The sequence below is a fragment of the Collinsella sp. SGI.178 genome (assembly GCF_050313495.1).
GTDB lineage: Bacteria > Actinomycetota > Coriobacteriia > Coriobacteriales > Coriobacteriaceae > Collinsella.
The window spans coordinates 1-57671 of sequence record NZ_JBNPLM010000008.1 but is presented as its reverse complement, the minus strand read 5'-3'; the positions used below and the strand labels follow the sequence as shown (position 1 = coordinate 57671).

Below are 57671 nucleotides of genomic sequence, written 5' to 3'. Positions count from 1 at the left end.
TGGCGTGTCCAAGGACCAGGCCAAGCAGATCGTCCGCCAGTCCGCGACGCTGCAGAAGCTCTACAAGAAGAAGGTGGGCGATAGCTCCGCAAGCATGCCGATCGCTCCGACCGAGCCTTCTGACGGCAACGAGGACACCGCGAGCAAGGACTACGCCGATTACATCATCAACCTTGCCGGTGACGAGTGGGATAGCAAGAAGGGCACCTGGAAGGACGCCGATAGCACCTACGCTAAGGCTTTTGCCGACGATGCCTTTACGGCCGATAGCGCTACCTATAAGCAGGCCATGACCGCCTATTACACTGCCTACCAGCAGTACTCTTCGCAGGCCTCGAACGCCAGCTCCAAGTGGACCGAGTACGCCAACGGCCTCTACGCCAAGGCCAATATCAGCATCTACGGCCTGTTTGCGTAAAGATTACCTGAGCCTTCGAGTACGAAGCCGAAATATCTGATGAAGCCCCCTAGAACGGACATCGTTCTAGGGGGCTTTTTGCGTTGGAGGGCTATCTATTGAGACGGAAAGGGCAGATTGAATGATCACGCACGTGCTTCATCGGGTCTCCCTAATTCATCTGGGAAAACAACTGCAAACGATTGCAAGTAACCGGTGAACGGTCGAAAACGACCGTTCGCCGATAATCTCAAAACTGGTTCAGACTGGTATTAAGTCAAAAAGACCAATTCACATATCTTCACAATGACCTGCAATTTTTCTACACGCCATTTTTAGCCGCCCTGCGTTGTTTAGACACGGAAAAAAGATCCGATCTTTTGCCAAAGCATTTCGAAACGGTTTCAAAACCGCAGGTAGATGTGTTAACGACCGGTAAACGGTCGAAATATCACCGTGAGCGGTGCAAAAACGTTTTACTGTATGAATCAACGAAAGCGACCTCTTCTGGGGTGATATAGTGACAACAACACGTCACGTGGTTACTACCAGTTGAGAAACCACTGGTCTTCAAAGAACGCTTTCCAAGAAGCTTTAAGGGCGAGCGCCCGCTGGCTTCCGAAAATCATCGGACTCAGATCGTACACACCTTCGGAAGGGAAATTTGAATGGTTGGCTTTATTCTTACCGGTCATGGACAGTTCGCACCCGGTCTCGCAAGCGCTATCGCTATGGTTGCCGGTGACCAGCCCGCTTTTACCGTCGTTCCTTTTGAGGGCGATCAGGCTGCTTCCTACGGCGAGGATCTCCGCGCCGCTATTACCGCCATGCGCGAGGAGTGCGATGGCGTGCTCGTCTTTACCGACCTGCTTGGCGGCACCCCGTTTAACCAGTCGATGATGATTGCCCAGGATGTCGACAACGTCGAGGTTCTGACCGGCACTAACCTCCCCATGGTTATTGAGCTTCTGTTCCTCCGCGGCAATGCCACGCTCGCCGAGCTTGGCGAGCAGGCAGTGACCGTTGGCCAGACGGGCATCACCGCCCAGACGGTCGCATCCGTTGCCGGCTCCGACGAAGAGGATATCTTCGGCGACGAGGACGGCATCTAATGGCCGATTTCGGAGCCAACGTCCTGAGCTCCTCGGTCGCTCTTTTAGGCCTGCTTGTCATCATGGGCTTGATTTACACCATCTGGTCGCAAATCAACATGAAGAAGAAGCAGAAGTACTTCAAGGAGCTGCACACCGAGCTCAAGCCGGGTCAGGAGGTTCTTTTCGCCGGCGGTATCTACGGAACCGTCAAGGGCATCGAAGGCGAGAAGGTCCAGATCAAGGTCCGATCCGGAGCCGTCGTAGATGTTTCGCGTTACGCGATTCAGGAGATCAAGTAACTGTCGTCAGCAAATAGCGAAAGGAAGCTGATCAACATGGCAGAACCCAACATTCTTCTTACCCGCATCGATAACCGACTGATTCATGGTCAGGTTGCCACCCAGTGGAACTCCACTCTGGGCTCCAACCTCATCCTCGTCGCCAACGACGACGTTTCGACCAATACCATGCGCCAGAACCTCATGAAGATGGCCGCTCCCGCCGGCGTCGCTACGCGTTTCTTCTCTCTGCAGAAGACCATCGACGTCATCGGCAAGGCGAGCCCGCGCCAGAAGATCTTCATCGTGGCCGAAACACCGGAAGACGTGCTTACGCTCGTCAAGGGCGGTGTGCCTATAAAGAAGGTAAACATCGGCAACATGCACATGTCGGAGGGAAAGCGCCAAGTCGCCACCTCCGTCGCAGTTAACGACGAGGATGTCGCTGCGTTTAAAGAGCTGCAGGAATTGGGGGTGGAGCTGGAGATCAGGCGCGTTCCGAGCACGCCTGTTGAGGACACGAGCAAGCTCTTCTCGTAATCCTCGTGATCCACATTGTCAGGAGTGAAACCCTGACGTTCTGTACGTGATATCAAAAGTGCGTACATGCATTTTGAAAGGAGGAGCAAGATGGAATACTCGATCATCCAGGTCGCTCTGGTCTTCATCGTCACGTTCGTCGCGGCAATCGACCAGTTCAACTTCCTCGAGTCTCTCTATCAGCCCATCGTCACCGGCGCCGTCATCGGTCTTATCCTTGGCGACCTCAACACCGGTCTTCTCGTGGGTGGTACCTATCAGCTCATGACGATCGGCAACATGCCGATCGGAGGCGCTCAGCCGCCTAACGCCGTCATCGGCGGCATCATGGCAGCCATTCTCGCAATCGCCACGGGCCTCGAGCCCAACGCGGCAGTCGGCCTTGCCATTCCGTTCGCTCTGCTTGGTCAGCTCGGCGTTACCCTGGTCTTCACGCTTATGTCGCCGCTCATGTCCTCCGCGGACAACATGGCTCACAACGCTGACACCAAGGGTATCGAGCGTCTGAACTACTTCGCCATGGCTCTGCTCGGCCTGATCTTCGCTATCGTCGTCACCCTGTTCTTCATCGCTGGCGCTACCATCGGTCAGACCATCGCTTCCGCCATCCCGGCTTGGCTGCAGACCGGTCTCTCCGCTGCAGGCGGCATGATGCGCTTCGTCGGCTTCGCCGTCCTGCTCAAGGTTATGATGAACCGCGACATGTGGGGCTTCTTCCTCATGGGCTTTGGCCTCGCGATCATCACCGTTGCCAACGATTCTCTGGCAACTCCTGCCCTGCTCATCCTCGCTCTCATCGGCTTCGGCATCGTTTTCTGGGACTTCCAGCAGCAGACCGAGCTGAAGGGTGCAGCTGTTTCTGACGGAGGTGACTTCGAAGATGGCATCTAATGAGTATGTGATCCCGGAGCACTACGAGGATCTCACTCCTGCTCCGCAGCTCGACCAGAAGACCCTCAACAAGATGGCTTGGCGCTCCTGCTTCCTGCAGGCCTCGTTCAACTACGAGCGTATGCAGGCCGCTGGCTGGCTCTACTCCATCATCCCCGGTCTGGAGAAGATCCACACCAACAAGAACGACCTCGCGGCTTCCATGAGCCACAACCTGGAGTTCTTCAATACTCACCCGTTCCTCGTCACCTTTGTTATGGGCATCGTGCTTTCGCTCGAGCAGAACAAGGTTGACATCCCCACGATTCGCGCCGTCCGCGTCGCCGCAATGGGCCCGCTCGGTGGTATCGGTGACGCCCTGTTCTGGCTGACGCTCGTGCCTATCACGGCTGGCATCACCTCCAACATGGCCATCAACGGCAACGCCGCTGCGCCGATCATCTTCCTGGTGATCTTCAACGCCGTCCAGTTCGCACTGCGCTTCTGGCTCATGAACTGGTCCTACAAGCTTGGCACCAGCGCTATTGACGCTCTGACCGCCAACATGCAGGCCTTCACGCGCGCCGCTTCCATCATGGGCGTCTTCGTCGTCGGTTGCCTGGTCGTCACCATGGGTGGCACCCAGATCAACCTCCAGATTCCCAACGGCACCACCCGTGGCCTCTCCGCTACTACCGTGATCGTCTCCGAGAAGGAGGCCGAGAACTTCACCGGTATGGAGGGCATCGATACCGAGACCGCTGAGGCCGGTACCATCGCCATGACCGATAAGGACGGCAACGCCCTCACCGCTTCCGATGCCGACGGCAACGCTGTCGAGTGCGGCGTCACCGATCTGGGCAACGGCATGGAGTCCGTGACCTACGGCACCGTTACCGAGGATCCGGTCAACTTCTCTGTTGCCGATACCCTCAACACCATCGTCCCGAAGCTTGTCCCGCTTATGCTTACGCTGCTGCTTTACTACATGTTCGCTAAGCACAGCTGGACCCCGACCAAGGGCATTCTGCTGCTCTTCGTCCTGGGCATCCTGGGCGCTGGCCCGCTTGGTCTCTGGCCGAGCATCTGGTAAGGCTCTAGCTTGAGGGGTGTGTCCCTACGCGGCTCACACCCCGACCCCTTAAGCCATGTGTATGTTAAAAGCCGCGTGCTCGAAAGAGCGCGCGGCTTTTGTTTTCTTGATGATTCGGATGTGGCAGACAGATAATGTTAACCACCCAAGGTAGTAGCCGAGTTTGAGAAAATGGGAGGATAGGATGGCGATCGGGGCGCGTAAGCAACCGCTGTACGATCAGCTGGTCGATATTCTGACCGAAAAGATTGACCATGAATATCGCGCCGGTGACATGATTCCTTCCGAGCGCGAACTTTCGGAGCGCTATGGTCTCTCGCGCACCACGGTACGCCTGGCTCTGCAGGAACTGGAGCGTTTGGGACTGGTGGTTCGGCAGCACGGTCGCGGTACCTTTGTGACCGACCGTTCGGCAAAGGCAACCAATCTTATGCAGTCCTACAGCTTTACCGAACAGATGCGCGCGATGGGTCGCGACCCCGAGACCACGATTCTCGAGTTTTGTGAGATGGAGGCCGATAAGAATCTAGCCGAGCATATGGGATTGCATATCGGTGATCGCATTTTTAAGCTCAAGCGCCTTCGTTCTGCCGACAACATGCCCATGATGGTCGAACGCAGCTATCTGCCGGTTCGTCAATTTCTGTCCCTAAAGCGACCACTGCTGGAGAGTAAGCCGCTTTACGATGTGATTGAGCAGGACTTTCAGCAAAAGATTCGCGTGGCCGAAGAGGAGTTCTATGCGAGCATAGCCCGTCCCACCGATGCCCACCTTTTGGCAATTGTCGAGGGGTCGCCTGTGCTCGATTTGGTCAGGACTACGTATAACGAGTCAAACGAGGTTGTGGAGTATACGCTCTCGGTTGCTCGTGCCGATCAGTTTAAATACAAGGTTTACCACCAGCGTAGCAACTAGTGTTCGCATCGTTTCCATATGGTGATTCCTTGCATTTAACTGGTTACTACCAGATAACCAACCGAAGTGTATAATTGCACGTCAGAGGATTACTTCTAGAGAGAGGTATTAGAAATGTTCGAGAAGAGTGTCGAGGAGCTCACCGAGCTCGGCGCCCAGATCACCACGGCCGAGATTGCTCAGCAGCCCGAGCTTTGGCGTGATACGCTCAACATCTATCGTGAGAACAAGGAGACCATCGAGGCCTTTCTGGCCGAGGCTCGCGCTATGGGCGAGGGCCGTCTGTCCGTTGTCTTCACCGGTGCCGGTACGTCTGACTACGTTGGCGATACCTGCGCCCCGTACCTGCGTCACGCTGGCAACACTGATCTCTACGACTTTAAGCCCATCGCCACGACCGACATCGTGAGCGCCCCGCGCGACTTCCTGCGTGCCGAGGATCCCACGCTCGTGGTTTCCTTTGCCCGCTCTGGCAACAGCCCCGAGAGCCTTGCCGCCGTTGCCGTTGCCAAGGAGCTTGTCCACAACGTCAAATTCCTCAACATCACCTGCGCTCCCGAGGGCAAGCTCGCCGTCGAGTCTGCCGATGATCCCAACGCGCTGACGCTGCTCATTCCGCGCGCCAACGACAAGGGCTTCGCCATGACCGGTTCTTATTCCTGCATGACCCTGCTCGCCACCCTTATTTTCGACACTGCCTCTGACGGGCAGAAGGCCGAGTGGGTCGAGACCATCGCTAAGATGGGCGAGGAGGTCATCTCCCGCGAGCCCGAGGTCGCCGATTACCTCGCTGGAGACTTCAACCGCGTGACCTACTTGGGTTCTGGCTCCTTCGGTGGCCTTGCCCAGGAGAGCCAGCTCAAGATCCTCGAGCTCGCTCACGGTCTGGTCGCTACTTCCTATGACACCTCCATGGGCTATCGTCACGGACCCAAGTCCTTCGTCGACGATAAGACCCTCGTGTTCGTGTTCGTCAACAACGACGCCTACACCCGTCAGTACGACATCGACATCCTCAACGAGATCGGTGGCGACGAGATCGCTCAGCACACCGTTGCCGTTCAGCAGGATGGCGCTACTGTCTACGAGGGTGAGTCCTTCACCTTTAAGGGCTACGAGGCACTTCCCGAGGGCTACCTTGCTCTGCCGTTCGTGATGTTTGCCCAGGCTATCAGCCTGCTTAACTCCGTGCGCGTGGGCAACACGCCCGACACGCCGAGCCCCACCGGCACGGTCAACCGCGTGGTCAAGGGCGTGACGATTCACCCCTTCACTGCTTAATCGCGTCCCCCTGTAAGGGCGCCCGTCCGCTCATAACGGCGGGCGGGCGCTTTTTGTTTTACGCGAGCTGGGTATAAACATCACCACAGTCAACTGCTTTAGAAGTGAGGAGTACATATGAGCACGTACGCAATTAAGGCTGACAAGTTCTTCTTGCCGGCAGGCCCGCAACAAGGCGGCTATCTTATGATCGAGGACGGCGTCTTTGGCGCTTGGCAGGCCGACGAGCCCTCCTGCGAGATCAAGGACTACACGGGATCGTGGATCGCGCCGGGCATGGTCGACACCCACATCCATGGCTTCTATAACCATTCGACTACCGATAACGATCCCGAGGGCATCGATATCAGCTCGACCGAGCTCGCCCGTCGCGGTACCACCAGCTGGCTGCCCACGACGTTCACCGATGGCGTCGAGCAGATCAAGGACGCCTGCGCCGCCATCGCTCAGGCGGACGAGGGCCGTGGCCCCGACTTCTGCGGTGCTCGCATTCAGGGCATCTACCTGGAGGGCCCTTTCTTTACCATGAAGCACGTGGGCGCGCAGAACCCCGCTTATCTTATCGATCCCTCCGAGGAGGTCTTCGATCAGTGGCAGGAGGCTGCGGGCGGTCGCATCGTTAAGAGCGCCATGGCGGCCGAGCACGACGGTGCCGCTGCTTATGCGGCTGCTCTGAACGCCAAGGGTGTGGTGACCAGCATCGGTCACTCCGACGCCACCTACGATGAGTGCATCGCCGCCATCAACGCCGGTGCCAGCTGCTTTACGCATACCTATAACGGCCAGCGCGGACTGCATCACCGTGAGCCCGGTGTTGTGGGTGCTGCCATGTCCACGCCCGAGACCTACGCCGAGATCATCTGTGACGGCAAGCACGTAAACCCTGGCGCTATCAAGGCGCTGCTGCAGGCAAAGGGCTGGCAGCATACGGTGCTCATCACCGACTGCCTGGGTTGTGGCGGCATGCCCGAGGGCAGCTATACCAGTGGCGGCATGGACGTCATCATGAAGGACAACCTGTGCTGGCTCGCCGACGGCAAGAGCATTGCCGGCTCGGTGCTCACGCTTGCCCAGGGCGTCAAGAACATCGTCGACTGGGGCATCGCCAGTGCCGATATCGCCATTCGCATGGCAACCGAGGTGCCGGCACGCTCCGTACACATCGAGGATAAGTGCGGCAGCATCATGCCGGGTCGCGACGCCGACTTTGTCGTGTTCGACCATGAGCTCACCCTCGTCGAGACGTATGTTGGCGGTCAGAGCGTCGGTAACGCCTTTACCGAGTAACGATAGAAAAAGACGGCGGGCCCGAATCTGCTCGGACCCGCCGCATGGGTTAAACGCTCAAAAGTACCTTCACAGTTACAGCTTGTTAGCGATCTTCTTTACCGTGCGCTTAACGCCGGCCACCAGGCCTCCTGCAGGATGCTCCTTCTCGTATGCTAGGCGCTTCTCGCGCTTGGCGTACTCTTCGACGATGATGTCGCCATACTCGTCTTCGATCTTGTCGAAGAAGTCGACGGCGCCCTTAATTTCCTCAGCGGTCGGGTGTCCCTTTTGGACACCGCCGGCGAGTTTGAACGGCCCCCACGTATCAAAGCCGGGGCAGCCGTAGACACCCATAAAGATGGCCTGCCTCATGCGGCAGATGCCGTCGATATCCTTGCCATACCACTTGTTTTTGCCACCGTAGGTCATAAGGCCAAACACCTTGTCCTGCGGCTGCAGCACGTTAGTGAGCACGCGTGCCATATCCTTGTCGATCTCGGAGTAATAGATGCCCGTGGCGACACCGATCAGATGATATTCGTGCAGGTTGGGATACTCGTTTTTGCCGAGCGCCTTGACGTCGAGGGTATCGATCTCGGGGTGTGCCTCGACGATGGCGTCCACGAGCTTTTTCGTATTGCCGTGATGGCGCGAGGCGTAGAGGATGATGGTTCGCATAAGAAGGCCTTCCAGCTGTAATTGCATCAATGTCTGTATGGTACCCCGTTGCATGGCTGGGATACCGGACACATCGTTGAGCGTGCGGGTTTGTCCTTTGGTCAGGGCCGAGACGGATACTTGCGAGCAAAAGCAGTTGTTCGAAAGGATGGGCAATGGAATACGCTCTCTCCAACGATTCGATTTCTATTAAGGTGTCCACGGCTGGTGGTTCGTTTACCTCGATTGAGGCCGGAGGCCGCGAGTACTTGTGGCAGGGCGATCCCGCCGTGTGGTCCGGCCAGGCACCGATTTGCTTCCCGATTTGCGGAGGCCTGCGCGATGGCAGCGCCATGACGTTTGCCGGGCATCATGTAAAGCTCGCTCGCCACGGGTTTGCGCGCAAACAGGAGTGGAAGCTGCTGAGCCAAAGCGCAAACGAGCTGGCTATGTGCCTGGCTTCGGAGGATAACGCCGCGCTGCTGAGAGATTATCCCTACCCGTTTAAGCTTGTCGCTCGTTATACGCTCGAGGACGCTGCCGTGCGCGTTTCCTATGAGGTGACCAACGAGGGCACCGAGGACATGCCGTTCTTTATCGGTGGACACCCCGGCTTTAGGTGCCCGCTCGACGAGGGCGAGGCCTATACGGACTACGAGTTGCGCTTCGAGAAAGACGAGGCTGCGGAGCTTTGCACCGCCGTACCCTCGACTGGCTTGATTGATGTAGCTAACCGTTCAAAGAATCCCATGGTGGGAAAGACGCTGCCCCTGTCGCATGAGCTCTTCGATTTTGCGGAGACCATCTATGACGTGCTCGAGAGCCGTCAGGTCACGCTTTCCAAGAAGGGCGAGGACAAGGGCGTTCGCTTGAGTTTTGAGGGTTTCCCGTACCTCATCGTGTGGAGTAAGCCCGAGGGCGATTTTGTGGCAGTTGAGCCCTGGGGCGGCCTCTCGACCTGCTCCGATGAGGACGACGTACTTGAGCATAAGCGCGGCTGCCTTGTCGCCAAGCCCAAGGAGACTGTCGTTCGCTCGTTCACGATTGAGATTCTGTAATTCCGTTTTGTCGACTCGTATCGCGAGGCACAAGGAGCCTGCGAGATAAGGAGCTAAAATGATCCTCACCGTTACGATGAACCCGTCCGTCGATACGCGCTATCAGCTCGATGAGCTCATTATCGACGACGTCAACCGTGTGACGCCCGAAAAGACCGCCGGCGGCAAGGGTCTCAACGTGGCCCGTGTGCTGGGCCAGCTGGGCGACGACGTTGTGGCAACCGGTCTGCTCGGTGGCCATATGGGCGCCTATATGGCAGAGCTTATGGATGCCAACGGTATTAACAACGACTTTGTGCCCATCAAGGGCGAGACTCGCATTTGCCTCAACATCCTCCACGCCGGCAACCAGACCGAGCTGCTCGAGAGCGGCCCGACGATTGCCCCCGAGGAGCTGGATGCCTTTACCGCCAAGTTTACCGAGCTGGCTGGCAAGGCCGACGTCGTCACTATTTCGGGTTCGCTGCCCCGCGGCGTCGAGGCGGACTACTATGCCAAGATTACGGGCATTGCCGAGAACGCCGGCGCCAAGGTGCTGCTCGATACCTCGGGCGCTTCGCTTGAGGCTGCCCTCAAGTCCGAGGTCAAGCCCGAGCTGGTCAAGCCTAACCTAACCGAGATCAACGGCTTGTTGGGCACGAGCTTTACCACCGACGATGTGGACGAGCTCCGGGCCGCACTCGCCTCTGATGACCGCTTCTCCGATATCCCCTGGGTCGTCGTGTCCATGGGCGCTGCCGGCTCCGTGGGCTTCCACAACGGACGCGCGTTCCGTGCCAAGACCCCCGATATTCCTGCCGTTAACGCTACGGGTTCCGGCGACTCCACTATCGCCGGTTTCGCGCATGCCATCGCTGCCGGCGCGGACGACGAGACGGTGCTGCGTACCGCCAACACCTGCGGCAAGCTTAATGCCATGGATCCCATGACCGGTCATCTGGTCATGGACCGTTGGGACGAGGTTTACAACGGCGTTGTCGTGACCGAGCTGTAAGAACTTGGGCGTCGGCTCTGGCATCGGTTGTTTGCTTGTGGTTAGAGCCAACGACAAGTGCGGTAGCATTATGCCGGGGCGCGACGCCGATGCTGTCGTGTTCATTCCCGACCTTACCCTGGTCGAGACGTATGTGGGTGGCAACAGCTTTGGCAACGCGTTTGCCGAGTAGCCGCCAAAGAAACGATCCGAGAGGGGATTTAGATGATTTACGGTGCATTGGGCGATATCGAGGAGTATCGCGGAATGCTTAAGGGCCTCGACGTGCTGATCGACTGGCTCGAGGAGAACGACCCGGCGGAGCTCGAGGTCGGCAGCCATCCGATTCTGGGCGACAAGGTCTTTGCAAACGTCATGGCTCCCACGACGCGTCCCGAGGCCGAGGCTCACTATGAGACGCATCAGCGCTATCACGACCTGCAGATCGACGTCGAGGGTCGCGAGGCCTTTAAGGTCGCCACGGGCAGCCTGACGCTGGTCCAGGAGTTTGACGAGAAGGACGACTACGACCTGGTCGATTCCGACGCCTCGATCGCCGGCGATCTTGCCGACGACAAGTTTGCGCTGTTTGTTGCCGGCGAGCCGCACATGCCCACGCTCGAGTTCCCGGGCGATGGCGCGCAGCCGGTCAAGAAGATCTGCTTTAAGCTGCTTGCAGACGCTTACTGGGAGGAGTAGCGAACTGCCCGACTGAGCTGTTCGTATGCTGGTGTGTTTTCCCTAAGGGAATCACGCTACGACCCCGTTAATCGTGTTTTCCCTGGGGGAATCACGATTAACGGGGTTTCTGTTTTTGAATAGGGGAGCTGACGCTGTTGCGATGCGTGGGTGGGCGCGCGCACTCAAAATCGGCAACAAAAAAGCCGCCCGAAGGCGGCTGTCTTGTGCAATGGAGCCAGCGACCGGGCTCGAACCGGTGACCCCCGCTTTACGAGTACGTGAATTTGACATTTGACGAGATGAGGCCAATATCACTGAACTTAAAGGAGACGCAGGTAGATATAGGTAACTAGCAAATATCGAGCTAGCTATTAGAATCAAATTTCCCACTCTTTTCACTCTTAACTGGACTTGAAAGTGTGAAAAACTTCGATTAGGCTAGGGGGCGTAGCCTTTAAAGCTACGCCCCCTAGCCTAATCAAAAACTAAATGAGGGATGCAATTGCAGGGCACGATAAAAAAGACCGCTCGTGGAACATCGGAGTGTATCGACAGGACCAAGGGGATCTATCGGATCTACTTTTCTCTGGGAAAGGATCCTGAGACGGGACGGTACCGCCGTAGTCCGTCACGCAGGGTTCACTGCAGAAGCAAGAACCCGAAAAATTGGCCGAGTGAAGTCGCCAAGGCGCTGGAGGCCTATAGAGCTGAGTTGGAGGGCACTTCCAGCCGGGACAATGGTCCCCTGGGTTTATCGGATTATGCAGACAGGTTTCACGCAAATAGAGAGTCGACCATGGGGTCACCGCTTGCCTATGAGCGCGAAGGTTTGGATATCCGTCACATACGCGAGCTGTTTGGCAACCCTGATCTGGATCGGCTTAAATCAGATGACGTTCGCGCTGCGTATTCCAAGGCCAGAAAAGAAGGTCGATTCAGCGAAAGTGAAATTCGCCGCATCCACATCAAGCTCAAACAAATTATGGAGGATGCTGTCGACAACGACCTAGTGGGCAAGAATCCTTGCAGGAAAGTGAAGCTACCCAAACAGAATGTTGAGGCTCGTAGGGCGCTGAGTGCCGATGAGGCGGCAAGGCTGCTAACGATTCTTTTGGGGGAGAAGCCGTCTTCCTTTATCACGTGCACAATGCTTCTGCTTCTCTGTGGATTGAGGAAGGGGGAGGCCCTTGGTCTCTCATGGGAGGATTATGACCCCGAGGCCAAGACTCTGAGGATAGTAAAGCAATATACGAACGACAGGACGTTGAGGCCGCCCAAATCGAAGATGAGTAGGCGCAAGATTTCGATAGGGAATGAACTTGCCGATTATTTGGACAGGTGGAAAGTCATCCAGCGGAGCGAGTTCAACTCCTTTGCGGTGGGCCAGACTGGAGAAACACCCATTGTCCATTCCATTGGTGTCGTCGATGCCGCCGGCGGCAAACGGGCTCTAGTGACCCGGATGGATGGACATAACTATTCGAGGGCGTTTAGGCTCTTTGCGGCGAAAAACGGCTTCGGTGCTTTTGAGGAGAGTAGGGAAGTCGTCGGGAGTGACGGTGTCGTTCGAACGCGCTATACGGGCTACAGTGGGCTAAAGCCTCATGAGCTGAGGCATACGCAGGCTACTCTGCTCGTTGGCGCTAATGCGGATATTAAGACGATCCAAGCGCGTTTGGGCCATGCCAGCCCATCTACGACGCTGTCTATCTATAGCCACTTTATTGAGGCAAATGACCAGAAGGCTGCAGCGGTGCTGGACAATCTTCTAAAAAAATAAATCGATAGGGCCCCAATTGGGGCCCTATCGATTTAACGGATTCGATTGATTACAGCATTATACGGAGGTGTCATTTCGACCGACTGATAGTACGAAGCGTCGAGAAGGTTAAAGTAGCAAATAATCGGTGCGGCGAGATGCTCCTTCATGTTGAGGTACTTGCCGTTGTCGTCTGCCACGAGTTTCACTTCATCTCGACGGACATCTTTCATTTTCGGCCATAATTCGGTCGCTTTTTCGAGCTTATCGTTCTTGTCGTACTCGCCGTTATGGAAGAAGACGAAATGAGGGGCGCAGTATTCGGCTCCGCCGTGAATTTCGATAACACTAACCTGGCTGCATGCCTTTGCAGCGCTCTCGGGTTCCAGGAGGACCCAATCGGAGGGGAAGACGGCAAAATCGTCACCAAGAAGATCTACTCGCCTCATGCCCATGGCGACCTCATCATCTTTGTACAGATTGGATAGATGTTCGTGGAGTGCGGAAAATTGCTCCTGTTGAAGCCGCTTTGATGCGACGACCATATTCTCGGAACCGTCATGGCGTAGGCGACTCAGCTCATCGTCAATCGAGGAGATGCCTTGGACACAGGTCTTATCTAGGGAGCGCGCAACCTCGGGGTCAAGTCTCATGATGAGTTTGAAGACGAAATCGATTGCCTCGCCGGGGGTTCTAATAGAATCCGATTTTATGTTGCGAAGGGAGTCGATTTCGTCGGCGGTCTGGAGCTGAACAGTTGTTCCGACTTTAACCTTTTTCATCTTCATGCCTGATACTGGGAGACGTGGCATATTTCCTCCTGTCGTTTTTCATGATGTTAACGCAGGTAAGAAGGTATGTCTATGCTAGTTCGAATATAAAGAGAAGAAAGATTGAACAAAGATTGAAAAAAGATTGAAAAATAAGAATCAAAAGCATTAAACTGATTTTCAAGTAAACGCCTGACCAGCCCGACGTTTGGAGTATTAACTTGGTCGCAATTTAATAGCCGCCCGCCCTTCCCATCAAAGTTTGCAGACCGAGGGGAGGGGCGAGCCAGCCAGAAAGGATTCTACCATGCCGGTTGAATCGAATGAGCCGTACGCTGCCGTACCGGCTTCACCCGCGGATTCTTTCAGTCCCAGCTTGGGCCATGAGCGCCTTTTGGGTATCGCGGAAGTGTGTAAGATAACCGGTCTCAGCCCGGTTACGGCGTCAAAGCTTATGAAGGAGAGCGGACGTGCCATCGCGCTCCATCGCCGCATCTATATTCTCGAATCGAGTTTCTTTTCTTACCTTCGTGAATTGGAGGTGAGCGAGCCGTGCAAGCTGTAGATTCGATGAGCATCGGGCTTGATGAGACCGCACTTGAAATCTTGAGGAATAAGCCGCTCGGCCATATCGAACACCAAGGCCTAGATACGATTCTCGGCGGAATACGCCAGTACCTGTGCATTGTGCCCGGAGGGCCCGGTACCGGTAAAACCACATTCATGCACCAAATAGCCGACCGTTGGGCCATGGGGGGACACCCGGTTATCGTTTTCGAGGGCGAGCTCAGTCGTGCCAGCATGCTGGCGAAGAGCTTGACTCGTATTTCGGGCGGCGAACTCACCTATGATGATATGTATGGTGGCGATATGTCCGCGGACAAACGCGAGCTTTTTGACAAGATGGTCGAAGTTTATGCCGGCAGTATCGCCGACCGTATGTTTATAGTGTCCGGTGAAATCGAGAAAGACGGGATGCGCCAGCCCATCGAGAAAGTTGCAGCTAAATACGGCGAACCTCCGTTGGTGATTGTCGACTACGCTCAAATTGTCGCGCTTCCTCAAGATCTCCGAACTGTCGATGAGCGTATTGGGCTCAAGCTCGTCGCTTCCGAGCTTCGCAGAATTGTGGACGAGACTCATTGCCCGCTCTTCGCTATATCCTCGATCAACCGGACGAACTACGACAAACAAACTACTGGTTTACAGGCAATTGGGGGGTGCAATATGTTCGAGTACTCTGCTGATATCGTTATGTCTCTATCGATTAAAGGAAATAGGACCGAAGAGCGGAACTCCAATATGATTTTAAAAAAACGCCCCGTGATTGCATCGGTTACGAAAAATCGATATGGCTCATGCGGTGTTGTGGAGTTCGAGTTTGATGCCCCAGCGGCAACATTTTGCGAGGTCAAATAATCATGGAACCCGGGCCCTGCATCGGTGGGTACCGGGTGCCCAACCCATGCTTGTCTTCTGATGAGCTCGCTCGAGCCGAGAACAGAGACCTTCCATTGCTTTCGGCCGCGGAGCTCATCTGGGAGCGGAAACGCCTGCTCGATGCTCTCGATGTCTACAGCGAGCAATGGCGTCCATACCGTATATATCTCGGAACATTGCCAGGAGTTTCCTTTGATGTATGGGCGCGGGCAAGGATTGGGCGCATCGGTCAGATGCTCCAAACAATGTCAATTAAATAGAAGGGATGGGGCCGGTATCGGTCCCATCCGGATTGGATAGCCATGTCATCCATGAATACGCATGTCAACGTTCGAATGAGTGAGGCACAGCGTAAAGCGATCGAGAAGAAGGCAACGGCCATGAATATGCCAGCGTCTACCTTCATGCGTGACGCCGCCCTGCTCTGCGGCGAGAAGCCGGTCAAGGTCGCCGATACGGGGGAGCTTGCCGGTATCAGGGCCGAGTTGAAGAAGATCGGGACGAACCTCAACCAGGCGGTCCGTGCCCTCAATACCTACGGCCCCGACCCGGTTGTTCTCAACAACCTCAACCGGGCGACTTCGATCGTTTCGACCGCGGTGGGCTGGGTCAACGACCTGCTAGCCCGTGCGAGAGAGTAGGTGGTTCAAGTGAAGGAGAAGCTGGTCATGGCGCTGGTTTTCGCAGGGCTGCTTACCGCGGGGTTTGCGCCTCTTTTCGCCATTCCCCTCGATTGCGTGATCCTCGGATTTCCAATCGATCTCAGTTCGATTGGATTCACCCTGAGCGTGGATGGCATCATTTGGTGGTGGGTCAACGTGGCACCCCGCTGCATCCCGGGCTGCCTAGCCTCATTCGCCCTGTTCCTGTCGGTATTCTTGCTCATGCAGCTATCGGTCTCCTCGAAGGAGCGGGCCGCCGATGGGGGCGTGCTCGGAGAGGCGCGGGTGAAAACGGGGCCGGAGACCATCCGGGGCTCGGAGATTTGGGACGGGCACGGACGGCCGAAAAGCAGGGGATTCGTGTACGGTTTTGAGAAGACGTTGTTCGGCTCCAGGTATCTGTTCGAACCGAGGCGGCACATGTTTCTCGACGGCTCAACGGGCGCTGGAAAATCCAGGTCGTTGTTGATCCCGACAATCGACTTGCTTACGTTTGGGGCGGATGACGGGGAATCTAGCCCGCAGACCATCATCGTTTCCGACGTGAAGAGCGAGCTCATCGAGTTGACGGGCGACGAGCTGGAGCGCCGCGGGTACCGGGTGCTTCTGCTGGATGCCCAGCATCCCGAGAGGAGCGACACGTTCAATCCCCTGGAGATGGTCGATAAACTCGCGAGTGGGGGAGATCTGTCGGGGGCGGAGCAGGCCGCGGACGCCGTCGCCCGTACGCTCATCGCCGGGGAGAGCGATGCGAAGGCGAACCACTGGACGGAATCAGCGCGGTCGCTGCTCGCGGCGACGATCCTTCTGACCGTGCTGGATGGGGGCTGCCCGCGGGGTTGCAAGCACCTCGCGACGGTCTACCACATCATATGCCTGGGGACGGAGGGGGCCGGCGAGGACCCGTGTGAACCGCTGAAGAGATTGTTCCGCGCACTGCCGCAGGGGCATCCTGCTCGCTCGCGTGCCTCGCAGTTCATCTCGAGCGGCGGCAACGAGCTGAGGAGCATCGTCTCTACACTCAAGGTCAACCTGAGGATTTACGCTTCAGCGCCGATTGCGCGCATGACCTCGGGCAATGATATCGACCCGAGGAGAATCCTGAGCGAGAAGACCGCGCTGTTCCTCCATGTGATGGACGAGGGCTCTCCCTACAACGCGATCGCGGCGGTCCTGTTCGAACAGCTTTATGCCACCGTATATTCCATCGCGGACGCAGCCGGCGGAAAGCTGCCGAGGCCGGTGTCAATCCTCGGTGACGAATGGGGGAACCTGCCTAAGGTCGAGTGCCTGCCGAGCCTTCTCAGCCTTGGACGCTCGTATGGCCTGTTCTGGATGGGCGCGGTCCAGAACATCTCTCAGCTGAACAAGTACGGCGAGCGCGACGGGCGGAAGAAGATCCTGGCGAACTGCGGTGTCAAGGTTGCCATGAAGCTGGGCGAGGCCGAGGACCGCCAGTATTTCACCGAGCTAGTCGGGAAGACGACGCGGCACACCATGGGAACCAGCTCGAGCAGGGGGCCTTCGGGCGGTACGGGGTCGACATCCTACAGCGAGCACGCCGACGACCTGATCCATCCTTGGGAGTGGACGGAGATGTCCCCCGACAAGGACGGTGTCATCGTGGTGAAGGCCGCGGAGAACGGCGTGGGCAGGGAACATGCGGGGTGCTTCCGGGCCCCTGTCTGCGATTGCACGCGGACGCCGACGAAAGAGCATTTCGATCTGGGGACGCGCGAGTACGAGACGGCCAAGAGGATGGAATACCAGGCCAGGCTGATGTCAAGGCGAGCGGGCCGGGAGGACGGCGTCGATCTCTGGACTCCCGAATTTGAGGAAGACGCCGCGGAGCCGCCTGTTGCCGATGGATGGTCCGGCCTTTTCGTCGACTGACGGCGGCTTTTGAAGGGAGTTGGAAAATGACCGCAATCAAGCAGACGAGCGTCATGAGCAGGGAGCACCTCCAAAATCTCAAGCGTTATTTCGATTGGGATAGGGAGAAAGTCCTGGACCACGATACCCAGCACATTATCGATGAGGACCGCTGGTTCGAGGAGATGGACGCTACCCGGGAGGCGGCCGGGCACAACCGGCCCGGGAAGCAGGGCGCAAGGTGCACGTACATGCAGCATCAGGTGATCGGCTTCAACCCAGACGAGTGCTCCTGCAACGGCGGGCCGATGACGCCCTCGCGGTGCATGGAGTACGCGAGGGACTATATCGCCAGGCGCTATCCCAACCAGGAGATCGTGATTGTGCTGCATGAGGAAAGATGCAGATCGGATGGATCGGCCCGATTCGCCGTTCATTTCGCCATCAATAGGACGGACCTCGAGACGGGGCGGCGCCTGAACGATGGGCCGGCGAGGGCGGCGGCGAAATCCCGCGTGAGGACAGTAAGGGACCTCGATGCGGAGTACGGCCTGAAGCAACTCGAAAGGGGCCTTTCGAACTCGAAGGTGCACGCGCGCCAGCCCGGTCGCGAGGAGCGCGAGATGGCAAAGAAGGGGCGATTCGACAAGTCCGAGAACGCAAGGGTCCGAGCGATTGTCGCCCAGAGGGCGGAGGAGGTCGGGAGGCTCAAGGGCTGCCCCGACCGCTTCGGAGAGTTTGCAAGGCGGTTGGAATCGGATGGGATCGAGATCGCCCGATCTAAGCGGGGGGCGCTGCAATACCGCTATCACTCGGAGTCCCTCGGCAAGACGAGGAAGATTAACGGTGCGAGGCTCGGCTACGCCGTCAACCGCTCGACCGGGCAGATCATGAGGTTCACGGCAAGGGGTATCGACCTTGCCATGCGGGAAGCCTGGGAGCTCGCCCGCGAGGGTGCGGATGACGGAAGAGGCCGGGACTGACTTTCATATCTGGGGTCCGTGCAACAGCTGGCAAAGCTGTTGCACGGTTCTGCGGGAGCGACTTCGGAGCGGTTCGCACATCCCGGCTTCGACCGGGCAAGATATTCCGTTGCACGGAATACATATCTTGCATGTCCCGAGAAGCGTAGGCCGAACCGGCTGGAGTGCAACGGGGCAGGAGAGCGGAGGCGCATTGGTGGCGACCCATGGGAGCCATCGAATGGAGCCGGAGCGAGAGCCGGCGGGGCGTGACACGGCGGGGCGATCGTGAGTTGAAGCCGAGTGATTGGCCCGCCGTTCACGGCTCGCCGGCGGCAGCTCGGGGTTCCAAGGGGACTCGTCCCTTTGGCGCACAGGGGTCCGGGGACGACGCGAAGCGTCCCCGGGAGACGCCGCGAGGGGCATGCCGTCGCCGGCATGTCCGTGCGGGTGGCGGCCCGGTGCTATTCCGTCCCGGTCATATAGACCGTCCGGCCCGTCTCGCAGTCGATGGTTTCGGCGTCCCCGAAACCGACCCGGACGGCCGCCCATCCGCCGGCGGCTGCCAGCGCGTCGGCCTCGGACCTCGCGGCGGCGATGAGGCGCTCGAGCTCGGGCGAGCCCGCCGGCGCGGTCCCCACCTCGAACGCGCCGCCGTCGCCGCCCGACTCGTACTCGACGACGACCGTCGAGCCGAGAGCCTCCTCGAGGGTCTCTCTCAGGCCGCCCATGCCGTCGAGGGCGTGCCCGGCGACCGTGGCCAGCGGGTAGCGGGCCATCCCGGACGCCGCCGAGCGGCCGGCCCTCCGGACCGCGCCGGCGGCCTCGAGCGCCTCGAGGAGCGCCGCGGGCACGTCGGCGTCGATGGCGATGTTGCCCTGCCCGCGGCACCACTCGGCCGCCGCCGGCACGCTCGCCGTGAGCACGCCCCACTCGGCCATGTAGCCCTCGGAGCGCGGGTCCGTGGCGTCGAGGAGGAGGACGGCCAGGCCGCCGCCCGCGTACTCCCCGGCCACGAGGGCGAGGCGGACCGCCTCGCCCATGGAGTCGAACTCGACCGTGACCATGCGGCTACCTCCTCCTGACGGCGCTGAGCGGCTTCGGGGAGAAGTGCTCGTCGCGCTCGACGGCGGCGAACCCCATCTGGCGGTTCAGCTCGGCCATCTCCTTGATGCTGAAGTAGCCGAGCTCGTCGTCGTAGCCCTCGACGAGGCCGAACGCCTCGTCCGTTCCGTCGAACTCGAGCAGCCACCAGTCCCATCCGTTCACGCACGAGAAGTAGTGGGCGTAGACCGTGGGGTCCTCCGCCCCGTCCTGCTCGTAGAGCCTCGGTACCGTCTTGGCGATTTCCTCGGTCATAAGCTGCTGCATGTCTTCCTCCGTTCCGGGCACGTGGCCCCTAGACTCTCGCCCCTGCGCGCAGAAGCGAAGCGCTGCGTCGGCGGCGCTTGCTTCTGCTCCTGCAGAAGCCGCACCGGAGCGGAGCGGGGTCAAGGGAGGTCCACGGCAATCCCCGCCATTCGTATCGAAGAGGAGAATTGTGGGCGATTCCGTGGGCCCCCTTGATGCCGTGCAGTGGAGGTGCAACCCGGTCACGGAGCCGTGGCCGCTTCCCGGCGGATGCCGAGTTTGATTTTCCCGCGAGTTTTTCCCGGAACGTAAACTATGGTTTACGTCTGCTGTGCAGGTATTCCTATCCTCTCGGCTGGGACCGAGAAGGAAGGAAGCCCATGAACCCCGACAAGGATCTTAATAATCCGAACATCAGCCAAGAGGCTCGCCGGATCGCGAACGCAATCGGGGCGTTCGGCGACCTTGGAGCCGCCGACCGTCTCGATCTCCTGACTGAGCTCATGCAGACGGCGACGGCATTGGCGGACTACGAGCTCTTTGCGGTGTGTGGGGCCCTGCTCGTGGCCACCCGCGTCCGCGCCGAGTGGCGGGATGCCGCCAGATCCTCCTGGCTGTAGGCCGTTGACCTCGCCGGCTCGCGGCGGTACGCTCTGGCGAGCTATTCAATCCCAGCAGGGCGGAGCGCGATATGTTCGAACAGGAGCTTAATATCGGCCAAGTGGTCTCGAATGGCCGCATTCACGACATATTCGGAGGCCAAACGCAAGGCGGGATACGCTTGAGCAACGAGGCCAACGCCATGGTCCTGATTTCCGGCTTCGGCCCTGATGCGGAATATGACGACAGGTGGGAAGGCGATACCATCTACTATCACGGGCCGACTCTCAATGAAAATGCGAAGACCGACAGCGACAGGGAGTACGGCAGATTCGGGCTCCAGCTGAAAGAGCAGTATGGCCCGCATCCCGGGAAACAAAGGAAGATCTTCCTTTTCAGCAAGGTTCTCGTGGGCATCGGGAAGCGGGATGGGAAGGGAGGGCGAAACGGCGCGCTCGGGCGGACGACAATGTTTCAATTCGAGGGGGAGGTCGTTCCGTCCCCCTCTGAAAAGCCTTGGAAGACCGATGGCGGCTGGATATTCCCTCTGGTTAAAGCGAGCGACTTGGCTTTCGAGACGGATGAGCGCTGGGTCCTTTCTGGGGCAGACGGCATATCGGACGATGAGATATGGAGGCGTGCACGAGAGGCGGAGGAGCCGGAGAAGGGCACCGGCGAGGGGCGCAAGAAGGTCGTATCGCGCAGCGAATACCGAAGAAGCGGTCTCATCTCCGGCTGCATCAAGAGGGAAGCCAAATCGTGCGACCTGTGCGGGGCGGTGCCCTTTTGGATTACGGATAAAACGCCGTACCTGGAAATCCACCATATCAAATGGCTGTCGCGCGGCGGCAAGGACAGACTCGACAACGTCGTCGCCCTCTGCCCCAACTGCCATAGGAAAATGCACGTTCTTAATAATGGCAAGGACGTCGAGAAGCTCAAAAAAATTGCATCGGAACGCGCGAAGGCCCATCCCGCACAAGGCTAGAAACGCTGGAACGGGAGGCTCTGGAGACGCGACGCTCCGATCTGGGCGGTGTGGAAAAGGGCAAGGCATACTCTTATTGCAGAAGAAAAGCCCGCGCTGGGCGCGGGCGATGAGGCGTGATTATGCGGGCCACCAGATGCGCGTGAGCGGGAGGAGCGAGCGCGTCTCGGCGTCGGCCTTGTCATAGGTCTCAACGTAGAGTCTAATGAGGCCGTCGAGGTCGAGCAGGCGCACCGGTACGGTCGCGCGGCCGGCCTCATAGCGGGCCTCGGTGCTGAAGCCGCCGGTGGATACGTACAGACCTCGGTCGCCGGCGCGAAGTCCGCCGAGGAACGAGCGGACCATCGGGGCCCCGATCGTGCCCTTGCGATGCTTGACCTCGACCACGATACGCGGGGACTCGAGTCCGAGGGCATCGGGCGAGGCGACGATGTCACGACCGCCGTCCGGGCCCTTGGGCGTCACCGTGGCGTGGTAGCCCATGGTGCGCAAAAGCCCCGCCACGAACTGCTCCATGTCCTCCCAGGTAAGCGAGAGTGCGCGGTCCTTGATACGCTCAATGCCGTCGTCGTAGGTGGCGAAGCGTGCCTCCTCGTCGTCGGCGGAGTCGCCTGTCTCGATGCCGGCTTCGGGCTTTCCGGCGCCCTTGCCGGCGGCTGAGTTGAGCTCGCCTGCGACTTCGGCAGAGATGTTGAAGATGGTCGTGAGGCTGCCGAGGCTGTTGCGCGAGGACATGGAGAGTCGGTCGCGCGGGGCGATGCGCTTCCAGTCCACCTTGCGCGTGTAGGTCACGCCGTCGACATCGGGCGAGGGGACGCACTCACCGGTGATTTTGCCGATGTGGTAGACGCGCGCTTCGGGGTCGTAGGTGACCACCGTGGAGCCCGCCACGATGGTGTGGGCGAACTTGCTTGCCTGGCTGGCGGCAAAGGCGACCTTCTGCGCGCTGAAGTCGGGGTTTGCCGCCTCGTACACGCCGCGGAGTTGCTCGTGCGACGTGGATGCGATATCGACGCCACCGAAATCCCAGCCGATGCCGACGTAGCCGTTCTCGACCCAGTCTTTTGCGTATACACCGCCGCGACCGGCGCGAATCATCCAAGTTGCCATAGCGGTCCTTTCGTTAGCTAAGGGCGAGTATACATGCTCGCGCGACGGTTGTTTCGGGGGGCTTGGGACGCAAACAGCCGGAAAGCAAAAGCGCCCGCGCTGGTTGGGCGCGGTCGGGTGGTGCTAGGCAGCTGGAATCTCGGCGTTCGTCTTGATTCTGTTGATGATCTCGATGAGCTTGGTGCGCTGCTCACCGTCGAACATCTTCACGAATGACATCGGGCGATCGAAGGGAGGCATGGTGAGAGCCATGGCTTCCATGTAGCCGTTTTCTACAATGTAGTCCACAACCCGACGCACGAAAGCTATCTGTTGGTCCGTGAGGTTTCTGGCATTGATGAACTCGGCAAACGCCTCGTTGGCGGCATCGTGATCGAGATGCGCAATCTTGCGTACCAAGAGGCCGAAACCCGTATCACCATAGGCGTCTTCGTAGTCCTCGGCATTACCCAATTCCTGCGTGAAGAGTCGTCCAAGCTCTTGGAATTCAAGTTCCGTTAGAGGTTTGTTGTGGCGAAGCTTATGGATGACAAGTGAGTCTGCATGGTCGCGAATGTACCGCTCGACCTTGAGCTTGTAGTTAGTGAAATCCTCTTGCGGAGCCAAATCATCAATGAAATTGATTTCAGTAACCGGATCGGCGAGATGCGTCACCACAGGCTTTCTGCCATCATCGGAGTCAATGAATTGAATGAGGCCACGTAGCTCCTTACGGATCTTCTCGAGTTCGAGGAGGCTTACGTCCTTGAGGAGGTCTTCGTCTGTCAGTTCCTTCAACAGAGGCAGCTTCTCCTTGACCTGCGGAATGGTCGTCCTCTTCTGAAGCTCCGTGGAAACGCTGATGAGCTGGCCGATATGCCTTGCGGTCTTTGCACCTTCGCACTTGGCGCACATGAATCCATACATGAAGGCATCGAAGCGAAGGGCGGCCTCGACCTTTTCGCCGTTGTAGACGAGCGGAGCGACTTTGCTTGTCAGAACGGCGACATCGCCTTCGTTCAGGCATTGGAATGCGCTGGCCTGGCGGTATTTTTCGATTGCCTGCCTCTGGAGTCGGACGGCGACGAGCTCCTCGTTGAGAGACGTTATCTGCCTGTGGACGGTGTCGACGAGTTCGGCACGCAGGCTCTGATGGTCCTCGTCCGCAAAAGCTGATTCCTGAAGGAACTTGATGAGCGCAACTTGGCGGGAGAAGATGAGCTCGGATAGCGATGTGCCAACTTTGCCTTCCGCCTCCTTGACTTTGCTTTTGAAGAACTCGAAGTTTCTGCACCAGTCAAAGATGAAAAACCTCTGCTTGTCTTCACTTGTTCCGTTAAGCGGGTCTTGGACGTTCAGGCCTTCGCAAAGACGAGTGCCGCGACCAATCATCTGCCAGAACTTTATCTTTGACCGGACTTTTTTGAAGAAGACGAGGTTGACGATTTCAGGCACATCGATGCCCGTATCCATCATGTCGACTGACACGGTGATCGCGGGAAGGGATTTGAATTCAAACTCCTCAATGATCGTGTGCGCATAATCGTCCGAATGCAAAACGGCTTTGATGTAGTCGCTTGGATAATTGGGATAGAGCTTGCCAAAACGCTCGACAATGAATCGTGCGTGTTTTTGATTCTGAGCGAAGATGACCGTTTTTCCGATGTCCTGACCACCATGGACTCGGATGCCCTTCTCCATGAGCGTTTCAAGCACGTTGTCGACCGTGGGCTGGTTGAAGACCCATTTATTTACTTCGGTCGGGGCGATGAAGTCGGGCGTATCCTGCCCCGTCTCCTCGAAATCGTCTTCGAGTGACTGTTTTTCCTCTTCGGACAAATCATCGTAGTTCTTACCGTTGTCAATGAAATCCGTATGGGTTGCAATGCCTTGATAGGGAACGAGAACATGGTCGACCTTGGTGGCAGTGTCGTATTCGTAGACGTATGTAGGCACGCCGCGCTCAACCTGGAAGAAATCGTATGTGTTGCGGTCGACTTCGTTTGCTGGTGTTGCGGTGAGACCGAGGATGAGTGCATCGAAATAGTCAAAAATCGCCCGGTATTTCTTGAAAATGGAGCGGTGTGCCTCGTCAACGATGATGAGGTCGAAATGCGCGGGCGTGTACATGCGGATACCGTCACCGTTCTTGACGGTATCAATGGCGTTGAGAATAGTCGGGTAAGTGGAGAATACGATGCGCGCGTTGAAATTGTCCTTGTCTTTGCAAAGGTCGCAGCGGGAGGAGCTCGGGAGATACTCCTTGTAGCCTCGTGCGGCTTGGGAGACAAGGGACACGCGGTCCGCAAGAAAGAGCACATTTTTGACCTTGCCGGCCCTTATGAGGACATCGGCTAGGCCGGCAGAAACACGAGTCTTGCCCGTACCGGTTGCCATGACTAAGAGGCCACGGCGATGACCCTCATCAAAATTGTTGCAGGCGTGCTTGATGGCCTCGATCTGGTAGTAACGATTTTTGCCGCCGCCGGCGATGTTGGTGTCGATTGAAATGGTCGAAGTCGGGACAGTGCTATTTCGCCTGTTCATGAGACGCTGGAGATCGTCTTGAGACGATATCCCGCTAACCGAGCGCATTGGAGCGTTGTCTGCGTCGATGAAGAACGTTTCGAATCCGTTTGTTAGGAAGATGAGAGGACGGTAGCCGTACTCTTTTTGCAGGCAGTCGGCATAGAGACGCGCCTGCTGTAGTCCCTTTTGAGCGGACAGGCTTGTTTTCTTTGCCTCGAGCACCGCAAGCGGCTTTCCGTCTTTTCCGAGCAGAAGATAATCGATATAGCCTTTGCCGTCCTTTGTTCCCTGCGGGGTCGGCATTCCATGAACCTCGCGCTCCTCGATGGCGTTTACGCCCAGCGTCCAGCCGACGAGCCCGAGATCCCAATCGATATAGTGCTTTCGGGTTTCGAACTCAGAGATTTCTTCAGGGTTGAATTCGCGCGACTTTTCATTCTGAGAGCGTACGGCTGCGAGCTCGTCTGCCATTGCCTGGAGCTTTTTCTCGAGCGCCTCGATATCGGCGTTCTTTTTGGCAAGAAGGGCGCCGTGGGCCTTGATTTTGGCGATGTCTTCGGGCGTGAGCGTGACGGACTTGGCGGGAATCTTGTTTTCGTCGAACGCGCGAACTTGGTAATTGCGTCCGTAGCAATAGTCGATCCAGTCGACAAAGTTGAAGAGCGCCTTGAGCGCAAGAAGGGCATCCACAGGCGACACATGCTTGTCGGTATGGACCGACAGATTGCCGAGCTTCGTTATGCCGATGAGCGGTCTCCATACGCGTTCGTCTACGCATTTTTTAAATGTGTACTCATGAAGCAGGGAGGACAGGTTGTCTTTATATGGCATGACGATTGTCGAATCCGCAGCGTAGACCCATTTTACCGCGAGCTCCAACGCCTTTCTGCAACCGACGGCGCACATGGCGGGGGAAGTCGCGTAGATCTTCTCTGCCTCAATGCAGGCGTCGGCGAACAGGTCGTAGTAGCCGTTTTGGGATTTAAGGAAATCGAAGTTCATAGGGCGTCCTAATCTGCGGAGTATTCCTGTGAGCCTATCGTAGAACAAGGCGGGTGCTTTTGCATTGGGACCGCCCCCATCGCATTAAAGGATGGGGGCGGCGAGGCCTGTTTGCCGATAAGGCGCAAGGCTTTGTTTAGGAGAAGTACTCCTGTGCCAGGCTGTCGTAGAGTGTCTGTAGCTTTTCGATTTGTTGCTGGGCGATTAATTTCGATTTGTCAACCAAGGCAGCGAAGTCTGTGAAACGGCATTGAAGCTCAAGCGGAGGTACAGGAATAGCAACGTTCGACAAGTCAGAAATAGATAAATATTTCACTGTCGTACCACTACAGTTCCTGTTGAGGTTCTCGATGAAATGATGGTCATCAAAAACGGAAAGTAGATAGCGAGGCAATGGGCTTTGCTCTCCCGCCGCAAGCCAAGTAATCATCCCATCTTGAAAATAAAAGCGGTCGGACGTCTCGATCACATAACAACGCCCAAGGGTTCCGCGGGCAGTTACAAGTACATCGCCAGGTGCGGGCACATTGCCCCTCTCCTTTAGACTGTTATATTTTTCTTCAGAAATGAAGAGTCCCGAAGTGTGCATACCGGAGTCTATCAGTGAGCCAATGTCTGCCAGCCGCAGAAAAGGGACTCCGCCTTCAGTTAGCTCTCGCGCGTAGACCCGTTTGGACGACTTCACCTCATAAAGATCTGACAGTCTGCGCCTCGTCCAAAGAGTGCCGTCCACCGGATCCCCGAACATCTCGACAAATTGTGATTTGACGAGGGAATCGAGCTCTTCTGTAGCCTTTTGCGCTGCTGCAATCTGGTCCTTAATTCCATTCAGGACTTCCACCACCGTGCGCTGGCATTCAATGCTTGGCAAGTTTATGGGCAGCGCCCTTAACCCTTCCGCCGTAAGAGATCTTCTCCGGGCGGTGGTTCCGCGTAGCTTCTCAGCGTAGTAAGCCATACTTTGTGGGCTGTGCAAAGTAAGCTCCAGATAAGCAGGGATGATTCTGCTGCTGTCGAAATCCCAAACATTGTAGGCAGGGCTCATAATGCCAGGTTGATCATGGTTTTGAACGTAGATCACACCCTCGTCAATCGGAAAACCTACAACAAGCTGATTCTTCTTCACGACTTTGTATGCACTCGTGTCCTTGGACGCAATGGCTTTTTTGAATCGTCCCGACTGTTCGACTATTCCGTCGTGCATGGTCATGGAATAGACAGGGAAAGATCTGCCGCCGCAGCGCTCAACTTTCGCCTTACTAATGAGCTCTCCCAGCTTCACCCTCTTCCCGACAAATTGAGGTTTGTTACTCACTCAAATCACCTCCTAGCATTTTGCGAAGGTCTGCGAGGCTTGCCGCCATCTGCCTATTTAAGTCATCGAGGTCGTTGAGGATCTCCTCCGTCGGGGGATACTCAATGTGCTCATAGACGGTTTCCGTGTACTTGTTGAAACTGAAATCGTAGCCGTTCTGGACGATTTCTTCCTTGGGAACCAGGAAGCTCTTGTCGGTGCGCTTGCGCTCACGCTCATGCTCGAGATCCGACCAACGCTTAAGAATGTCGGGAATATCATTGTTGTTATCGTCCGGATCGCGCTTGTCGTCGAGCGTGAAGCCGTCCCCCTCCATGTTGTAGAGCCAGACGTCGTCGGTGCCGCCAGCGTCGGTCTTGGTAAACACTAGGATGGCGGTGCTCACTCCGGAGTAGGGCTTAAAGACGCCGCTCGGTAAATAGATGATAGCCTCGAGCTTTTGGTTTTCGACAAGCTCGCGGCGCAGCTGCCCGTATGCCTTTGCGTTGCTGCGGAACAAGACGCCGTTGGGGACGATGCAGGCGCAGCGGCCGCCCTTTTTAAGCATGCGCAGAAAGAGCGCCACAAACAGAAGCTCGGTCTGCTTGGAGCCCACTGTGCTGTATAGGGACTTGTCGACATCCTCCACATCAACCGAGCCGGTAAACGGCGGGTTGGCAAGCACAATGTCATATTTATTGGCGTCTTTGTTCTTGTCCGAAATGCTGTCGAGATAACGCACGTCTGGCATGTCCGCGCCATGCAACATGAGGTTCATGGTAGAGATGCGGAGCATCGTCTGGTCAATCTCGAAGCCCGTAAACTGAGGGGTCTTGCCGTCGCTGCCTGCGTACGTGGCCCAGTCATCGCTCGTCATATCGTTTTGGTGCTTGTTGCGGATATGCTCGGCGGCAGAGATCAGAAAGCCTGCCGTTCCGCATGCTGGGTCGCAGATGAGCTCGCCAGGCTTGGGGTCGATCATCTCGACCATCATGTTGCGGATGTGCTGCGGCGTTCGGAACTGCCCGTTGGTGCCGGCGGTGGATAGCTTGGAAAGCATGTATTCGTAGAGGTCACCGAGTTCGGCAATGTCGTCATCAAAGTCTGAAAGCAGGCCCTCGATGCCGTCGACGGCGTCTCCGAGCAGCTTTGTCTTGCCTGCGGGAAAGCCGAAGGTTGCTCCTTCCATTGCTTTGGAAAAAGCAGATTCGTTACCGAGTTGCTTGATGAAGGGGAAGGCGAACTCGTTCACGATGGAATACATTAGATCGGCGTTTTTATCTTTAAAGCGGCTCCAACGCAGCTCGCTACCCTGAATCTGCTTATCGCCGATTTCGAAGGTTTCAGGGAAGATGTGCGGGAGGCTCGCGCCGGTAGCTTCTTCCATACGCTCCGTCTCGAGTTCTTTTTCGTCGAGGGAACGCATAAACATGAGATAGGTGAGCTGGCTGATGACTTCGATGGGGTTGGTGATGCCGCCCTCCCACATCTTCTGCCAGATGGCGTCGACTTTGTTTTTGGCTGCTCCGGTAATCATGGTGATCCTTTCTTATAAAAGATGAGAGTTGTTACTTGGTGATGGTGTCTAGCAGTGTGCTTTCTAACAAAAGCTCGCTTTTAGCTGCGATGGCTTGGCAGAGTTCGATCCTGTGGCGCGTTCCTTCGTAAAGCGCAGCGAGACGTGCCTGTTCCCTTTGGGGTGGGACGGGAACCATAAGCTCGGCAAGGTCGCGCTTCTTTATGAACTGGAGTTTGAGGCCCTTACTTATTTCCTGAAGCTGCCTTTTTGTCTGTTCGAGTTCGAAGAACGCTGCGAGGTAGCGAATGTCCACTAACGAGTCGGGCCGTGCGCGCAGAATGAGCGCAAAAGACGTAACAAGGATTCCGGAATGGTCTCTATCGATGAAAGCACAGTCATATGGCGTTGAAGTTTTGACGATGATGTCGCCTTCGTGCGTATAGAGATCTTCTTTGACGCTCGATACAGTTTCGGTGCTCAGTAGCTGGTCGTTGATGCCGTTTGCGGTCATTGCCGCCGGCGTGAGCGAGCGGACCTGCTTGGGGGCGTCTTTGTCGGACAGCTTTCTTGCTCGGCTGATGGGGACGCCAGCCATGATGTTGACAAGGTCCCCAAGTGCGTTGAGTTCACAGGACACGATCGGCTCCTTTCATTACATGTAGGTCTTGGCTAGAATGGTTTTGGTTTTGCGGCTCGCCGACTATGGCGAGCCCTCTTTTTGGTTAAACACCTCACATCTCTTCCGGCTTGCGCATGCTGGAGGACGTTGCTGATGGAACTGTTCCAACTGTTAGGAACAGAATATCTCACTCCGCAAAAGAGTCAATAGGATTGTTCTAAATATTTGGAACACTTATTAAGGATCGCTCCCGACGCACCGGGCACAACTAATTCCACTCACCGATTATTAGCTGGCAGCTAAGGAATGTTTCCCAAATGAGCCTATGATTGGGATGTTTTAATCCCGACCCGGAGACTGTTCCATGGCGAAAAAGATTGTTGTGAGGAACGAGAAGCGAGGGTGCCTGTGGTGGTGCGGCGTCTTCTTTCTTGGATGCTTGGCGATCGCGGTGCTTGCCTACGCACTCTGCATTGCCGCGGGCGTTGGCCTTTGGTTCTTGACGAGGTACTGCTGGCGAAAGCTTGTTGTCCAGGCACCCGATTCGAAGTTCGTCAAGAAGATGAGCTCTGTTCCGCCCATTGTCCGACAAGTGGCGGCGGGCCTTGTTTGCGCCATGCTTTCGCTCATGCTTATGGCTGGTTTGGGCAATGCCTCGTCCAATACGGCGAATGACACGACCGTCCAGACTACCCAGACCCAGAAGGAGAAAAAGGCCGAGAAGACTAAGAAGAAGTCTGACGATAAGGCCGCAACGGTTGATGAGGCTGAACCCGACCCCGCTACGCTAACCGACCTCGTCGTGAAATTCGTCGATGTGGGCCAAGGCGACGCGACCATCCTCGAGTTCCCCGATGGCAAGACGATGCTTATCGACACCCCGACCGGCAAGAGCGAAGTCGTGAAATCGACCCTGCGCGCCGACGGTCGCTCGACGATTGATTGGCTGGTGGCAACCCATCCGGACGCCGACCACATCGGTGGACTCGACGGCATCATCTCCTCGATGGATATCGGATCCATCTGGGCGCCCGAGGCAAACAGTTCTACGCAGACCTATACACGTTTCCTGACGAGCATCTCGAATAAGGGCATGGGGATTGAGCCTGCCTACGCCGGCCGTCAGATCGCAACCGGCGAGAACTACTCAATCGATATCCTTTGGCCGCAGCAGGGGGCGAGCTATTCAGAGGACAATGCCTATTCGATCGTTATCAAAGTCACCTACGGCGAGAATACTTTCCTCTTTACGGGCGATGCACCGGTTGAGGCCCAGAACACCTGCGTCGGCGGACATGTCGACGTTCTGAAGGTCTCGCATCATGGCAGCGCGTCGGGCATGAGCAGCGCTCTTGCAGCAAAGCTGACGCCCGCGATCGCCGTGCTCTCGTATGGCAAGAACTCCTATGGACATCCGACTCAGGTCGTTCTCGACGCATTGTCTTCCGTCGGCGCGCAGGTGTACGGCACCTATGCCCATGGCACCGTTACCGTCGTCTCGAACGGCAAGGATGCTACGGCTTCGACAGCTACCGAGGGCACCATTGAGGCCGCGAGCCAGGATTCCGGTGCTGACTCCCAGGGCATTGGCTCTGGTGGCGGTGGTGGCGGATCCAGCGGCGCCTCCGAGCAGCCGGCCGCGCCGGCACCAGCTCCGGCAGCAACGGATTCTGGACAGGATGAAACGGTCGTCATCACGCCAACGGGAAGTAAATACCATCGTCCCGGTTGTCGCACCACGTCACGCAGTAAAAGTTTGACCGAAATGACGAAGTCACAGGCTCAGGCTCAAGGATTCGCCCCCTGTGGCGTCTGCAACCCCTAAGGGAGGACGATATGCAGGCAATCGTTGATCGCATTGAAGGCGATATGGCGGTACTCGAGGTCGACGGCACCAAGTTTATGGACGTGCCACTCGCCGAGATGCCTGAGGGCTGTGTCGAGGGCGATGTCTATGAAGGCGGACCCGGTGCATGGGTGAAAGACGACGGTGCAAAGGCTGAGCGCCTGAAAGCCAACGCCGATTTGATGGCCTCGCTCTTTAAGCACTGATAACAACACGGCTACCTTGTGACAGGCCCGTACCCTGAACGCGAATTGTTTGGGGTGCGGGCCTTTTTCTATGTCGGTTGGAATGTTGACCCGTATTTTTCGGCATGTTGCCGGGCGTCTATCCTGTATGCAACTCGATTTAAGTTGGGATCTTATGCGGATGATATGTAGACAGGCATGCGCATCAAATTGATTAAAAAATATTTTCACTCCGTTTTCACTCCTCAGAAGATATGAAATTTGGAGAGAAAAAGAAAAAGCTCAGAAGCAATTATGCTTCTGAGCTGGACTAATGCAATGGAGCCAGCGACCGGGCTCGAACCGGTGACCCCCGCTTTACGAGAGCGGTGCTCTACCAACTGAGCTACGCTGGCGGCCATGTGGTGACGCAGCTGAGGCGTCAACGGCTGTCTATGATACGGGACATCGCAAATCCGCGCAAGTGTTCTGACAGCTTTTCTCACGTTAAATGCACCAATCATTCAAGCCGGGATGTGCCTGGTTGCCTACAACTAGGTACAAAAACGCCCGTCGGCGGTATGCCGGCGGGCGCTGCTGTGCGATATGTTGCGTTATGGGCTTAGTGCCTCATAAAGTGGTATTCGATCACATTGCTGTAGGGATGACCCGGGCCCACAATGCCCTGCGGGAACAGCGGCTGGTGCGGCGTGTCGGGGTACATCTCGGCCTCGAGGGCAAAGCCGGCGCCCCAACCATAGTTGGCGTCGTCCTTGGCGTGCTCGTCGCCTAGCCAGTTGCCGGTGTAGAGCTGCACGCCCGGGGCGGTGGTGTAGTAGTCCAGCTCACGGCCGGTCCACATCTCCTCGACGTGCAGGGCACGGCGCAGATTGCGGCCGTACTGATAGCCGCCAATGCACAGGCAGTGATCGTAGCCGCGTGCCTGCTTAATCTGCGGATGGTCGGCCTCCATGCCAGGCGCGACGGGGCGTAACTCGCGAAAATCAAACGGTGTTCCCTCGACCGGAGCAATCTCGCCAGTAGGAATGTTCTGGTCGTCGATGGGCAGGTAGTGGGCAGCGTTAGCAACAAAGAAGTGCTCGCAGTCCATGCCGGCATTATGACCGGCAAGGTTAAAGTACGTGTGGTTGGTCATGGACACGTACGTGGCGCGGTCGCTCTCGCAGCCATATTCGATACGGAAGCGGCCGGTGTGCGTCACGGTAAACACGGCCGTAAAGGTGCGGTTGCCGGGCAGGCCCAACTCGCCATCCTCAAGTGAGGTGGTCATGCGCACGGCGTTGTGAGCCTCGTCGAGCTCAACATCCCACACGCGCTTGTGCAGGCCGTGTTCAAGATCGCTGTGCAGGTTGTTGGCGCCCTCGTTGGCGGGCATATGCCAATCCGTACCGTCGATGGTGATCGTTGCACCCGCAGTGCGGTTTGCCACGGGGCCAATGGTCGCGCCAAAGCAGGCGGGGTTGTCAAAGTAATCCTCGAGCTTATCGAAGCCCAGCACCACATCGCGCACGTTGCCGGGAATGTCGGGCACATCGATACCCAGCACGGTGGCGCCATAGTCCATAATGCGAACGCAGATCTCGGGCCCGTTGAGGGTGTAACGATGAACGGGGGTACCGCACGGCGCGGTGCCGAAAAGCTCAGAAGTGATCATTTGGTTCCTAACATCGAGGTATTTCCGACAAACTGTAGCGCGAACAGGCGAGATTATCACTACACCCCACTAAAGCAGGGGGTATTTTTCTCAAAAAAGTGATGATTGGAGCTGTGCGGGCGTTCATTTTTGACGCGCACGAGTCTGATACAATTTGTTCGTTACTGTTTGAATGATATGCGCGCAAAGAACGGCGAGGATTCATCGTGATTAAAGCGGAGCGACAGGATAAGGTTCGTCAGCTGCTCGAGGAGCAGGGCACGGTCTCGGTCAAGGAGATTTCGGACGTGCTGGGCGTCTCGGATATGACGATCCGCCGTGATCTTGAGGAGCTTGCGAGCCTGGGCGAGATCGAGCGCGTGCACGGCGGCGCCCGCAGTGCGCAGGGTCGTCCCCACGCTATGTTGCGCCACGAGTACTCGCACAGCGAAAAGCGCACCAAGCATGCCGAGGAAAAGCTGCAGATTGCGCGCCGCGCCGTGGAGCTTATCGAGGAAGGTTCGACCATCTTTTTGGGTACGGGCACCACGGTTGAGCAGATGGCCTCCATGCTGCCGGCGTGCCGCCTGCGCATTGTGACCAATTCGCTTTCGGTGTTTAACCTGCTCGAGGCGCGCGAAGACTGCGAACTGTGCCTCGTGGGCGGCATGTATCGTCGCCGCACCGCCGCTTTTGTGGGACCAACGGCCGAGGATACCCTGCGTGCGTTGGGTATCGACGCGGCGTTTATCGGTGCCAACGGCATTTTGGACGGCGACGTGTCCACATCTAACATGGAAGAGGGTCGTATCCAGCAGCTCGCTTTTAGCAAGGCTGACTCGCGCTATCTGATCGCCGACTCCAGCAAGATTGGCAAGCGCGACTTCTACACCTTCTGCCGTCTGGACAGCCTGGATGCCGTGGTGTGCGAGCCGGGTATCGCCGCCGAGGATCGCGCCGCCATCGAGGAGCATACGCAGGTCATTTGCTAGCTAGCGCTGCAGGATTGCTAGCAAGCGCTGTGTGAGGACTTTTGCCCCCCCTGTCATTGTGGGGAATCGGCGCGTCAGCGCCATGCGATATGACGCGCAAATGAGGACTTCGCTATCAAATTGTCTCAACCTGTAACAGGTAGGAGTGAAGTCACCAACCAGATGTTACAGATTGAGATTTTGGCCCGGCCTATTCCGTTTGTCTCAATCTGTAACAGCTAGGACCTAAAAACTCGACTAGGTGTTACAGATCGAGATTTTGTCTATCCAGCCATCACCTTTGTCTTGATCTGTAACAGCTAGGGCCGAAATATTCGGCTAGATGTTACAAATCGAGACAAACGACCTGCTCGGGCCGAGCCAAAACAAAAAGAGGCCGCATGCAATCCCGTGGAGGGACTCACATGCGGCCGACAGGGGGTATGCGGCAAAAGTTAGGCCATGAGCAGGCCGGTCTCTGCGACGTTCTTGTACCAGTACGCGCTTGCCTTGGGATAGCGGGCCTGGGTCTCAAAGTCGATGTAGAACAGGCCGTAGCGCTTGTTGTAGCCGTTGGTCCAGGAGAACTGGTCCTGCAGCGACCACACAAAGTAGCCGTCGACGTTCACGCCGCCGTCGATTGCCTTGAGGATCCATGCGAGATGCTGACGCATGTAGTCGATGCGAGGGGCGTCGTCGATAAAGCCGTCCTCGAAGTCGTCCTTATAGCCCATGCCGTTCTCGGTGATGTAGATCTTTTTATAGTTGGGGTAATCGTTCTTAATGCGGAGCAGCAGGTCGTACAGGCCCTCGGGATAGATGATCCAGTCCCAATCGGTGGTGGGTACGCCTTCGCGCACGCATGCCTCGCCCACGCCCTTGAGGAACCAGCGCGAGGAGCCCTTGTCGCCGGTGCCATTGTGGTTGATGTCGTTTTCGCCCTCGGCGGCACGCAGGAACTGGCACTTGTAGGTATTGACGCCCAGGCAATCGTTGTAGGGGAGTGCGGCGGTCAGCGCGGCGATGTCCTCGTCGCGAACGTCGAGCTCGCCGCCGGCGATATGGGCCAGCTTGGTCGCGGCTTCCATGGTGTCGGCTGCATAGTGGCCGCGGAAGGTGGCATCGAGTACCCAGCGGTTGTTGATGACGTCGGCCATGCGAGCTGCCTCGCAGTCGGCAGCGCTGTTGGGATCGAGGGGATACTTGGGCTCCAGGTTCTGGACAATGCCGATCTCGCCCTCAAAGCCACCCTCATGGAAGGCGACGACAGCCTTGGCGTGGGCCACCATCATGTTGTGCATGAGCTGGAAGGCCTTGTCCAGGCGGTACTTCTCGCCGTGCGGCCAGTTGCCGACGATAAAGCTGCCCTCGGCGGTCGCGGGAATCTCGTTAAAGGTGAACCAGTGCTTGACCTCGGTGAACTCGGCAAAGCAGAACTTGGCGTACTCGACAAAGGCGTCGATCGTCGTGCGCGTCAGGAAGCCTTCGCCGCCGTTCTGGTAAAAGGCCTCGGGCGTATCAAAGTGATCGAGCGTGACATAGGGGATAACGCCGGCTTTATTGCAGGTGGCGAAAAGCTCGTGATAGAAAGCGACGCCCTCGGGGTTGATCTCGCCAGTGCCGTTGGGGAAGATGCGGCTCCAAGCGATGGAGACGCGGATACCGTTGATGCCGAAGCGCTGGCACAGGTCGATATCGACCGGGTACTTGTTGTAGAAGTCGCTTGCAGGATCGGGGGAGAAGCGACCCTGGGCAGCCAGGAAATCGTCCCAGGGCACTTTGCCCTTGCCGTGCGTGCGGGTCTCGCCCTCAACCTGGTAAGCGGCGGTGGCGCCGCCAAACACAAAGCCGTCGGGGAACTGCATGGGGTTGTTCATGAGGCATCCTTTCTGTGGGGTACGAATAGGGAGAGGTGCCCGAACTGGGGATCCGGGCACCAACAGAGGGAGGAGCTAGTCGAGGTTCTCGCGGAGCCACTTGATGGCGCCAGCGGGGTCGCGGGTAAGGTCGATATATTCCTTGCCGCGCGGGGCGAGCAGCTTAATGCCCAGGCGATCGGTGTCGGCCTTCATGTCGTTGTAGTAGCTACGAACCTGCGGGGCAAGCACGATAACGTCGTACTGATCCATGATGGCAGTGTGCTGGCCATAAGCGCCGGCAGAGGAAGCGATGTTCTCTCCGGTCTGCGCAGCACCTTCCTTGATGGCGTTGGCAAGCATGGCAGAGGTGCCAGCGCCGGCGCACAGGACGAGGACTTTCAGGCCGTCGACATCCTTCTTGGCGGATGCGTCGGAGGCGGGCTCGGGCTGATCGGCGACAGGCTCGCTGTCGCCGGCAGCGGCGGTCGGCTCGACGGAAGCGGTAGCCTGCTCGACAGCGGGCGCGGAGGTGCTGGCGGCGATGGTGGCAGCACCATCGGACTCAAGACCCAGCTCGGCGGCGCGCTCGGCCTCCTGGTCGCAGAGCAGCTTATCGTATGCCTTCAAGAACGGCAGGTAGATGATGGCGTCCAACAAGATGATGATTGCGACAAATACCAGGGCGATGAGCTGGAAGTTCGTGGTGATGAAAATGCCGATGGGGGCGGGGGTGGCCCAAGGCACCACGAAGGAGAAGCCGTTCATGCCCACGTTATCGATAAAGAACTTGGCAACACTTACGTTGACGCAGCCGGCGGCAACAAAGGGGATGAGCATGTAGGGGTTGAGGATCATCGGCGCGCCAAAGAGCAGCGGTTCGTTGACGGCGAAGGCAACAGGAACAATAGAGGCCTTACCGACGGCTTTGAGCTGCTTGGACTTCATAAAGAGAATCAGCAGAAGCGGCACGATGAACGTGGCGCCGGTGCCGCCGAACTCACCCACGAGCGACATGTTGAAGGTGAGGGAATGGGCGGGGTGACCACCGGCCAGCAGAACCTGCAGGTTCTCGGCCTGGTTGGCAAGACGGATGGGGTCGATGCCCGGCTGGACGATCGAGGGGCCGTGGACGCCGATGAACCAGAAGAACGCGGTGGCTGCCTGGATAAGGATAAGGCCAGGATAGGTTTCTGCAGCGGTAAAGAGCGGGGAGAGCAGTTTGATGAGCAGCTCGGAGAACGGAACGCCCATGAGGTTGCGCACGACGACATCGATGATGCCGCAGATGATGACGGCGCCGCCAAAGGGGATGATGTCGCGGAAGTTCTGAGCGATGGCGCCCGGAACCTCCTTGGGCAGCTTAATGGTCAGATCGCGCGAGACGCAGAACTTATAGACCCACACGGTAATGAACGCGGCGATATAGGCCGAGAACAGACCGCGCGTACCCATGCTGGTGCAATCGAAGACCGAAAGCTCGGAGCCGTCGAACTTGGTGGTGAACTGCGTAACAGCGAGCAGCAGCATGCTGCACTGGGCGGCCACCATGGTGGAGCCGTCGTTGAGCACCTTGCCGGCGGGCATGCGACGGTTCATGGAGGCCGTGAAGTTCTTGGCGGTGGTGCCGGCAACCATGATGCCCATAACGCCCATGGTGAAGTTGTACAGCTTATTGCACCAGTCGATGAGCGGCTGGGGCAGCGTGATGCCAACTACGCCAGGAAGGGTGGCGATCAACAGGAAGATCGAAGAGGTGAGGACAATGGGCATACACCCAAGGAATCCGTCCTTGATGGCCTGGAGGTAGATGTTCCTCGAGATCTTCTCAAAGAACGGCTGATGCTTTTCGAGCATCTTTACGATGGCGTCCATAAAGCTCCTTTGTTACTTGATGCGCGATGCATGTGGATGGAACTGGTCGTCGATGGATGGTCAGGACTGCCCGGAAACCTTCCCGCTTAAGGAAGGCATTGCGAAATGACAACGTTGTCATTTCGTTAATGACAACGTAAGACATTTTTGGAAGAGCAACAAGGATTTACGGGTGAACGGTCGATATTGTCCGATAAACGGCTGATTTGTCAGTCGGGCAGGTAGTGTATGCTAGAACGCAAAAAACAAGCGATAGAGAACCGAGTGGAGAAGCAGTGGCAACGATGGACAAGAAGAATGTTTCGATGAACGATGTGGCGATTGCCGCGGGTGTTTCTCTCAAGACGGTTTCGCGTGTGATTAACGAGCCCGATAGCGTACGAGAGTCGACACGCGATAAGGTCCATTCCGCAATGGAGGCGCTCGGGTTTCGAACCAACTTTGCCGCGCGTTCACTCAAGTTGGGCCGTTACGGGTGCATCGGCGTCGTGCTGTTCCACTTGTCGGGCGGCGCCGTGGACATGATTGACGGAATCGCCGATGCAGCCGAAGAGCGAGGCTTTGCGCTCACGATGATCAAAAAGCGGGCGGGGGAGAAGATGACCCTTGCCGAAGCGGCGCGCAGGATGTCGCAGCTTCCCGTCGACGGCATGATCTTCAACCTGCGTCAAATGGTCGATGACTTTGATACCTTTGAGGCGCCGAAAGACCTCAAGACGGTGATTATCACGCCGATGGAACATCCTACCTGCTCTACCGTTAGTGACGATCAAGAGGGTGGTGCGCGCATGGCGTGCGAGTACTTCTTAAATCGCGGGCACAAGAACGTGTATTTCGTTTCTGGTAAAAAAGAGTCGCTGTCGAGCCAGTGCCGTATGAAAGGTTGGCGTGCAGCACTCGAGACGCGTGGCATTGAGCCGCCCGAGCCTCTGCAAGGTGATTGGAATGCGGATAGTGGCTATGCCGCGGGCCTTGTGCTTGCCGATAAACCCGATTGCACGGCGGTCCTCGCTGCTAACGACTGCATGGCAAACGGCGTTATGATGGCTCTACGTGACAAAGGGCTCAGTGTGCCCGACGACGTGTCCGTGATCGGCTTCGACGATGAGCTCTACAAGACGATTCCCAACTCGATTCTGACGTCGGTGAAGTTTCGCCACCGCGAGCTGGGCATCCGTGCACTTAACGAGGTCGTCGCAGGCCTTGAGGCTCCGAGCTCCAGAAGCCGCACGCTTGTGTCGGGCGTGCTGATCGAGCGTTCCAGCGTGAAAGACCTGCGGGCGTAGACGTGCTCAGCTCGTTCATCTCAATCTGTAACAGGTAGGACCGAAATACTCGGCTAGATGTTACAGATCGAGATTGAGAGGATTGTCCTGTGCGTTTATCTCAATCTGTAACAACCAGACGTCCAAAACCGGTTTTAGTGTTACAGATTTAGACAATTCGGCCCCGTCTTCCCGGTTTGTCTTGATTTGTAACAGCTAGGGACCAAAAACTCGGCTAGATGTTACAGATCGAGACAAACGGCCCCCCAGCCGAACAAAAACAAAAGGCCGGGGGCGGCGCGCCGTGTGACGTGCCACCCCCGGCTGAGAAATGGGGACAGGTTATGTGAGCGGGGCAATTCCGCTGGTCGCCAGCCGCTAGTCCAGACGACGGGTCTGCGCCACGTGCTTGTACCAGTAGGCGCTTGCCTTGGGCGTGCGCTTCTGGGTTTCAAAGTCAACGTAGAAGAAGCCATAGCGCTTGTTGTAACCATTGGTCCAGGAGAACTGATCCTGCAGACTCCACAGGAAGTAGCCGCCCACGTTGACGCCCACCTCCATGGCCTTGAGCAGCCAGCGCAAGTGCTGCTCGATGTAGTCGATGCGCGGCTGGTCGTCCACAAAACCGTCCTTGTAGGGGTCCTTGTAGCCCATGCCGTTTTCTGTAATGAAGATCTGCTTGTAGTTGGGGTAGCGCTGCTTAATGTAGACGAGCAGATCGAACAGGCCCTCGGGATAGATGATCCAGTCCCAGTCGGTGGTGGGGATGCCAGGCTTGTTCACGTGCTCGCCAATACCCTTAACGCGCCAGCGGCCGGTGCCCTTCTCGCCCGTACCGTTGTGGTGCAGGTCGTTCTCGCCGTCGTAAGCCTTCAAGAAGCGGCACTGGTAGTTGTTGACGCCCAGGTAGTCGTTGTAGAGCGCGGCCTCGCGCATAATCTCGAGGTCCTCGTCCAGGATCTCGATGGTGCCGCCCGAGACGGCAGCCAGACGGTTGGCGCACTCGAGGGTGTCGGGCGCGTAGTCGCCTCGGAAGGTGGCGTCGAGCAAGAACTGGTTCTGCAACACGTGCTCGTTGTTGGCGGCTTTGATGTCGGCGGGGTCGTTCTCGTTGAGCGGATACTTAAACTCCAACGACTGAATGACGCCGATTTTGCCCTTAAAACCGCCGTTGTGGAAGGCCAGTACGGCCTTGGCGTGGGCGAGCATCATGTTGTGCTCGCACTGGAAAGCCTCGGCCAGATGCGCCTTGACGCCGCCGGGGAAGGTGCCCTCGATGTAGGTGTTGGAGGCATCGGCCCAAATCTCGTTAAAGGTGAACCAGTAGGTCACCTGGTCAGCGTACTCCTTAAAGCAGAAGGTGGCAAAGTCCACAAAGGCATCGATGGTCTCGCGGTTGAGGAAGTCGCCCTTCTCAAAGAGGGCAAGCGGCGTGTCGAAGTGATGCAGCGTGACAAACGGCTCAACGTGGTGCTTGTGGCACTCGGCGAAGAGATCGTGGTAGAACTGCACGCCCTCGGGGTTGATCTCGCCGGTGCCGTTGGGGAAGATGCGGCTCCAGGCAATGGAGAGGCGAATGCCGTTGATGCCGAACTCCTCGCACAGCTCCAGATCGACGGGGTACTGGTTGTAGAAGTCCGAAGCGGGATCGGGGGAAAAGCGCCCCTGGGCCTCCAGGAAGTCGTCCCAGGCAACCTTGCCTTTACCGTGGGTGCGGGTCTCGCCCTCTACCTGGTAGGCAGCAGTGGCGCCGCCAAAGACAAAGTCCTCGGGAAACTGCGCAGGCGGGTTGGTGACGCTAGCAGGGTTAACGGACATGATGATCCAATCGTCTAAATCGAAGGGCCAGCCGGTCTTGGATGATCGGCTGGCCCTGTGCGTTACTTACTTCGAGAGTTGCTCGCTTACGAAGGCGAGAGACTTATCGCCGTTCTGGGAAAGCTCAATGTACTGCTTACCGCGGCAGGCGACGCACTTGTTGCCCACGCGCTCGCAGTCCTTCTGCAGGTCGGCCAGGTAGCTTGCGGCTTGCGGGGCCAGGACGACCAGATCGAAGTCGGGGAGCATGTCCACGTGGTTGCCATAGGCCTCGGCAGCGGTTTCAAGATTGATGCCGCGCTCCTTGGCGGCCTTGGCCAGCGCGTTGGCGAGCAGGCCCGAGGTACCGCCACCCTGGCAGAGCACGAGCACGCGTTTGCCGTTGAGGTCGCTGGTGGCCGTTGCCTCGGCAGCGGGTGCTGCGGAAGCGGCGGGGGCGCCGGCTTCCACGGCCTCGGCAGCAGCGCCGGCGGCAACGCTCTTGGCGTCGGCCTTGCCCTGGAAGGCATCGTTGAGCTTGGCGGCCTTCTCGGCGTTCTTGGCGGCGAGCTCCTCCTGGGAAATCTCGGCCTCCTCGGCGCACTTCTGGGCGTCATAGGCACGGAAGAACGGATAGTACAGAACGAAGTCGACGACCAGGATAAGGGCGAGCATCACAAAGGCGAGCGGCTGGAAGCCCAGGCCCATGATGGTGCCGATGGGGCCGGGGACGGTCCAAGGCAGGGTGTACATAAAGCCGTTCATGCCCAAGAAGTCGATAAAGATCTTGAGGATCCAGATGTTGGCGATCGGGGCAAAGACAAACGGGACAAAGAAGACGGGGTTGAGCACGATAGGCGCGGCGAACAGCAGCGGCTCGTTGACGGCAAAGCACACGGGGACGATGGCGGCCTTACCGACAGCGCGCATCTCCTGGGACTTGGCCAGGAAGCAGAACATAAAGACCAGGACGAGCGTGGCGCCGGTGCCGCCCATGCAGACGACGAAGTACTGGGCACCCTGGGTCAGGACAGCGGAAGCGTGCTGGCCGGCCTGGAACGCAGCCAGGTTGTCGGTCATGTTGGCAACGAGGGCGGCGGCGATGGCGGGCTCGACGATCGAGGGGCCGTGGACGCCCACGAACCAGAACAGGCTCATGGCGCCGTAAATCACAGCAAGGCCGATGTAGCCGTCGGCAGCGGTGAACAGGGGCTGGAACACCTGGATGACGCCCTGGGCAAAGCAGAAGCCAAAGGCAGCGCGGAAGACGATGTCAAAGACCCAAAAGACGGTGATGCAGACGGAGAAGGGGATGATGTCCTTAAAGGTCTGCGAGATGTTGGGCGGAACCTGCTCGGGCATCTTGACGGTGATGTTGCGCTTGATAAAGAACTTGTAGATGATGCCGGTCACAAACGCAGCGATGAAGGCGGTCAGTAGGCCCTTGGAACCAAGGTAGGTGGTGTTGAAGCCACTGGCGGCATCCGTGGCGATGGTGTCGCTCGAAAGGAGCAAGAAGCCGATGATGGCCGCGCACATGCACGAGATAAAGTTGATCTGGTTATTCTTGGGCAGATCGCGGTTCTGGGCGTCGGCGAAATGCTTGGCCGTGGTAGCGGCGCAGGCGATGGCCAGGATGCCCATGGAGTAGTTGTAGCACTTCCACAGGGCGTTGTTGATGTCATCGGGCCAGTAGAAACCCCAGATGTTGGGGACCGAGGCTACCAGGCAGAAGATGGACGAGAAGATGATGATGGGGATGACGGAGATAAAACCGTCGCGGATCGCCTTGAGGTACTTGTTGCGGGCGATCGCGTTGAAAAAGGGCTGGCCCTTTTCGATGGTGGCGATGAGTTGCTCCATGCAAAGCTCCTAAGAGTCGGTGGGTTAGCAACGATGGTAGCTTTTGACGTTTGGTTGCCAAAATGCTGACGTTGCCATTTTGTGACACAAAATAAGATGCGAACCGATGGCCCCTGTGCCTGCGGACCGTCGATTTCTTGCGCGTAAACGTTTGAGCCGCCCGGTGGCTCTGTGTTTGCACAATGGCAACGTTAACATTTGGGCGATAAAAGCCGTTCGGGGAAGCAAAAATGTCGGTGAACGGTAGGTTTTGGGTGGTGAGCGTATGGTGGGTGAGGCGTTAGATATACTTGAAGACGTTTCATTTGACTGCGTAGGGTGCCACCAATGGCATCGTTGACATAGAAAGATCGACCTATGGCCGCTGTTAAAAAATCGGTTTCCGTTAAGGATGTGGCGCGCCTCGCGGGCGTCTCAGAACAGACGGTCTCGCGCACCGTCCACGATTCGCCCAGCGTGCGCCCCGAGACCAAGGAGCGCGTGCGTGCCGCCATGCGCGAGCTGGGGTATCGCCCCAATTTTGCCGGTCGATCGCTGCGCCGCGGCAAGTTTAAGACCGTCGGCGTCGCCATGTTCAACATTACCGGTACCGGCAACCTCGACCGTATGGAGGGCTTTGCCGCCGCCGCCGATAAGCACGGCTACGCCATTACCCTCACTAAAGTAGACGGACATCCGTATACCCTCGAGAGCGCATCGTCGCGCATGAGCGCACTGCCGGTAGACGGCATGGTCGTGATCATGAATCGCATGCCGGCGGACTTTGGCACCTTTGAGCCGCTGCCTGGTATGCAGACGGTGCTCGTTACCATGCTGGAGCACCCGCTGTGCTCGACGGTCGATAACGATCAGTTCGATTGCTCGCGCCAGGTTGTCGAGTACTTGCTGGGGCAGGGGCACAAGACCGTGCACTTTATCTCGTGTCCCGAACGCTCGCTTTCGGGCATGCAGCGCGAGGAGGGCTGGCGCGAGACATTGCGCGCGCATGGTATTGAGCTGCCGCGACTCATCCGTGGCGACTGGACGGCGCAGAGTGGATATGCCGCAGGCCAGGCTCTGGCGGACGATCCGACCTGTACTGCCATCTATGCCTCCAATGACGCCATGGCCTACGGCTGCATTCGCGGACTCGAGTCGCGCGGAAGGCGTGTGCCCGAGGACGTGAGCGTGGTGGGGGTTGATGATAGTCTGGGCGACATCGTGCCCGATCGTCGCCTGACCACCGTGCGCTTTGACAACAAGCGTGTCGGCATGTGGGCAGTCGACAAGATCGCCGGCGCCGAGGGAGTTGCGTCTGGCGTGGAGCACATGCTGATCCCCGGCGTGCTCGTAGAGGGCGATACGGTGCACGATTTGCGTTAGGGCGCGGTCCTGTTTGGGTTTCCGTTAATCATGTTTGATATTGTTCGAAATGGTTTGGAAACCGTTCGCGGGTTAAAAGTGACCGTTCATAGCTCGAAATTACGTTTTGCGCTGTTCTTTTTTGTTTGAATGTTAATGTTTCAGCCATACAGAACGCAGCGCGTATGCCCGGACGCGATGCTCTCCATTGGTTCATATGTGAAAGGAACGCAATATGGCAACCAAAGAAGAAATCTCGATGGTTGGATTCGAGATTGTCGCATACGCAGGTGACGCCCAGACCGATCTGCTTGCAGCGCTCGATGCTGCTCGCGAGGGTGACTTTGAGAAGGCCGAACAGCTGCACAAGGATGCCAGCGATGCGCTTATCGGCGCCCACGACACGCAGACCAAGCTGCTTTCGCAGGAGGCCGGCGGCGGCGAGATGGAGATGACCTTCATCATGGCTCACGCTCAGGACACCCTCATGACCACTATGATCTTGGAGAAGCAGGCCCGCTTTACCATCGATGCCTACAAGCGCATCGCCGAGCTCGAGGCCAAGCTCGCCTAACGAGCCCGCACAACCAAGTTCCCTTCCAAAAGCCCTGCCGCTATCCGCGGCAGGGCTTTTTCTGTCCTCCTCCAAGTTGCGGTGAAATAGGGGCTGACGGCCCAAAATGATCCGTTCTCCTCCGTCCCCAGGGGATCGGTTGGCAGCGTCGCCACGAAACTGGACCATCTACTACGTTTAACCCGATACCCCCGAACACACCTGCGTTTCATGAAAAACTGCAAGCGTTCTACCTGTGGTTTTGTTTTTACGCCACGGGGCATGGTCGGGGATGGGCAGTTAAACGTAGTAGATGGGCCCATTTCATGGCGGGCAGGTCATGCAGCAGTCTGTTGCGCCTCTTGCCGTTCGGTTTTTCGCTGGGTGGGTATACTTCCATCCGCAATACAGGCCGGAATGAGGAGGTATCCAAATGCCGGACAACGGATCGATTCAAAAGAGAGACGCGAGCGAGATGGCTCATGGGCGTCCTGTCCAGATAACCGAGCAAACAACGGTGACCGAGCTGCAGCCCAGCCTATCCGATGTCGTGTGCGCAAACAAAAAACTGCAGATTGGCCTCATCGTTGCGCTCGTGGCACTGGCGCTGCTGTCGGGGTTTGTGGCTCGTCCGCATTTTGCCGATACCAAGACTTGGGACTCTACCATCGAGGTCATCGATCAAAAGAAGGGCAATGTATTGGCGCTCACGACCTCGTGCGTCGCCCTATCTGCGGGTATCACTGCGCTGCCGGGCGATACGGGAACGCCGGTTGCCGAGCAGCTCGCACAGCTTTCGGGTAATCTTGGTATCGTGCTTGCCGTGCTATACCTAGAGAAATATTTACTCACGATTTTGTGGTCGGTTGGCCTGGGCATCCTGATCCCGTTTGCGCTGGTGCTCTTTGCAGCGTCGCTTGGCATTCACGGACGCTGGAGCACGAGCACGGTCATTCGTCGCGTGGCAACGCGTGTGCTGGTGGTCGCCATCATTAGCATGGTGTTGGTGCCCGCGAGCGTATGGGTGTCGCAGAAGGTTGATGAAACGTATCGAGTGAGCATCGAGGCGGCCGAGCAAAAGACGACTGACGCTGCGAGTGCGGCAGATAGCGATAGCTCCAAAGCAAACAAGAAAAAGACTGAGTCCGCAGAGTCCAAGAACGTGCTTGAACAGCTTGCCGACGGTGCCTCGGGTCTCGTCACGACGGTGACCAACGGCGCCAAGCAGATGACCGATGAGATTGTGCAGCAGGTGACCGATCTGATCGAAGGTGTCATCGTGATGATCGTGACCTCGTGCGTTATCCCATTGCTGGTGCTCGCGGCGTTTTTGTGGCTGGGGCACACACTGCTGGGGATTGATATTTCCGGGCCGACGAATTATTTGACGGGCCGCTTTCTGGGCACTCCGTCCAAGCATGCCAAGAAGGGCGGGCAGTCCTAGTAGCTAAAACAGCTGTATATACCGGGGAATACCGCCGAAGGGCGGCCGAGACACGTTCTCGGCCGCCCTTTTGTTTGTTGAACACATGGTCGCTACGCCCGCGCCCGGTCCAAACGGTCAGCAATCATCCGTGAACGGTATTTGTTCAAAAAAGAACAAAGATAAACAAAAAGTTGTTGCAGTTACTGTTCGAATGTGTTCAAATAAACATGAACAGTGAAGAATCGCACATTCAGATGCCCGGACCTGAACGAGATTCAACACTTCCAAACAGAAACAACGCACCTGCGTATCTCTCAAGGAGGATGTCATGAGGGTTGTAATCGCTTCCGATGCCGACGGCATGTCGATGAAGGAGTCCATCAAGGAGATGCTCATCGCCGATGGTCACGAGGTCGTCGACTATTCCGAGACCCCTGCCGCGGACTTTGTCGATTCCGCTACCGCCGTTGCCAAGGACCTGCTGGAGCACAAGGATTCCCAGGGCTTCGCATTCGATAAGTACGGTGTCGGCTCCTATATGGCCGCCGTCAAGATCAAGGGCATGGTCGTCGCTAACATTTCCGACGAGCGTTCCGCCTACATGACCCGCGAGCACAACGGCTCGCGCATGGTCACCATGGGCCCGGGCGTTGTGGGCACCGAGGTCGCCAAGAAGATCGCCCGCGAGTTCCTGCGTGCACAGTACGCCGGCGGCCGTCACCAGATCCGTGTCGACATGCTCAACAAGATGGCCTAACGAGAGCCACCGAGAACTCGAACTTCTACCTCAACTTGTGAATTCAGACGAAAGGACGTTCTGATGAAGAAGACCATCGCAATCGGTTGCGACCATATCGTTACGGACGAGAAGATCTATCTGGCCGACCGCCTGGAGCAGGCTGGCTACAAGGTGCTCGACTGCGGCACCTACAACCACACCCGTACGCACTATCCCATCTACGGCAAGGCCGTGGGCGAGGCTGTTGCCAGCGGCAAGGCCGACTTTGGCGTGGCCCTGTGCGGCACCGGCATCGGCATCACCAACGCCGTCAACAAGGTTCCCGGCGCCCGCTGCGCCCTGGTTCGCGACATGACCTCTGCCCTGTATGCCCGTCGTGAGCTCAACGCCAACATCGTGGGCTTTGGTGGCAAGATCACCGGCGAGTTCCTGATGGCCGACATCATGCTTGCCTTCCTGGAGGAGCCTTACGAGAAGACCCCCGAGCACGATGCCCTGATCGCCAAGATCGATGCTTGCAATAAGGCCGACGCCGAGGCTCAGACTGACCCGCACTTCTTTGACGAGTTCCTGGAGAAGTGGGACCGCGGCGAATACCACGACTAATTGGGTTACGCGGTTTTACCAAACCGCGTAACGGGTCGACGCTGCGCGGCGTTCAGGCACCCCATCTCGTCGCTCAAACCGTCGCTCGCGTACATGAAGTACGCGTCGCTCCTCTTTCGCGGCGACCTGGGGCACCTGAGCGCCGCTCGCTGACGTTGGGGGTACCTGCAGGGTTACCGCTGTTGTTGCGAAGCTTTCTGGTTCAGTAAGCTGCTCCGATAACACGTTTGCTTGGCTTGACTTGTGTGCTTCGTTATTGACGGACCCGGCATTCTGCAGCTTTTTAATTGACGGCTCGCGTTTCTGTGATGGGGCGCGGGCCGGTTTTCTATCAGCCCTATTGACTTGGTGGGCTGTCGTAAGAAAGGGAAGGCTCCTATGGAGTTTGTTCTTGATAACGGTTCTATCCGCGTGGCACTGAGCACGGCGGGCGGGTCGTTCACTTCTATTGCGGCCAACGGCCGTGAGTACCTGTGGCAGGGTGATCCGGCAGTCTGGTCGGGCCAGGCCCCCATTTGCTTCCCGATCTGCGGTGGCCTTCGTGACGGCCACGCAATGACCATGGGCGGCCGCGAGGTAAAGCTCGCCCGCCACGGCTTTGCGCGCAAGCAGGAGTGGAAGCTCGAGGAACAGAGCGACAGCATGGTTGCGCTGAGCTTAAGCTCTGCCGACCATGCCGAGTTGCTCGAGCAGTACCCGTATCCGTTTAAGATCGTTGCTCGTTACACGATCGATTCGGAAAAGGTTGCCGTGTCGTACGAGGTGACCAATGAGGGCACCGAGGACATGCCGTTCTTTGTGGGCGGTCACCCCGGCTTTAAGTGCCCGCTCGACGAGGGCGAGTCCTATGACGACTACGAGCTTCGTTTTGAGCAGCGTGAGGCCACCGACCTCTGCACTGCCGTTCCCTCGACGGGCCTGATTGATGTTGAGCATCGCAGCAAGAACCCGATGGTTGGCCATGACCTGCCGCTGACCCACGAACTCTTTGACTTCGCGGAGACCATCTTTGACGTGCTCGAGAGCCGCGTGGTTACGCTGACCAAGAAGACCGAGGACAAGGGCGTGCGCCTGACGTTCCCCGATATGCCGTACCTGATTGTGTGGAGCAAGCCCGAGGGTGACTTTGTGGCCGTGGAACCGTGGGGCGGCCTGTCCACCTGCTCCGACGAGGACGATATTCTGGAGCACAAGCGCGGCTGCCTGGTGGCCAAGCCGGGGGAGACCGTCACCCGCGGCTTTGAGATCGAGATCCTTTAACGAGCTATCGTATGTTTGGGGTCGCGCGTGTCGTGCCCCGGAAACAGGAGTTCAATATGATTCTGACTGTTACCATGAACCCGTCGATTGATACGCGCTATCAGCTCGATAAGCTGGTCATCGACGATGTTAACCGCGTGACGCCCGAAAAGACCGCTGGCGGCAAGGGCCTCAACGTGAGCCGTGTGCTGCTGCAGTTGGGCGACGATGTGCTCGCGACTGGCCTGCTTGGCGGTCACATGGGTGCCTATATGGCCGAGCTCATGGATGCCGACGGCGTCAAGAACGACTTTGTGCCCATTGCCGGCGAGACGCGCATTTGCCTGAATATTCTGCACGAGGGTAATCAGACCGAGCTTTTGGAGAGCGGCCCGCAGATCGCCCCGGCCGAGCTCGAGGCCTTTACGGCCAAGTTCGCCGAGCTTGCAGCGAAGGCGGACGTTGTGACGCTTTCGGGCTCGCTGCCGCGCGGCGTCGATGCCGGCTACTATGCCGAGCTCGTCAAGATCGCCGAGGAGGCGGGCGCCAAGGTGCTACTCGACACCTCGGGTGCATCGCTGGAGGCCGCGCTGGAGTCCGAAGCTAAGCCCGAGCTCGTAAAGCCCAACCTGACCGAGATTAACGGCCTGCTGGGTACGTCCTTTACGACCGATGATGTCGATGCCCTGCGCGAGGCGCTCGCCGCCGATGACCGTTTTGCCGGTATTCCCTGGGTCGTCGTTTCGATGGGCGCTGCCGGTTCGGTGGGCTTCCATGAGGGCCGCGCGTTCCGCGCCAAGACGCCCGCGATTGCGGCTGTGAACGCGACGGGTTCCGGTGACTCGACCATCGCCGGTTTTGCGCATGCCATTGCTGCTGGTGCCGACGACGTCACGGTGCTCAAGACCGCCAATACCTGCGGCAAGCTCAACGCCATGGATCCCAAGACCGGCCACCTGGTCATGGACCGCTGGGACGAGGTCTACAACAGCGTAGAGGTAACCGAACTTTAGAGTTACGGCGTACCGAACAAAACGAGAGTGGATAATCTCCCATTTTGGGCTCGCAAGCGGGCTTAGAGTGGGAGATTTTCCACTCTCATGAGAGGCAGCTAATTTGGGACGGGGCTATTTTGACTACTTCTAGATGCAAAGTAGTCAAAATAGCCCCGTCCCAAATTAGCTGCCCTTGCACCAAAAACGGCGCCCGCCGGCGATGTTGCCGGCGGGCGCCGTTGTCTTGAAGACGAAATGATCCGTTTTCCTCCGTCCCAGAGGGATCATTACAGCGAGTTGATAAAGCGCTGCTGGGCGGCGCGACCGGCTTCGTCCCATTTAAAGACGCCGGCGTTGTCGAGCACGTGGCCAAACACCATGCCGACCTCCTCATGCAGGATGTCGATGGCGTTGTCGGCCGTAAGCTCGTCGGCGCGGCGAGCAAAGACGTCCTCGGCCCACGCGGCATGGCTGCGACAAAGATCATCGCCCTCGAGCGCGCCGGCAAGGTCGTAACTGACATCGGCCTTGGCTGCCAGCAAGTGCTCGCGGACAGCGCCGAGCTCGGGAACCAAGCGCGGCGGCAGAATGGCCAGGCCCATGACCTCGATCAGGCCGATGTTCTCCTTCTTAATGTGGTGGTACTCGGCATGCGGGTGGAACACGCCCAGCGGATGCTCATCGGTCGTGATGTTGCAGCGAAGCGCCAGGTAGGCCTCGTAAATCTCGCCGCCGGCATTTCCGCGAGAGTCGACGCGGCGGATGACGGGCGTCACGGTGTTGTGCGCCACGCCGTCGGCCGTGTGTGCGATGATGCCCACAGACTCATCGGTCCACTCGCGCCAGGCGAGGATAATCTTCTCGGCAGCGTCGAGCAGCTGAGCGCGGTCATGCGAGCGCAGGCGCAGCACCGAGAGCGGCCACTGCAACACGGTGCCGCTGACCTGGTCAAAGCCGGGCACGTTAAACTGCGAGACCTCGGCGGCATGCATCATGGGGAACTCGTGCGCGCCGCCCTGGAAGTGGTCGTGCGACAGAATCGAGCCGCCCACGATGGGCAGGTCGGCGTTGGAGCCAATAAAGTAGTGCGGGAACAGGTCCACAAAATCGAGCAGGCAGGTCAGTCCCTTACGGTCGACGTGCATCGGGCGATGCTCGGAGCTCATAGCAATGCAGTGCTCGTTAAAGTACGCGTACGGGCTGTACTGGAAGCCCCAGCGCTCGCCGTTGAGCTGGATGGGGATAACGCGCAGGTTCTGGCGAGCGGGATGGGCGCCGCCGTCGGCTGCGGCGGAGCGTCCAGGGTAGCCCTCGTTCTCGATGCACAGTTGACAGGCGGGATACTTCTCGCCCGTGTTCTTTGCGGCGCCGGCCGCGGCAATGTCGCGCGGGTCCTTCTCGGGCTTCGACAGGTTAATGGTGATTTCCAGGTCGCCCCAGTTGGTGGGGGTGCTCCATTTGATATTGCGCGCGATGGCGGCGCGGCGCACGTAACCGGCGTCACAGCACAGACCATAGAACCAGTCGGTCGCGGCGCGGGGCTCGTTGACGCCCATGCGTCCGTTGAACTCCTCGTTTACAACCGAAGGCCTCGGCATGAGCGCGCCCATGATGCGCATGGCGATGCGGTCGCGGCCCGACGCCGTGTCCTCGGCAGCGCCGTTGGCAACGGCGTCCTCGGAAAGCGCGGCAAGCGTGCCCTCCAGGTCAAAATTGGGGAGCGTATCGGGGTGCAAGAGCGAGAGCTTCTCGTTCTGCATCGCCCAAGCCATGTCGAGCGCAGGACCCGTGGCGCCGATGCACTCGAGAATGGTGTTGTAGGCCCAGATGCGGTCATCCTGTCCGATCATGGATCGATGGATGGCATACTCAATCAGGCCCTGTGCGGCCTCGCGCACATCAGTCATTACAGCCATGCCGCGTAAGCCCCCTTGTCAGAAATTGCGTAGTGGCGGGCAGAGCCCTCGCCCAGCCAGCCGTTCATCTTGGTGATGAAGGTGTCGACCAGGTCGAGCGGCACGAAGGCCTGGATAGTGCCACCAAAGCCGCCGCCGTGGATGCGGACGGCGCCGCGGCCGTCAAGCACATGCTCAGCCAGTGCTAGGGCATACATCGAGGGCTGCTCGGAGCCCAGCTTGGCAACGACATTCTGCAGGTACATGGCGGAGCTGGCACCGGACTCGCGCGTCAGGACCAGGAACTGGTCGATTTCGCCGGCGCTAAGGGCTGCCCAGCGCTTATCGACCAGGCCGTTCTCGTACCAGTAGTGAACGGCGCGCAAGCAGGCACGGTCGCCCAGCTTGGCGCGTAGCTCAGGGAGCTTGGCGTCAAAATCCGCCACGTTTACCTCGCACAGGCGTGTCTTGCCAAACTCGGCGGCGACGTCCTGCATCTCGCGCGGAACGGCGGCGTAGTCGTCGGTAGCTGCCACATGGTCGGCGCCAACCTTAACGAGCACGAGCGCATAGCCGTGATCCTCAAAGTTGAGTTCGAGCTTCTGGGTTTTAGGCTGAGCCTGGTCCTCAAAGTCCATGTAGGCGAGGCCGCCCAAGCAAACGGCGGCCTGGTCCATCAGACCGCAGGGCTTGCCGTAATAGTTGTTCTCGGTGCGCTGGCTCATCTGGGCTAGCGCGACGGGCTCGATGGCGGGCGCGCCCCAGAGCGTCTCCATGGCACGACCGTACGCCGCCTCGACGGCGGCAGAGCTGGAAAGACCGCCGCCCGAGGGGACGGAGCAGGTGAAGGCGAAGTCGAAACCCTGGGGCTCAACGCCCAGAGCTGCAATCTCATGGGCCATGCCGCGGACGAGGCTAGCGGACGTGCCCTTCTCGGACTCTTGAATATCCAGCGTGTCGAGCGTGACCGCAAAGGTAGGATAGCCCTCGTCGGCGACGCGGATCTTGTTGGAGTCAGTTGCCACGGCGATACCGTCAACGGCGACATCGAGCGAGCCGGCGATAACATGGCCGCCCTCGTGATCGGTGTGATTGCCGCTGATCTCAGAACGCCCGGGCGCGTGCACGTAGAGCACCTGGCGGTCGCCGATGGGTCCAAACTCCTCCTCAAACAGCTTGGTGAGCATGGTGAGTGTCTTTTCGTCGGGGGTGGTCATGGGAGTCCTTTCCTTGGCGCGCACGGGTGAGTTTTGCGTCGTTATGAGTACGTTAACAACTTGAAGCGGCATGAACCAAGTGTTCACGATGCCGCACGTTACGCGCTATGTTAACGTACTCATAACACAACGCTTGCCACTTTTTGAGAATCCGGTAGTCGGTAGAAATACAGCTGTGAACGGTACTGCCGTATGGACTTATAAAGCAGAAGAGATACAGATAGAAAAAGTAGAGTACGTTAACATGCGTCCGACGATAGCGGGCCTCGGAGCGGGATATATTTCTGCCCGGGCCGGCATGCACGCTATTCAGATCTCGCAAGGGTGAAGGTGATCCTGTGGCAAGGCACTCGTCCAACGATACAGGTACGCGTCCGGTCTCCATGGCCGACGTCGCCCGCGCTGCCGGTGTTTCGCAGCAGACGGTTTCGCGCGTCGCCAACGGCTTGCCCAACGTTAACGAGCAGACGCGCCAGCGCGTGCAGGCCGCTATGCAAGAGCTCGGTTTTCGTCCGAGTTATGCCGGCCGCTCGCTGCGCGACGGCCGTTACCATTCGGTCGGTCTGTGCGTCAACGATGTCACCAAGTTTGGCAACCTCTCAATGATCGACGGCATCGCCAGCGCTGCTCGCGAGCATAATTGCGCCATCACACTGGTCGAGATGTCCAAGACCGAGGAGTTTTCGCTTGCCGAGGCCACGCGTCGTATGGCTGCGCTGCCGGTGGACGGCATCATCATCGGCATGAGCCGCATGGCGCCCGATTTTGAGACGTTTGATCCGCTGCCGGGCATTGGCACGGTTATTGTTACCATGTACGCGCACCCGCGGGTGACCACGGTCGACTCCGACCATTACGGCTGCTCGCTCTTGCTTATGGATCATCTGTTTGAGCTGGGGCACGAGCAAATTCGCTATATTGGCGGCCCGTCGTTCTCGGTCGACGAGCAATTTCGTCGCGCCGGCTGGCAGGATGCGCTCGAGCATAAGCACATTAAGCCGCAGGCGCCGCTCGAGGGCGACTGGTCTGCCAACAGCGGCTACGAGGCCGGCAGGTACCTGGCCGAGCACGATCGCACCATGACGGCGATCTATGCGGCAAACGATCAGATGGCAAATGGCGCGATTGCCGCGCTGCGTGATAGCGGCCTGCGCGTGCCCGAGGACGTAAGCGTGGTGGGCGTCGACGATTCGCTCGACGACTTTGTCGCGCATAACGAGCTCACGACCGTTCGATTCGATTTACATCAGCGTGGACGCGAGGTGTTTGAGCACGCGGTTCCCGAGGCGGGTACGGCGGGCAAAACCGTTGCTATCCGTATTCCCGGCCAGCTCATTATTCGACATAGCACGGCGATGCCACGCTCATAGTTTGCGCAGGTAAACGACGATTTATCGTATTTCAATAACAATCGGTAAGGATGCCGGCAGATAACAGTTGGAATGCTGCCAAGTGCTATGATAGACAAGTTATTTTGTCTATCTAGGAGGCTTTGTCTGATGGAGATCACCAAGGATATCCGCTACATTGGCGTCGACGACCACGACATTGACCTGTTCGAGGGCCAGTACGATGTGTCCGAGAACGGTATGGCATACAACAGCTACGTTATCTTGGGCGAAAAGATCGCTGTCGCCGATTCGGTCGACGGTGGTTTTGTCGACGAGTGGCTCGGCAACCTCGAGGCCGCGCTCGATGGCCGTACGCCCGACTACCTGGTCATCCATCATATGGAGCCTGATCACTCCGCCGGTATCGCCGCCTTTATGGAGCGCTATCCCCAGGCGCAGATTGTGGCCAGCATGGGTGCTTTCCGCATGATGGTCAACTACTTTGGCACCGACTTCCCCGAGCGCAAAATGGTTGTCAAAGAGGGCGATGTGCTCGACCTGGGCGGCCACAGCCTGACCTTTATCGGCGCCCCCAACGTTCACTGGCCCGAGGTACTCTTCTCCTATGAGGCCACCGACAAGGTGCTCTTTAGCGCCGACGGCTTTGGCAAGTTTGGCGCCAACGACATCGAGGATCCCGAGGGCTGGGCTTGTGAGGCTCGCCGCTACTACTTTGGCATCGTCGGTAAGTTCGGCAAGTTTGTGCAGGCCGTGCTCAAAAAGGCTGCCGATCTGGATATTCAGATCATCTGCCCGCTCCACGGTCCTGTCCTTACCGAGAATCTGGGCTATTACCTCGACACCTACAACACCTGGTCGAGCTATCAGCCCGAGGACGAGGGCATCACGATTGCCTATGCGAGCGTGTATGGACATCTGAAGGCTGCCGTCGAGGAGCTCGCCGCAGCGCTCGAGGCTCGCGGCCAGAAGGTTTCCGTCTTTGACCTGGCTCGCGACGACATGGCCGAGGCCGTTGAGGATGCGTTCCGCTATGACCGCCTGGTGCTCGCCTCCATCACCTATCAGGGCGAGATCTTCCCGTTCATGAGCACCTTTATCCACACGCTCGCCGAGCATGCCTACCAGAACCGCACCGTGGCGCTCGTCGAGGCCGGTTCCTGGACGCCCGCCGCTGCCAAGGTTATGACCAAGGAGCTCGAGGGCATGAAGGACATCACCCTGGCGCAGAACAAGGTGACTGTCCTGGGCTCGCTCAACGACACATCGCGCGCCCAGATCGAGGCCCTCGCCGACGAGCTTTCCAAGTAGCGATATTTCGCTTTTAACGGGCAAAACCACCACAAAGGGACAGGCCCTTTGTGGTGGTTTTTGTTTAAGCGCCGGCGATGATGAGGGCTGGACGTGCGTTGTCGGCGGCCTCGGCGATTGAGGTGGCGACGGCGGCGTCGGGGTCGCTGTCCATCACGATGATGTCGACGTCGGCAAGCTCGGCAAAACGGTACATGCCGCGTCCGTTGACCTTACTGGCGTCCATGAGGGCGACGCTTTGACGGGCGGCACCGACCATAGCCGCTTTGGTCTCGGCCATCTGCGGAAAGTCGGTCGTAAAGCCGCAGCCGGGAACAAAAGCGCCAGGACACATGACGGCAAGGTCGGCGTGGACCATTTGGAGCGCCTGCATGGTAAGTGGGCCGTACAGATAGCGATGACCTTTGCGCAGTGCCCCGCCCAGCATGACGACATCGACCGAGGGCATGCTCTCGTCAATATAATCGGCGATGGTAATGTCGGCCGTGATAACGGTGATGCCGTCGCGCTGATCGAGGAGCCGGACGAATTCGAGCGCCGTGGTGCCCGAGTCGACGAGCAGCGTGTCGCCGTCATTAACGAGCTCGATGGCGCTTTGCGCGATGGCCTGCTTGGCGGCGACGTTGACATTGATGCGGCGATCTTGCGTGGAGACGGTCAGGCGTTTGTGGAGCGATACGGCACCACCATGTGTGCGACGCAGCTTGCCTGCTTCGGCGAGCGCGTCCAGGTCGGCGCGGGCGGTGACGGAGGACACGCCAAAGGTCTGGGCGATTTCTGCTACCTGCACCGAGGCGTTATGCTCGAGTATTTCCATAATGGCGGTACGGCGCTCGTCAGCAAAAGCACGGTTGGTAGCTTGGGCCATGTTTGCTCCATTCTCGGCTAAATTTGCAGGAATTGTGTTGACTCTATTTTCGTTCATTTTCTTTTTGAGTAAGAAAACACCTTTCGATTACTTATCTTTTCTATAAAAGAAAGACGCTAAACGCTCAAAATTCAATATCGAACACGCCCACTCGGTTCCGATTCCTTCCGTTTACTTTTCAAAAACGACTGTATTGGCCTGCACGGACTCAATATCTCGCACGTGCAAAGCCGCTGAATTTCATACAATGAGCGCAGTAAAACGCAAGGTAAAACGCCTTGTGAACAACTACGCCCGATGTCCAGATGCGGGCGAGGGAGAGGAGCAAACGCTCATGGCACTTGTTACCACCGAAAAGATGCTCAAGGACGCTCAGGCCGGCCACTACGCCGTCGGCGCGTTCAACGTCGAGAACCTCGAGTTTGTTATGGCCGTTCTGGCCGCTGCCGAGGAGACCAAGTCCCCCGTCATCATGCAGACCACCCCGGGCACCATTAAGACCGCTGGTCTGGACTACTTCTACGGCATGGTGAAGGCCGCTGCCGAGCGCGCTTCCGTGCCCGTTGCTCTGCACCTCGATCACGGCGATGGCTATGACCGCTGCATGCAGGCTTTCCGCACGGGCTACACCTCCGTCATGATCGACGGCTCGCACGAGTCCTTTGAGGACAACATTGCCCTGACCAAGTCCGTCGCCGACGCTGGCCGCGCCATGGGCGTGCCCGTCGAGGCCGAGCTCGGCAAGGTTGGCGGCAAGGAGGACGACGGTCCCGCGGTTGAGGGCGAGAGCCCCTACACCGATCCTGCCGAGGCCAAGGAGTTCGTCGAGCGCACCGGCTGCACCTCGCTGGCCATTGGCGTTGGCACCAGCCACGGCGTGTACACGAGCGATCCGCACATCGAGCAGTCCGTGGTCAAGGCCATCCGCGACGCCGTCGATGTGCCGCTGGTTCTGCACGGCACTTCCGGTGTGCCCGATGAGCAGGTTGCCGAGGCTGTGAAGAACGGCATCTGCAAGGTTAACTACGCTACCGAGCTGCGTCAGGCCTACACCAAGGGCTTCATGGCCTACATGGCCGAGAACCCCGCCTGCTTCGATCCCAAGAAGCCGGCCAAGGAGGGCATGCGTGAGATCACCGAGCTGGTTAAGATCCGCATGACCAACCTCAACTCTGTGGGCAAAGCAGAGTAACAGCAAGGGTACTCTGATCCCACCGGGCCGTCCGGAAACGGAAAAGGGCCTATCTCTCAGAACGTCCTCGGACATGTCGGAAGCCCC

At 58.0% G+C, this 57671-nt stretch carries 51 protein-coding genes and 1 tRNA gene (1 of these 52 running past the window's edge); 34 read left to right on the top strand and 18 right to left on the bottom strand.

The window, feature by feature from the left end; genetic code table 11:
• From ACQRAQ_RS03970 to nagA, 9 genes are all read left to right on the top strand, one after another.
• Positions 1-418, top strand: the final stretch of a protein-coding gene (locus ACQRAQ_RS03970) for a hypothetical protein (protein ID WP_427794007.1). The gene continues 668 nt to the left of window position 1, outside the view; 418 of the gene's 1086 nt are visible here — the last part of the coding sequence; the start codon falls outside the window, past its left edge; the stop codon is at positions 416-418.
• Between the two features lie 647 nt (positions 419-1065).
• Positions 1066-1509 carry a PTS fructose transporter subunit IIA gene (locus ACQRAQ_RS03965; protein WP_117743271.1) on the top strand — a complete coding sequence of 148 codons (444 nt, stop codon included), beginning with the start codon at positions 1066-1068 and terminating at the stop codon, positions 1507-1509.
• A complete protein-coding gene (gene yajC / locus ACQRAQ_RS03960) occupies positions 1509-1790 on the top strand; it encodes a preprotein translocase subunit YajC (RefSeq protein ID WP_022094612.1) in 282 nt (93 codons plus the stop codon). Before ACQRAQ_RS03965 ends, yajC begins: the two co-directional genes overlap by 1 nt.
• Positions 1791-1826: 36 nt before the next feature.
• On the top strand, positions 1827-2309 hold the full coding sequence (gene agaV, locus ACQRAQ_RS03955) for a PTS N-acetylgalactosamine transporter subunit IIB (protein WP_154514998.1): 483 nt from the start codon (positions 1827-1829) through the stop codon (positions 2307-2309).
• Between the two features lie 90 nt (positions 2310-2399).
• Positions 2400-3200 carry a PTS mannose/fructose/sorbose/N-acetylgalactosamine transporter subunit IIC gene (locus ACQRAQ_RS03950; RefSeq protein WP_427794006.1) on the top strand — a complete coding sequence of 267 codons (801 nt, stop codon included), beginning with the start codon at positions 2400-2402 and terminating at the stop codon, positions 3198-3200.
• Entirely contained in the window at positions 3190-4272 is a 1083-nt protein-coding gene (locus ACQRAQ_RS03945) for a PTS system mannose/fructose/sorbose family transporter subunit IID (RefSeq protein ID WP_138374505.1), read from the top strand. Before ACQRAQ_RS03950 ends, ACQRAQ_RS03945 begins: the two co-directional genes overlap by 11 nt.
• A 184-nt stretch (positions 4273-4456) precedes the next feature.
• Positions 4457-5188, top strand: coding sequence for a GntR family transcriptional regulator (locus ACQRAQ_RS03940; protein WP_427794005.1), 732 nt, complete (start codon positions 4457-4459; stop codon positions 5186-5188).
• A 114-nt stretch (positions 5189-5302) separates the two neighbouring features.
• Entirely contained in the window at positions 5303-6469 is a 1167-nt protein-coding gene (gene agaS / locus ACQRAQ_RS03935) for an SIS domain-containing protein (RefSeq protein ID WP_427794004.1), read from the top strand.
• 117 nt (positions 6470-6586) lie between these two features.
• Complete coding sequence (nagA, locus tag ACQRAQ_RS03930) at positions 6587-7756, top strand: N-acetylglucosamine-6-phosphate deacetylase (protein WP_427794003.1); 1170 nt, start codon at positions 6587-6589, stop codon at positions 7754-7756.
• 75 nt (positions 7757-7831) lie between these two features.
• Here the strand turns inward: nagA and ACQRAQ_RS03925 are convergent, their stop codons facing one another.
• The gene (locus tag ACQRAQ_RS03925) at positions 7832-8416 is read right to left on the bottom strand and encodes a hypothetical protein (RefSeq protein WP_427794002.1); all 585 of its coding nucleotides are present in this window, start codon (positions 8414-8416) and stop codon (positions 7832-7834) included.
• Between the two features lie 155 nt (positions 8417-8571).
• Between ACQRAQ_RS03925 and ACQRAQ_RS03920 the strand changes: the two genes are divergently transcribed.
• The 4 genes from ACQRAQ_RS03920 to ACQRAQ_RS03905 all read left to right on the top strand — a co-directional run bounded on the left by ACQRAQ_RS03920 (position 8572) and on the right by ACQRAQ_RS03905 (position 12887).
• Positions 8572-9453, top strand: coding sequence for an aldose 1-epimerase family protein (locus tag ACQRAQ_RS03920; protein WP_427794001.1), 882 nt, complete (start codon positions 8572-8574; stop codon positions 9451-9453).
• A 58-nt stretch (positions 9454-9511) separates the two neighbouring features.
• Entirely contained in the window at positions 9512-10447 is a 936-nt protein-coding gene (locus tag ACQRAQ_RS03915; protein ID WP_427794000.1) for a hexose kinase, read from the top strand.
• Positions 10448-10651: 204 nt separating this feature from the next.
• Positions 10652-11125, top strand: coding sequence for a YhcH/YjgK/YiaL family protein (locus ACQRAQ_RS03910; protein ID WP_117778978.1), 474 nt, complete (start codon positions 10652-10654; stop codon positions 11123-11125).
• Positions 11126-11609: 484 nt separating this feature from the next.
• Positions 11610-12887: a site-specific integrase gene (locus ACQRAQ_RS03905; protein WP_427793999.1), complete on the top strand. Its 1278-nt coding sequence runs from the start codon at positions 11610-11612 to the stop codon at positions 12885-12887.
• A gap of 32 nt (positions 12888-12919) precedes the next feature.
• Here the strand turns inward: ACQRAQ_RS03905 and ACQRAQ_RS03900 are convergent, their stop codons facing one another.
• Positions 12920-13654 carry a hypothetical protein gene (locus ACQRAQ_RS03900; RefSeq protein ID WP_427793998.1) on the bottom strand — a complete coding sequence of 245 codons (735 nt, stop codon included), beginning with the start codon at positions 13652-13654 and terminating at the stop codon, positions 12920-12922.
• Positions 13655-13943: 289 nt separating this feature from the next.
• Here ACQRAQ_RS03900 and ACQRAQ_RS03895 point away from each other — a divergent pair, with 289 nt between their 5' ends.
• From ACQRAQ_RS03895 to ACQRAQ_RS03875, 5 genes are all read left to right on the top strand, one after another.
• Complete coding sequence (locus ACQRAQ_RS03895) at positions 13944-14201, top strand: helix-turn-helix domain-containing protein (RefSeq protein ID WP_427793997.1); 258 nt, start codon at positions 13944-13946, stop codon at positions 14199-14201.
• On the top strand, positions 14189-15055 hold the full coding sequence (locus ACQRAQ_RS03890; protein WP_427793996.1) for a DnaB-like helicase C-terminal domain-containing protein: 867 nt from the start codon (positions 14189-14191) through the stop codon (positions 15053-15055). Before ACQRAQ_RS03895 ends, ACQRAQ_RS03890 begins: the two co-directional genes overlap by 13 nt.
• A gap of 323 nt (positions 15056-15378) precedes the next feature.
• Positions 15379-15717, top strand: coding sequence for a plasmid mobilization protein (locus tag ACQRAQ_RS03885; RefSeq protein WP_427793995.1), 339 nt, complete (start codon positions 15379-15381; stop codon positions 15715-15717).
• 9 nt (positions 15718-15726) lie between these two features.
• Positions 15727-17631, top strand: coding sequence for a type IV secretory system conjugative DNA transfer family protein (locus ACQRAQ_RS03880; RefSeq protein ID WP_427793994.1), 1905 nt, complete (start codon positions 15727-15729; stop codon positions 17629-17631).
• A gap of 26 nt (positions 17632-17657) precedes the next feature.
• Positions 17658-18593, top strand: a complete 936-nt coding sequence (locus ACQRAQ_RS03875) for a relaxase/mobilization nuclease domain-containing protein (protein ID WP_427793993.1) — start codon at positions 17658-17660, stop codon at positions 18591-18593.
• Between the two features lie 443 nt (positions 18594-19036).
• Here ACQRAQ_RS03875 and ACQRAQ_RS03870 read toward each other — a convergent pair whose 3' ends face one another.
• A complete protein-coding gene (locus ACQRAQ_RS03870; protein ID WP_427793992.1) occupies positions 19037-19639 on the bottom strand; it encodes a hypothetical protein in 603 nt (200 codons plus the stop codon).
• A 4-nt stretch (positions 19640-19643) separates the two neighbouring features.
• Complete coding sequence (locus tag ACQRAQ_RS03865) at positions 19644-19943, bottom strand: DUF2958 domain-containing protein (protein ID WP_158567277.1); 300 nt, start codon at positions 19941-19943, stop codon at positions 19644-19646.
• A gap of 359 nt (positions 19944-20302) precedes the next feature.
• On the opposite strand from ACQRAQ_RS03865, the gene ACQRAQ_RS03860 reads away from it, so the two are divergent.
• Together ACQRAQ_RS03860 and ACQRAQ_RS03855 are read left to right on the top strand one after the other, a co-directional pair.
• Positions 20303-20542 (top strand): hypothetical protein, encoded by a 240-nt coding sequence (locus tag ACQRAQ_RS03860; protein ID WP_427793991.1) that lies wholly within the window; start codon positions 20303-20305, stop codon positions 20540-20542.
• A gap of 71 nt (positions 20543-20613) precedes the next feature.
• Entirely contained in the window at positions 20614-21510 is an 897-nt protein-coding gene (locus ACQRAQ_RS03855; protein ID WP_427793990.1) for an HNH endonuclease, read from the top strand.
• A 120-nt stretch (positions 21511-21630) separates the two neighbouring features.
• On the opposite strand, the gene ACQRAQ_RS03850 is transcribed toward ACQRAQ_RS03855, so the two are convergent.
• The 5 genes from ACQRAQ_RS03850 to ACQRAQ_RS03830 all read right to left on the bottom strand — a co-directional run bounded on the left by ACQRAQ_RS03850 (position 21631) and on the right by ACQRAQ_RS03830 (position 29580).
• Positions 21631-22620 (bottom strand): restriction endonuclease, encoded by a 990-nt coding sequence (locus ACQRAQ_RS03850; RefSeq protein WP_427793989.1) that lies wholly within the window; start codon positions 22618-22620, stop codon positions 21631-21633.
• A 123-nt stretch (positions 22621-22743) separates the two neighbouring features.
• Entirely contained in the window at positions 22744-26130 is a 3387-nt protein-coding gene (locus ACQRAQ_RS03845; RefSeq protein ID WP_427793988.1) for a DEAD/DEAH box helicase family protein, read from the bottom strand.
• 136 nt (positions 26131-26266) lie between these two features.
• Complete coding sequence (locus ACQRAQ_RS03840) at positions 26267-27445, bottom strand: restriction endonuclease subunit S (RefSeq protein ID WP_427793987.1); 1179 nt, start codon at positions 27443-27445, stop codon at positions 26267-26269.
• On the bottom strand, positions 27438-28961 hold the full coding sequence (locus tag ACQRAQ_RS03835) for a type I restriction-modification system subunit M (protein ID WP_427793986.1): 1524 nt from the start codon (positions 28959-28961) through the stop codon (positions 27438-27440). Before ACQRAQ_RS03835 ends, ACQRAQ_RS03840 begins: the two co-directional genes overlap by 8 nt.
• Positions 28962-28992: 31 nt before the next feature.
• Entirely contained in the window at positions 28993-29580 is a 588-nt protein-coding gene (locus tag ACQRAQ_RS03830) for a hypothetical protein (protein ID WP_427793985.1), read from the bottom strand.
• Positions 29581-29926: 346 nt separating this feature from the next.
• On the opposite strand from ACQRAQ_RS03830, the gene ACQRAQ_RS03825 reads away from it, so the two are divergent.
• Both ACQRAQ_RS03825 and ACQRAQ_RS03820 read left to right on the top strand, forming a co-directional pair.
• A complete protein-coding gene (locus ACQRAQ_RS03825; protein ID WP_427793984.1) occupies positions 29927-31387 on the top strand; it encodes a ComEC/Rec2 family competence protein in 1461 nt (486 codons plus the stop codon).
• An 11-nt stretch (positions 31388-31398) separates the two neighbouring features.
• Positions 31399-31614 (top strand): DUF3006 domain-containing protein, encoded by a 216-nt coding sequence (locus ACQRAQ_RS03820; RefSeq protein WP_427793983.1) that lies wholly within the window; start codon positions 31399-31401, stop codon positions 31612-31614.
• A gap of 298 nt (positions 31615-31912) precedes the next feature.
• Here ACQRAQ_RS03820 and ACQRAQ_RS03815 read toward each other — a convergent pair.
• Together ACQRAQ_RS03815 and ACQRAQ_RS03810 are read right to left on the bottom strand one after the other, a co-directional pair.
• A tRNA-Thr gene (locus tag ACQRAQ_RS03815) sits at positions 31913-31988 on the bottom strand.
• A 206-nt stretch (positions 31989-32194) separates the two neighbouring features.
• Positions 32195-33247 carry an aldose epimerase family protein gene (locus ACQRAQ_RS03810; RefSeq protein ID WP_427728593.1) on the bottom strand — a complete coding sequence of 351 codons (1053 nt, stop codon included), beginning with the start codon at positions 33245-33247 and terminating at the stop codon, positions 32195-32197.
• A gap of 206 nt (positions 33248-33453) precedes the next feature.
• Between ACQRAQ_RS03810 and ACQRAQ_RS03805 the strand changes: the two genes are divergently transcribed.
• A complete protein-coding gene (locus tag ACQRAQ_RS03805) occupies positions 33454-34218 on the top strand; it encodes a DeoR/GlpR family DNA-binding transcription regulator (protein WP_427793982.1) in 765 nt (254 codons plus the stop codon).
• Positions 34219-34652: 434 nt separating this feature from the next.
• On the opposite strand, the gene lacG (ACQRAQ_RS03800) is transcribed toward ACQRAQ_RS03805, so the two are convergent.
• Both lacG (ACQRAQ_RS03800) and ACQRAQ_RS03795 read right to left on the bottom strand, forming a co-directional pair.
• Positions 34653-36074 (bottom strand): 6-phospho-beta-galactosidase, encoded by a 1422-nt coding sequence (gene lacG, locus ACQRAQ_RS03800; RefSeq protein ID WP_427793981.1) that lies wholly within the window; start codon positions 36072-36074, stop codon positions 34653-34655.
• 75 nt (positions 36075-36149) lie between these two features.
• The gene (locus tag ACQRAQ_RS03795) at positions 36150-37928 is read right to left on the bottom strand and encodes a PTS lactose transporter subunit IIBC (RefSeq protein ID WP_427793980.1); all 1779 of its coding nucleotides are present in this window, start codon (positions 37926-37928) and stop codon (positions 36150-36152) included.
• A gap of 284 nt (positions 37929-38212) precedes the next feature.
• Here ACQRAQ_RS03795 and ACQRAQ_RS03790 point away from each other — a divergent pair, with 284 nt between their 5' ends.
• Positions 38213-39214: a LacI family DNA-binding transcriptional regulator gene (locus tag ACQRAQ_RS03790; protein WP_427793979.1), complete on the top strand. Its 1002-nt coding sequence runs from the start codon at positions 38213-38215 to the stop codon at positions 39212-39214.
• Positions 39215-39571: 357 nt separating this feature from the next.
• Here ACQRAQ_RS03790 and lacG (ACQRAQ_RS03785) read toward each other — a convergent pair whose 3' ends face one another.
• Positions 39572-41011, bottom strand: coding sequence for a 6-phospho-beta-galactosidase (lacG, locus tag ACQRAQ_RS03785; RefSeq protein ID WP_154514977.1), 1440 nt, complete (start codon positions 41009-41011; stop codon positions 39572-39574).
• A gap of 66 nt (positions 41012-41077) precedes the next feature.
• The gene (locus ACQRAQ_RS03780; protein WP_427728585.1) at positions 41078-42853 is read right to left on the bottom strand and encodes a lactose/cellobiose PTS transporter subunit IIB; all 1776 of its coding nucleotides are present in this window, start codon (positions 42851-42853) and stop codon (positions 41078-41080) included.
• Between the two features lie 357 nt (positions 42854-43210).
• Between ACQRAQ_RS03780 and ACQRAQ_RS03775 the strand changes: the two genes are divergently transcribed.
• From ACQRAQ_RS03775 to ACQRAQ_RS03745, 7 genes are all read left to right on the top strand, one after another.
• Positions 43211-44215 carry a LacI family DNA-binding transcriptional regulator gene (locus ACQRAQ_RS03775; protein WP_427793978.1) on the top strand — a complete coding sequence of 335 codons (1005 nt, stop codon included), beginning with the start codon at positions 43211-43213 and terminating at the stop codon, positions 44213-44215.
• Positions 44216-44429: 214 nt separating this feature from the next.
• The gene (locus tag ACQRAQ_RS03770) at positions 44430-44768 is read left to right on the top strand and encodes a PTS lactose/cellobiose transporter subunit IIA (protein WP_055252615.1); all 339 of its coding nucleotides are present in this window, start codon (positions 44430-44432) and stop codon (positions 44766-44768) included.
• Between the two features lie 412 nt (positions 44769-45180).
• Positions 45181-46191, top strand: coding sequence for a hypothetical protein (locus tag ACQRAQ_RS03765; protein ID WP_427793977.1), 1011 nt, complete (start codon positions 45181-45183; stop codon positions 46189-46191).
• Between the two features lie 310 nt (positions 46192-46501).
• Positions 46502-46930 carry a galactose-6-phosphate isomerase subunit LacA gene (gene lacA, locus ACQRAQ_RS03760; RefSeq protein WP_006234830.1) on the top strand — a complete coding sequence of 143 codons (429 nt, stop codon included), beginning with the start codon at positions 46502-46504 and terminating at the stop codon, positions 46928-46930.
• A gap of 63 nt (positions 46931-46993) precedes the next feature.
• Positions 46994-47518, top strand: coding sequence for a galactose-6-phosphate isomerase subunit LacB (gene lacB / locus ACQRAQ_RS03755; protein ID WP_427793976.1), 525 nt, complete (start codon positions 46994-46996; stop codon positions 47516-47518).
• A gap of 378 nt (positions 47519-47896) precedes the next feature.
• A complete protein-coding gene (locus ACQRAQ_RS03750) occupies positions 47897-48778 on the top strand; it encodes an aldose 1-epimerase family protein (RefSeq protein WP_427793975.1) in 882 nt (293 codons plus the stop codon).
• 56 nt (positions 48779-48834) lie between these two features.
• A complete protein-coding gene (locus ACQRAQ_RS03745; protein WP_427793974.1) occupies positions 48835-49770 on the top strand; it encodes a hexose kinase in 936 nt (311 codons plus the stop codon).
• A 269-nt stretch (positions 49771-50039) separates the two neighbouring features.
• On the opposite strand, the gene ACQRAQ_RS03740 is transcribed toward ACQRAQ_RS03745, so the two are convergent.
• On the bottom strand, positions 50040-51668 hold the full coding sequence (locus tag ACQRAQ_RS03740; protein ID WP_427793973.1) for a UDP-glucose--hexose-1-phosphate uridylyltransferase: 1629 nt from the start codon (positions 51666-51668) through the stop codon (positions 50040-50042).
• Positions 51659-52864, bottom strand: a complete 1206-nt coding sequence (locus ACQRAQ_RS03735; protein WP_427793972.1) for a galactokinase — start codon at positions 52862-52864, stop codon at positions 51659-51661. The genes ACQRAQ_RS03740 and ACQRAQ_RS03735 overlap by 10 nt, the downstream gene beginning before the upstream one ends.
• A 383-nt stretch (positions 52865-53247) precedes the next feature.
• On the opposite strand from ACQRAQ_RS03735, the gene ACQRAQ_RS03730 reads away from it, so the two are divergent.
• Entirely contained in the window at positions 53248-54234 is a 987-nt protein-coding gene (locus tag ACQRAQ_RS03730; RefSeq protein ID WP_427794016.1) for a LacI family DNA-binding transcriptional regulator, read from the top strand.
• Between the two features lie 129 nt (positions 54235-54363).
• Positions 54364-55524, top strand: a complete 1161-nt coding sequence (locus ACQRAQ_RS03725) for an FprA family A-type flavoprotein (RefSeq protein WP_427793971.1) — start codon at positions 54364-54366, stop codon at positions 55522-55524.
• Positions 55525-55588: 64 nt separating this feature from the next.
• Here the strand turns inward: ACQRAQ_RS03725 and ACQRAQ_RS03720 are convergent, their stop codons facing one another.
• On the bottom strand, positions 55589-56392 hold the full coding sequence (locus ACQRAQ_RS03720; RefSeq protein ID WP_427748009.1) for a DeoR/GlpR family DNA-binding transcription regulator: 804 nt from the start codon (positions 56390-56392) through the stop codon (positions 55589-55591).
• 334 nt (positions 56393-56726) lie between these two features.
• Between ACQRAQ_RS03720 and ACQRAQ_RS03715 the strand changes: the two genes are divergently transcribed.
• Positions 56727-57584, top strand: a complete 858-nt coding sequence (locus ACQRAQ_RS03715; protein WP_022095149.1) for a class II fructose-bisphosphate aldolase — start codon at positions 56727-56729, stop codon at positions 57582-57584.
• The last annotated feature ends 87 nt before the right edge of the window (positions 57585-57671 follow it).

Bases quoted from the DNA above. Each gene is read 5' to 3' on its own strand.
- ACQRAQ_RS03715 (WP_022095149.1), top strand. From the start codon at position 56,727: ATGGCACTTGTTACCACCGAAAAGATGCTCAAGGACGCTCAGGCCGGC.
- lacG (WP_154514977.1), bottom strand. From the start codon at position 41,011: ATGTCCGTTAACCCTGCTAGCGTCACCAACCCGCCTGCGCAGTTTCCC.
- ACQRAQ_RS03945 (WP_138374505.1), top strand. From the start codon at position 3,190: ATGGCATCTAATGAGTATGTGATCCCGGAGCACTACGAGGATCTCACT.
- ACQRAQ_RS03730 (WP_427794016.1), top strand. From the start codon at position 53,248: ATGGCCGACGTCGCCCGCGCTGCCGGTGTTTCGCAGCAGACGGTTTCG.
- lacG (WP_427793981.1), bottom strand. From the start codon at position 36,074: ATGAACAACCCCATGCAGTTCCCCGACGGCTTTGTGTTTGGCGGCGCC.
- ACQRAQ_RS03865 (WP_158567277.1), bottom strand. From the start codon at position 19,943: ATGCAGCAGCTTATGACCGAGGAAATCGCCAAGACGGTACCGAGGCTC.
- lacA (WP_006234830.1), top strand. From the start codon at position 46,502: ATGAGGGTTGTAATCGCTTCCGATGCCGACGGCATGTCGATGAAGGAG.
- lacB (WP_427793976.1), top strand. From the start codon at position 46,994: ATGAAGAAGACCATCGCAATCGGTTGCGACCATATCGTTACGGACGAG.
- nagA (WP_427794003.1), top strand. From the start codon at position 6,587: ATGAGCACGTACGCAATTAAGGCTGACAAGTTCTTCTTGCCGGCAGGC.
- ACQRAQ_RS03875 (WP_427793993.1), top strand. From the start codon at position 17,658: ATGACCGCAATCAAGCAGACGAGCGTCATGAGCAGGGAGCACCTCCAA.
- ACQRAQ_RS03870 (WP_427793992.1), bottom strand. From the start codon at position 19,639: ATGGTCACGGTCGAGTTCGACTCCATGGGCGAGGCGGTCCGCCTCGCC.
- ACQRAQ_RS03770 (WP_055252615.1), top strand. From the start codon at position 44,430: ATGGCAACCAAAGAAGAAATCTCGATGGTTGGATTCGAGATTGTCGCA.
- ACQRAQ_RS03735 (WP_427793972.1), bottom strand. From the start codon at position 52,864: ATGACCACCCCCGACGAAAAGACACTCACCATGCTCACCAAGCTGTTT.
- ACQRAQ_RS03820 (WP_427793983.1), top strand. From the start codon at position 31,399: ATGCAGGCAATCGTTGATCGCATTGAAGGCGATATGGCGGTACTCGAG.
- ACQRAQ_RS03855 (WP_427793990.1), top strand. From the start codon at position 20,614: ATGTTCGAACAGGAGCTTAATATCGGCCAAGTGGTCTCGAATGGCCGC.
- ACQRAQ_RS03850 (WP_427793989.1), bottom strand. From the start codon at position 22,620: ATGGCAACTTGGATGATTCGCGCCGGTCGCGGCGGTGTATACGCAAAA.
- ACQRAQ_RS03835 (WP_427793986.1), bottom strand. From the start codon at position 28,961: ATGATTACCGGAGCAGCCAAAAACAAAGTCGACGCCATCTGGCAGAAG.
- ACQRAQ_RS03775 (WP_427793978.1), top strand. From the start codon at position 43,211: ATGGCCGCTGTTAAAAAATCGGTTTCCGTTAAGGATGTGGCGCGCCTC.
- yajC (WP_022094612.1), top strand. From the start codon at position 1,509: ATGGCCGATTTCGGAGCCAACGTCCTGAGCTCCTCGGTCGCTCTTTTA.
- ACQRAQ_RS03795 (WP_427793980.1), bottom strand. From the start codon at position 37,928: ATGGACGCCATCGTAAAGATGCTCGAAAAGCATCAGCCGTTCTTTGAG.
- ACQRAQ_RS03860 (WP_427793991.1), top strand. From the start codon at position 20,303: ATGAACCCCGACAAGGATCTTAATAATCCGAACATCAGCCAAGAGGCT.
- ACQRAQ_RS03950 (WP_427794006.1), top strand. From the start codon at position 2,400: ATGGAATACTCGATCATCCAGGTCGCTCTGGTCTTCATCGTCACGTTC.
- ACQRAQ_RS03740 (WP_427793973.1), bottom strand. From the start codon at position 51,668: ATGGCTGTAATGACTGATGTGCGCGAGGCCGCACAGGGCCTGATTGAG.
- ACQRAQ_RS03910 (WP_117778978.1), top strand. From the start codon at position 10,652: ATGATTTACGGTGCATTGGGCGATATCGAGGAGTATCGCGGAATGCTT.
- ACQRAQ_RS03925 (WP_427794002.1), bottom strand. From the start codon at position 8,416: ATGCGAACCATCATCCTCTACGCCTCGCGCCATCACGGCAATACGAAA.
- agaV (WP_154514998.1), top strand. From the start codon at position 1,827: ATGGCAGAACCCAACATTCTTCTTACCCGCATCGATAACCGACTGATT.
- ACQRAQ_RS03745 (WP_427793974.1), top strand. From the start codon at position 48,835: ATGATTCTGACTGTTACCATGAACCCGTCGATTGATACGCGCTATCAG.
- ACQRAQ_RS03895 (WP_427793997.1), top strand. From the start codon at position 13,944: ATGCCGGTTGAATCGAATGAGCCGTACGCTGCCGTACCGGCTTCACCC.
- ACQRAQ_RS03725 (WP_427793971.1), top strand. From the start codon at position 54,364: ATGGAGATCACCAAGGATATCCGCTACATTGGCGTCGACGACCACGAC.
- ACQRAQ_RS03900 (WP_427793998.1), bottom strand. From the start codon at position 13,654: ATGAAGATGAAAAAGGTTAAAGTCGGAACAACTGTTCAGCTCCAGACC.
- ACQRAQ_RS03720 (WP_427748009.1), bottom strand. From the start codon at position 56,392: ATGGCCCAAGCTACCAACCGTGCTTTTGCTGACGAGCGCCGTACCGCC.
- ACQRAQ_RS03920 (WP_427794001.1), top strand. From the start codon at position 8,572: ATGGAATACGCTCTCTCCAACGATTCGATTTCTATTAAGGTGTCCACG.
- ACQRAQ_RS03825 (WP_427793984.1), top strand. From the start codon at position 29,927: ATGGCGAAAAAGATTGTTGTGAGGAACGAGAAGCGAGGGTGCCTGTGG.
- ACQRAQ_RS03790 (WP_427793979.1), top strand. From the start codon at position 38,213: ATGGACAAGAAGAATGTTTCGATGAACGATGTGGCGATTGCCGCGGGT.
- ACQRAQ_RS03940 (WP_427794005.1), top strand. From the start codon at position 4,457: ATGGCGATCGGGGCGCGTAAGCAACCGCTGTACGATCAGCTGGTCGAT.
- ACQRAQ_RS03885 (WP_427793995.1), top strand. From the start codon at position 15,379: ATGTCATCCATGAATACGCATGTCAACGTTCGAATGAGTGAGGCACAG.
- ACQRAQ_RS03750 (WP_427793975.1), top strand. From the start codon at position 47,897: ATGGAGTTTGTTCTTGATAACGGTTCTATCCGCGTGGCACTGAGCACG.
- ACQRAQ_RS03780 (WP_427728585.1), bottom strand. From the start codon at position 42,853: ATGGAGCAACTCATCGCCACCATCGAAAAGGGCCAGCCCTTTTTCAAC.
- ACQRAQ_RS03765 (WP_427793977.1), top strand. From the start codon at position 45,181: ATGCCGGACAACGGATCGATTCAAAAGAGAGACGCGAGCGAGATGGCT.
- ACQRAQ_RS03965 (WP_117743271.1), top strand. From the start codon at position 1,066: ATGGTTGGCTTTATTCTTACCGGTCATGGACAGTTCGCACCCGGTCTC.
- agaS (WP_427794004.1), top strand. From the start codon at position 5,303: ATGTTCGAGAAGAGTGTCGAGGAGCTCACCGAGCTCGGCGCCCAGATC.
- ACQRAQ_RS03845 (WP_427793988.1), bottom strand. From the start codon at position 26,130: ATGAACTTCGATTTCCTTAAATCCCAAAACGGCTACTACGACCTGTTC.
- ACQRAQ_RS03915 (WP_427794000.1), top strand. From the start codon at position 9,512: ATGATCCTCACCGTTACGATGAACCCGTCCGTCGATACGCGCTATCAG.
- ACQRAQ_RS03810 (WP_427728593.1), bottom strand. From the start codon at position 33,247: ATGATCACTTCTGAGCTTTTCGGCACCGCGCCGTGCGGTACCCCCGTT.